This is a genomic window from Ramlibacter sp., from assembly GCF_036383835.1.
In the GTDB taxonomy this organism is placed as follows: Bacteria; Pseudomonadota; Gammaproteobacteria; order Burkholderiales; family Burkholderiaceae_C; genus Ramlibacter.
Genome location: NZ_DASVNN010000069.1, coordinates 1 through 57,671, shown reverse-complemented (window position 1 = coordinate 57,671; position 57,671 = coordinate 1). Strand labels below are relative to the sequence as shown.

29 protein-coding genes and 1 tRNA gene (1 of these 30 running past the window's edge) are annotated in these 57,671 nt (G+C 70.0%); 16 read left to right on the top strand and 14 right to left on the bottom strand.

The genetic code is table 11. The features are described from left to right. The 4 genes from lpxK to adk form a co-directional block, all read left to right on the top strand. Positions 1–786, top strand: the 3' portion of a protein-coding gene (lpxK, locus tag VF522_RS11535) for a tetraacyldisaccharide 4'-kinase (RefSeq protein WP_330908409.1). Its footprint begins 204 nt before the window's first position; 786 of the gene's 990 nt are visible here — the last part of the coding sequence; the start codon falls outside the window, past its left edge; the stop codon is at positions 784–786. Next, positions 767–973 carry a Trm112 family protein gene (locus tag VF522_RS11530; protein ID WP_330908408.1) on the top strand — a complete coding sequence of 69 codons (207 nt, stop codon included), beginning with the start codon at positions 767–769 and terminating at the stop codon, positions 971–973. Before lpxK ends, VF522_RS11530 begins: the two co-directional genes overlap by 20 nt. A 7-nt stretch (positions 974–980) precedes the next feature. Next, a complete protein-coding gene (kdsB, locus tag VF522_RS11525) occupies positions 981–1,745 on the top strand; it encodes a 3-deoxy-manno-octulosonate cytidylyltransferase (RefSeq protein ID WP_330908407.1) in 765 nt (254 codons plus the stop codon). 104 nt (positions 1,746–1,849) lie between these two features. After that, on the top strand, positions 1,850–2,515 hold the full coding sequence (gene adk / locus VF522_RS11520) for an adenylate kinase (RefSeq protein ID WP_330908406.1): 666 nt from the start codon (positions 1,850–1,852) through the stop codon (positions 2,513–2,515). Positions 2,516–2,558: 43 nt separating this feature from the next. Here adk and VF522_RS11515 read toward each other — a convergent pair whose 3' ends face one another. Continuing rightward, positions 2,559–3,494 carry an asparaginase gene (locus tag VF522_RS11515; RefSeq protein ID WP_330908405.1) on the bottom strand — a complete coding sequence of 312 codons (936 nt, stop codon included), beginning with the start codon at positions 3,492–3,494 and terminating at the stop codon, positions 2,559–2,561. An 81-nt stretch (positions 3,495–3,575) separates the two neighbouring features. Between VF522_RS11515 and lexA the strand changes: the two genes are divergently transcribed. Both lexA and VF522_RS11505 read left to right on the top strand, forming a co-directional pair. Then, entirely contained in the window at positions 3,576–4,250 is a 675-nt protein-coding gene (gene lexA / locus VF522_RS11510) for a transcriptional repressor LexA (protein ID WP_330908404.1), read from the top strand. A gap of 110 nt (positions 4,251–4,360) precedes the next feature. Beyond that, a complete protein-coding gene (locus tag VF522_RS11505; protein ID WP_330908403.1) occupies positions 4,361–4,663 on the top strand; it encodes a hypothetical protein in 303 nt (100 codons plus the stop codon). Between the two features lie 103 nt (positions 4,664–4,766). Here the strand turns inward: VF522_RS11505 and VF522_RS11500 are convergent, their stop codons facing one another. Further along, positions 4,767–5,282, bottom strand: coding sequence for a DUF1993 domain-containing protein (locus VF522_RS11500; RefSeq protein WP_330908402.1), 516 nt, complete (start codon positions 5,280–5,282; stop codon positions 4,767–4,769). A gap of 90 nt (positions 5,283–5,372) precedes the next feature. Between VF522_RS11500 and VF522_RS11495 the strand changes: the two genes are divergently transcribed. Both VF522_RS11495 and VF522_RS11490 read left to right on the top strand, forming a co-directional pair. After that, complete coding sequence (locus VF522_RS11495; protein WP_330908401.1) at positions 5,373–6,380, top strand: D-2-hydroxyacid dehydrogenase family protein; 1,008 nt, start codon at positions 5,373–5,375, stop codon at positions 6,378–6,380. 7 nt (positions 6,381–6,387) lie between these two features. Beyond that, positions 6,388–7,560: an MFS transporter gene (locus tag VF522_RS11490; protein ID WP_330908400.1), complete on the top strand. Its 1,173-nt coding sequence runs from the start codon at positions 6,388–6,390 to the stop codon at positions 7,558–7,560. Here the strand turns inward: VF522_RS11490 and VF522_RS11485 are convergent. Beyond that, positions 7,557–8,777: a hypothetical protein gene (locus tag VF522_RS11485; protein ID WP_330908399.1), complete on the bottom strand. Its 1,221-nt coding sequence runs from the start codon at positions 8,775–8,777 to the stop codon at positions 7,557–7,559. The genes VF522_RS11490 and VF522_RS11485 overlap by 4 nt on opposite strands. Positions 8,778–9,026: 249 nt before the next feature. Here VF522_RS11485 and VF522_RS11480 point away from each other — a divergent pair, with 249 nt between their 5' ends. The 5 genes from VF522_RS11480 to VF522_RS11460 all read left to right on the top strand — a co-directional run bounded on the left by VF522_RS11480 (position 9,027) and on the right by VF522_RS11460 (position 14,552). Next, positions 9,027–10,547 (top strand): 3-hydroxyacyl-CoA dehydrogenase, encoded by a 1,521-nt coding sequence (locus VF522_RS11480; protein ID WP_330908398.1) that lies wholly within the window; start codon positions 9,027–9,029, stop codon positions 10,545–10,547. 1 nt (position 10,548) lies between these two features. Next, on the top strand, positions 10,549–11,331 hold the full coding sequence (locus VF522_RS11475; protein WP_330908397.1) for an oxepin-CoA hydrolase, alternative type: 783 nt from the start codon (positions 10,549–10,551) through the stop codon (positions 11,329–11,331). Between the two features lie 94 nt (positions 11,332–11,425). Continuing rightward, positions 11,426–12,145: a Crp/Fnr family transcriptional regulator gene (locus VF522_RS11470; protein ID WP_330908396.1), complete on the top strand. Its 720-nt coding sequence runs from the start codon at positions 11,426–11,428 to the stop codon at positions 12,143–12,145. 1 nt (position 12,146) lies between these two features. Beyond that, positions 12,147–13,250, top strand: coding sequence for a phosphotransferase (locus VF522_RS11465; RefSeq protein WP_330908395.1), 1,104 nt, complete (start codon positions 12,147–12,149; stop codon positions 13,248–13,250). Positions 13,251–13,277: 27 nt separating this feature from the next. Next, the gene (locus tag VF522_RS11460; protein ID WP_330908394.1) at positions 13,278–14,552 is read left to right on the top strand and encodes an acyl-CoA dehydrogenase family protein; all 1,275 of its coding nucleotides are present in this window, start codon (positions 13,278–13,280) and stop codon (positions 14,550–14,552) included. A gap of 101 nt (positions 14,553–14,653) precedes the next feature. On the opposite strand, the gene VF522_RS11455 is transcribed toward VF522_RS11460, so the two are convergent. After that, positions 14,654–15,334 carry a hypothetical protein gene (locus VF522_RS11455; protein WP_330908393.1) on the bottom strand — a complete coding sequence of 227 codons (681 nt, stop codon included), beginning with the start codon at positions 15,332–15,334 and terminating at the stop codon, positions 14,654–14,656. 56 nt (positions 15,335–15,390) lie between these two features. On the opposite strand from VF522_RS11455, the gene VF522_RS11450 reads away from it, so the two are divergent. After that, complete coding sequence (locus VF522_RS11450; RefSeq protein ID WP_330908392.1) at positions 15,391–16,089, top strand: glutathione binding-like protein; 699 nt, start codon at positions 15,391–15,393, stop codon at positions 16,087–16,089. Positions 16,090–16,091: 2 nt separating this feature from the next. Here VF522_RS11450 and VF522_RS11445 read toward each other — a convergent pair whose 3' ends face one another. Further along, complete coding sequence (locus VF522_RS11445; protein ID WP_330908391.1) at positions 16,092–18,317, bottom strand: ATP-binding protein; 2,226 nt, start codon at positions 18,315–18,317, stop codon at positions 16,092–16,094. Positions 18,318–18,357: 40 nt separating this feature from the next. Further along, a complete protein-coding gene (locus VF522_RS11440) occupies positions 18,358–19,692 on the bottom strand; it encodes an MFS transporter (protein ID WP_330908438.1) in 1,335 nt (444 codons plus the stop codon). Between the two features lie 129 nt (positions 19,693–19,821). Between VF522_RS11440 and VF522_RS11435 the strand changes: the two genes are divergently transcribed. Both VF522_RS11435 and VF522_RS11430 read left to right on the top strand, forming a co-directional pair. Then, on the top strand, positions 19,822–20,787 hold the full coding sequence (locus VF522_RS11435) for a recombination-associated protein RdgC (protein WP_330908390.1): 966 nt from the start codon (positions 19,822–19,824) through the stop codon (positions 20,785–20,787). An 84-nt stretch (positions 20,788–20,871) separates the two neighbouring features. Then, the gene (locus VF522_RS11430; RefSeq protein WP_330908389.1) at positions 20,872–22,458 is read left to right on the top strand and encodes a rhodanese homology domain-containing protein; all 1,587 of its coding nucleotides are present in this window, start codon (positions 20,872–20,874) and stop codon (positions 22,456–22,458) included. Between the two features lie 31 nt (positions 22,459–22,489). Here the strand turns inward: VF522_RS11430 and VF522_RS11425 are convergent. From VF522_RS11425 to VF522_RS11390, 8 genes are all read right to left on the bottom strand, one after another. Further along, a tRNA-Arg gene (locus VF522_RS11425) sits at positions 22,490–22,566 on the bottom strand. A gap of 40 nt (positions 22,567–22,606) precedes the next feature. Then, positions 22,607–23,401: a SapC family protein gene (locus VF522_RS11420; protein WP_330908388.1), complete on the bottom strand. Its 795-nt coding sequence runs from the start codon at positions 23,399–23,401 to the stop codon at positions 22,607–22,609. Positions 23,402–24,241: 840 nt separating this feature from the next. Next, complete coding sequence (locus VF522_RS11415) at positions 24,242–25,099, bottom strand: efflux RND transporter periplasmic adaptor subunit (RefSeq protein WP_330908387.1); 858 nt, start codon at positions 25,097–25,099, stop codon at positions 24,242–24,244. Beyond that, positions 25,096–27,111 (bottom strand): preprotein translocase subunit SecA, encoded by a 2,016-nt coding sequence (locus tag VF522_RS11410; RefSeq protein WP_330908386.1) that lies wholly within the window; start codon positions 27,109–27,111, stop codon positions 25,096–25,098. The genes VF522_RS11415 and VF522_RS11410 overlap by 4 nt, the downstream gene beginning before the upstream one ends. Beyond that, a complete protein-coding gene (locus tag VF522_RS11405; protein ID WP_330908385.1) occupies positions 27,104–29,257 on the bottom strand; it encodes an efflux RND transporter periplasmic adaptor subunit in 2,154 nt (717 codons plus the stop codon). The genes VF522_RS11410 and VF522_RS11405 overlap by 8 nt, the downstream gene beginning before the upstream one ends. A 12-nt stretch (positions 29,258–29,269) precedes the next feature. Beyond that, entirely contained in the window at positions 29,270–31,126 is a 1,857-nt protein-coding gene (locus VF522_RS11400) for an efflux RND transporter periplasmic adaptor subunit (protein ID WP_330908384.1), read from the bottom strand. A gap of 65 nt (positions 31,127–31,191) precedes the next feature. Continuing rightward, the gene (locus tag VF522_RS11395) at positions 31,192–31,986 is read right to left on the bottom strand and encodes a SapC family protein (protein ID WP_330908383.1); all 795 of its coding nucleotides are present in this window, start codon (positions 31,984–31,986) and stop codon (positions 31,192–31,194) included. A 171-nt stretch (positions 31,987–32,157) separates the two neighbouring features. Continuing rightward, positions 32,158–57,549, bottom strand: a complete 25,392-nt coding sequence (locus VF522_RS11390; protein WP_330908382.1) for a hypothetical protein — start codon at positions 57,547–57,549, stop codon at positions 32,158–32,160. Between the last annotated feature and the right edge of the window lie 122 nt (positions 57,550–57,671).

Sequence of the window (57,671 nt, the reverse complement as noted above, 5' to 3'; positions counted from 1 at the left end):
CTGCAGCACCTGCGGGAGCGCGGACTGCGCGCGGGCGTCGTCTCGCGCGGCTACGGTCGCAGCGGCGGCGACGAGTGCGTCGAAGTGCAGGCGCAGGACGCGCCGGCCCGCGTGGGCGACGAACCGCTCCTGATCAAGCGCAAGGCGGCCGTGCCGGTGTTCGTCGCACGCCAGCGCGCGGAAGCAGGGCGCGCGCTGCTGCGCGCCTATCCGGATACGCAGGTGATCGTCAGCGACGACGGGCTGCAGCACCATGCGCTGGCCCGCGACCTGGAGATCTGCGTCTTCGACGGCCGCGGTGCCGGCAACGGCTGGCTGCTTCCCGCCGGCCCGCTGCGCGAGGCCTGGCCACGCAGCGTGGACCTCGTGCTCACGCACGGCGCCACGCCCGGCATCGAGGGACACGCGATGCAGCGCGGACTCGCGCCGGAAGCGATCCGCGCCGACGGGGCGCGCCGTCCGTTGTCGCAGCTGCGCGGATCACGCCTCATCGCGATGGCAGGCATCGCGAATCCAGACGTCTTCTTCCGCATGCTGCGCGAGGCGGGGCTCGCGCTCGCCGAAACGCGCGCCCTGCCCGATCACCACGATTTCGCGGATGCGCCGGCACTGCCCGCCGACGCCACGCTGGTGTGCACCGAGAAGGACGCCGTGAAGCTGTGGCGCGCGCGGCCCGACGCCTGGGCCGTGCCGCTGCAGGTGGCGATCCCACCTGCATTCTGGGAACGCTTCGACCGGCTGCTCGAGGCGCGGCTATCATCGCCGCATGGATCCCCGCCTGCTTGAGCTGCTCGTATGCCCGGTCACCAAGGGGCCGCTGGACTACGACCGCGAACGCCAGGAGCTGCTTTCGCGCAGCGCCCGCCTGGCCTATCCCATCCGCGACGGCATTCCCGTGCTGCTCGAGGAGGAAGCGCGCACGCTGAGCGACGAGGAACTCGAGCGGCTGCCCCCGCGCACGCCGCTGGCCTGAACCGATCGTGTCCTTCACCGTCCTGATCCCGGCGCGGCTGGCTTCCACGCGCCTGCCCGACAAGCCGCTGGCCGACATCGCCGGCCTGCCCATGGTGGTGCGCGTGGCGCAGCGCGCGGAACAATCCGGCGCCGCGCAGGTGGTCGTGGCCGCCGACAGCGCGTCGATCGCCGACGCCTGCAGCCGCCACGGCGTGCGTGCGGTCCTCACGCGCGCCGACCATCCCTCCGGCAGCGACCGCCTCGCCGAGGCCTGCGAACAGCTCGGCCTCGACGGCGACGACATGGTGGTCAACGTGCAGGGCGACGAGCCGCTGATCGATCCGTCGCTGATCGACGCCGTCGCCACGCTGCTCGCCAAGCGCCCGCAAGCCAGCATGAGCACGGCGGCCCATCCGATCGCCAGCGTCGCCGAGTTCACCAATCCCAACGTGGTGAAGGTGGTGCTGCAGTCCGACGGACTGGCGCTCTACTTCAGCCGGGCTCCGATCCCGTGGTGGCGCGACGGCTTCGCCCAGGGCGTGAACGCTCTGCCGGATCCGGCGCCCCTGCGCCACATCGGCATCTACGGCTACCGCGCCGGCTTCCTGCGCGCCTTCCCGCGCATGCCGCAGGCGCCGGTCGAATCCTGCGAGGCGCTGGAGCAGCTGCGCGCGCTTTGGCACGGCCACCGCATCGCGGTCCACGTGACCGGGCACGCACCCGGCGCGGGAGTGGACACGCCCGAGGATCTCGAGCGCGTTCGCAGGGTTTTCAGCAGGCCCGGCGCGTAAGTTCGCCGCGGGGGGTGCGTGCTATCCTCCGCGCAACAGGCGCGAAGGCGGGCAGACGGCCCCGCCCGCAGCGCCGGGCGATTTCCAGTACATCCGAGGATTCCATGAGACTGATCTTGTTGGGCGCACCGGGCGCCGGCAAAGGCACGCAGGCCACGTTTCTCTGCCAGAAATACGGCATTCCGCAGATCTCCACCGGAGACATGCTGCGCGCGGCCGTGAAGGCAGGCACGCCGCTGGGCCTGGCTGCCAGGAAGGTCATGGATTCGGGCGCGCTCGTCAGCGACGACATCATCATCGGCTTGGTGAAGGAACGCATCGCGCAGCCGGACTGCGCCAAGGGCTTCCTGTTCGACGGCTTCCCGCGCACCATCCCGCAGGCCGAGGCGATGAAGAACGCCGGCGTGAAGATCGACTGCGTGCTGGAGATCGACGTGCCCTTCGACGCGATCGTCGAGCGCATGAGCGGCCGCCGCTCGCACCCGGCCTCGGGCCGCACCTACCACGTCAAGTTCAACCCGCCCAAGTCGGAAGGCAAGGACGACGTCACCGGCGAGCCGCTGATCCAGCGCGACGACGACAAGGAAGAGACCGTGCTGAAGCGCCTGCAGGTCTACGAATCGCAGACCCGTCCGCTGGTGGACTACTACGCGAACTGGGCCAGGGCCGATGCGGCCAACGCGCCGCTGGTGCGCAAGATCGACGGCCTGGGCACGGTCGACGAGATCACCGCCCGCGCCCTGCAGGCACTGGCCGACTGCAGCTGCTGATCGGGCCCGCGCGCCGGGACGCAGCCCGGAGGCCTTGCGGACATCAGGCCATCAGTTCCAGCATCAGCGCGATGCGCGCCTTCACCGGCGACAGGCCGTCGGCCACCGGCAGGGCCGCGCCTTCCTGCGCGATCACGCGTCCCTGCGGACAGCGCGAGCTGCGGCGCACGGCCACCCCCTGCCCTTGCGCATCGACCAGCGCGGCTTCCAGCGCCTGGTGCAGCGTGCCGTTGCCGGTGCCGGCGACGACGAGGCCCGCCACGCCGTCGCGCACCAGCGCCTGCACGATCGCGCCGCCGGCACCCGCGTGGTTCATGACGATTTCCACCCGCGGCCAGTCCGCGGGCGCGCGCAGCGTCTGCAGGTCGCGCAGCGCACCGCCCTGCGGCCAGGCGCGCAGCAGGCGCAGGCGCCCTTCCTCCACGTAGGCGACCGGGCCGGCATCCCCCGAGGAGAAGGCGGCGGCGCGGTACGTGTGGACCTTCTGCACTTCCCGTGCCCCGTGCACCGCGCCGGCGAACGCCACGCACACGCCCTGCGCGAGCGGCGAGGCGGCGACTGCCAGCGCGTCGGCGAGGTTCTGCGGGCCGTCGGCGCCGGCGGAAGTGGCCGGCCGCATGGCCCCGGTCAGCACCACCGGCTTGACCGGCGCCAGCACCGACTGCAGGAAAAAGGCCGTCTCCTCCATCGTGTCGGTGCCGTGCGTGACGACGACGCCGGCCACGTCCCCTTGCGCCAGCCAGTGGGCGCAGCGCGCGGCCAGCGCGCACCACACCCCGAAATCCATGTCCTTGCTGTCGATCTGCGCCACCTGCTCGGCGTGCAGCCCGAATCCCTGCAGGACCGGCAGGCCCTGCAACAGGTCGGCCACGCCCACCTCCGCGGCGCGATAACCGACGTTGTCCTGGGCCGATGCGGCGCGGCCGGCGATGGTGCCGCCGGTGCCCAATACCACGATTGTTCTTTCGCTCACTTGCATTCCCGCCGAAACTGTTCAAAAATACAGATACTGGATATCAACACAGTAATCACGTTTGCCGCCCTGCCCGTGGAGCCCGCGATGACCGAGACGCCCAAGCTGACCGCCCGCCAGCAACAGATTCTGGACCTGATCCAGAGCGCCATCGCGCGCACCGGCGCGCCGCCCACCCGCGCGGAGATCGCGGCGGAGCTCGGCTTCAAGTCGGCAAACGCGGCCGAGGAACACCTGCAGGCGCTCGCGCGCAAGGGTGTCATCGAGCTCGTGAGCGGCACTTCGCGCGGCATCCGGCTGCAGGGCGAGGCGTTGCGATCCATTCACGAATCGCGCGCCAAGGAGTTCCAGCTGCCCCTGCAGGGCCTCGCGCAGCTCGCGCTGCCGCTGGTGGGCCGCGTCGCGGCGGGCTCGCCGATCCTCGCGCAGGAGCACGTCGACCAGACCTATTACGTCGAGAGCGGCCTGTTCCAGCGCCGGCCCGACTACCTGCTCAAGGTGCGCGGCATGTCGATGCGCGACGCCGGCATCATGGACGGCGACCTGCTCGCCGTGCAGGCCACCCGCGAGGCCAAGAACGGCCAGATCATCGTGGCGCGTCTCGGCGAAGACGTCACGGTCAAGCGCTTCCGCCGCAACAAGCACCTCATCGAGCTGCACGCGGAAAACCCCGACTACCCGACCATCGTGGTGGAACCCGGCGAACCCTTCGAGGTGGAAGGCGTGGCCGTCGGCCTGATCCGCAACACGATGCTCATGTAACCCCCGCGCGGCGCCGCAGGTGGCAGGCGTATGGCGAGGGATCGCCATCACCCTGCGGCCGCCGCATTCCCGAGTGAATCCTGCTTGTGCCACCGCAAAGGAGCAGTCACATGGCAACCGCATTCCATCCGCTTCCCAACCTGTTCGACGCCTTCCACGCGCTGCTGGACCGGCTCGCGCCGCGCGCGGCCCCGGCGCACCCGCCGCGCACCCCGGTGCAGCGGCCGGTGTGGAACGGCCCCGTGCGCCAGCCGCCGGCGCGTCCGCAGCCGGCCCGGGCCCTGCGCATCGTGCGCTTGGTGGAGCCGAGCGCCTCGCGCGCGGTCGCCGGCCGCATGGTGATCTCCGGGCGGATGGCGGATGTGTGCGCCGAGCTCGATCGGATGGCGGCGCTGGAGTCCCGGGCGGCCTGAAGCCGAGGGTGGGCAAGCTTCGCTTGCCCACCGTTTGCGCCGATCGGGATGGTGGGCAAGCGAGCTTGCCCACCCTACGTGAAGGGCAAAGGCGGAGGAAACCTCAGCGCTGCCCGCCCACCAGGTAATCCGTCTTGCCCAGGTCCACGCCGTTGTGCCTCAGGATGGCGTAGGCGGTGGTCACGTGGAAGAAGAAGTTGGGCAGCGCCCAGGTCGTGAGATAGGCCTGCGCCGTCATGGTGCGCTTGTTCTCGCGGCCCACCGGGAAGGTGATCTCCTTGTCCTCCGTGCCGTCCAGGGCGCTGGCCGGCACCGTCTCGAGGTAGGCCAGCGTCTTGCGGATGCGCACCTTCAGCTCGTCGAACGTGGTCTCGGTGTCGTCGAACTTCGGCGCCTCCACGCCCGAGATCCGCGCCGCGCACAGCTTGGCCGCGTCGCAGGCGATCAGCACCTGCCGCGTGAAGGGCAGCATGTCGGGAGCCAGCCGGAAGCCCGCCAGCACGGACGGGTCGAACTTGCGGGCCTGCGCGTTGGCCTCGCCCTTCTCCAGGATGTGCGCCAGGTTGCGCAGCATGTGCTGGAACACCGGCACGCTGGCCGCGTACATCGAGATCGCCATCGGAAGTCTCCTTGTTGGAAAGCGCGCATGCTAGCGCCGGAGCGACAACCGTGCCGACGGCGGGCCGGACGCCGAGGCACAATGGAGGGAATGAACATCGTCATTCTCGATGACTACCAGGACGCGGTGCGCAAGCTGCAATGCGCATCGAAGCTGGAGGCGTACCCGGCCAAGGTCTTCACCAACACCGTCAAGGGCATCGGGCAGCTATCGGTGAGGCTGCGCGACGCCGACGTGATCGTGCTGATCCGCGAGCGCACCTCCATCACCCGGCAGCTGGTCGAGAAGCTGCCGCGGCTGAAGCTGATCTCGCAGACCGGCCGGGTCGGGTCGCATGTCGACATCGAGGCCTGTACCGAACGCGGCATCGCGGTGGCCGAGGGCGTGGGTTCGCCCATCGCGCCGGCAGAACTCACCTGGGCGCTGATCATGACGGCCATGCGCCGGCTGCCGCAGTACATCAGCAGCCTGAAGCACGGCGCCTGGCAGCAGGCGGGCATGAAGTCGGCCTCCATGCCGGCCAATTTCGGCATCGGCACGGTGCTGCGCGGCAAGACGCTGGGCATCTGGGGCTACGGCAAGATCGGCCAGCTGGTGGCCGGGTACGGCAAGGCCTTCGGCATGCGCGTGCAGGTCTGGGGCAGCCCGGAGTCGCGCGCCAAGGCGGTGGCCGACGGCCTGCTGGCCGCGCCCAGCCGCGAAGCGCTGTTCGGCGAGAGCGACGTGCTCAGCCTGCACCTGCGCCTGAACGAGGACACCTTCGGCATCGTCAAGCTGGAGGACCTCAATCGCATGAAGCCCACCTCGCTGATGGTCAACACCTCGCGGGCCGAGCTGATCGAGCCGGAAGCGCTGATAGCGGCGCTCAACCGCGGCCGCCCCGGCATGGCCGCGATCGACGTGTTCGAGAGCGAGCCGATCCTGCAGGGCCACGCCCTGCTGCGGCTGGAGAACTGCATCTGCACGCCGCACATCGGCTACGTGGAGCAGGAAAGCTACGAGCTCTACTTCGGCGCCGCGTTCGACAACGTCGTGAACTACATCAAGGGCACGCCGACGAACATCGTCAACCCGGGCGCTCTCCAGGTCCGGCGCTGAGAACGCCATGATCGCCCAGCCGGCGCGCAGCGCGCAGCCCGCCGTGCTGTGGTCCCTGCTGTTCGGCAACTTCGTGATCGGCACCGGCGTGATGGCCGTGCCCGGCACGCTCAACGAGATCAGCGGCAACCTGTCCGTCTCGGTCGCCACCGCCGGCCAGCTGATCTCGGCCGGCGCCGTTCTGATGTGCGTGGGCGCGCCGCTGTGCGCCGCGTTCGTGGCGGGCTGGGACCGCCGCCGGCTCCTCGCGTTGTCCATGGCCTGGTACGCGCTGCTGCACCTGGCCTGCGCGCTGGCGCCCCACTTCGCGGCGCTGCTGCCCCTGCGCGTGCTGGCCCTGTTCGCGCCCGCCATCTTCACGCCGCAGGCCGCCGCCTGCGTCGGCCTGCTGGTGCCGCCGGAACAGCGCGGAAAGGCGATCACCTTCATCTTCCTCGGCTGGTCGGTCGCGTCGGTGCTCGGCATGCCGATCAGCGCCTACGTCGGCGGCACCCTGGGCTGGCGCAGCGCCTTCGCGCTCGTCGCCGTGCTCAGCGTCGTGAGCGCGGCGTGGGTCTGGCGCGCCATGCCCGACGGCGTGAAGCCACCCGCGCTCTCGCGCGCGGCCTGGGCCGAGACCTTCCACTCGCGCGCGCTCATGACGTGCGTGCTGGTCACGGTGTGCTACGCGGCCGGCCAGTTCGTGCTGTTCTCGTACATGGCGCCCTACTTCAGGCAGAAGCTGGATCTCGGGCCGGGCCAGCTGAGCCTGTACTTCATGTGGTTCGGCGCCTTCGGCCTCCTCGGCAACATGCTGATGGCGCGCTACATCGACCGGCTGGGCGCGTCGCGCGCGGTGATGATCGGCATCCTGCTGATGGCGGCGAGCTTCCTGGTCTTCCCGCTGGGCGTGACGCCCTGGCTGGCCGCCGCGGTGAGCGTTCCCTGGGCGCTCGGCTGCTTTTCCTCGAACTCCGCGCAGCAGGCGCGGCTGGTGACCATCGCGCCCGCGCTGGCCGCGGCTTCGGTGGCCCTCAACTCCTCGGCGATGTACGCGGGCCAGGCCATCGGCGCCGCCAGCGGCGGCTGGCTGATCGCGCGGGGCGGCATGGACTGGCTGCACTGGGCCGGCTTCGCGGGCCTGCTCGCCGCGATCGCGACCAGCGCGCTCGCGACGCGCTTCGCGCGGCAAGGCGCCTAGCTCTTCGCCGCTTCGTCGGGGTCGTACCCGGTGATGTCGAAGTCGAGCGTCGCCAGCGGCTCCGGCGGGACGGCCGGCGCCTCGTCGAGATCGATGTCGACGCCGAGACGCGGCGAGGACGGCGGGATCAGCCGCCGATCGAGGTGCGCGCGCCCCGGCTCCGTCCCGTCGAGCGGCGGATGCGAGGTCTCGCGAAAGGTCCTGGACGGGCCGGAAGGCCGCGCGCCGGCCCGCTCCGGAGGCGCCATGTCCTGCGCGATGTGGTACAGCAGCACGAGGTCGCGATAGGCGCCGAGGCTGAAAGGCTCCGCACCCGGCAGGCCCGGCTGGCGGAAGATGGATTCCTCGATCACCTCCAGCACCTTGCGCGACGGCCACAGCGCCACGATGCGGCCGAGCGCGGGCTCGTACTGCTCCAGCGAAGGGGTCGCCCGGTCGAAGTGCTCGAAATCGGGAAACTGCACGCTGAAGTGCCGGTGGAAGTCGGAGCGCAGCAACTCGTACTCCCCGCGCTTGCCGAAGCGGTGGTACAGCTCCAGCAGGTCCATCCAGGCCAGCGCGCTGGTCTCGGCGTGGTCGTGCACGTGCCCTGCCAGCACGCCGATCGCCTGCTCGTGTTCGCCGATGGACAGGAAGAATTCGGCCTTGTCGTGCACGTCGATCAGGTCCTCCACGCCCGCCATGCGCTGCATGCCGCGGTTCGGTTGGATCCCGGAGGAAGACCAGCCCAGGGGCAGCGTCGGGTCGGCATTCGCTGCCGGCATCGGAGACGAGACGTACGCCGTGTTCGCGACCGGCGGCGCGGACGCGAGCGGCGCGGGCACCGGCGGCATGGGCGTCATGCGACGCGCCGCGGCGGCGTCGACGATCGGCAGCAGCGGCTCCGCCAGCTCGCTGTTCACTGCGAACCAGCGCCCGACACGGGCGATGCGCTCCTCGCTGCGCCAGCGCCAGGCGAGCCATCCCAGCAGGCCGGCGAGGAACACCGCCAGCGCCACGATCATGGCGGTGGCGGCCTGGCGGCTGTTCTGGGCCTGCTCCACCTGCGCGCGCAACTGCGCGAGGGCGGCGGCGTTCTGCTGCGACGCCTCGCGCAGCGACTTCAGTTCGCGTTCGGCGTTCTGCAACCGCGGCTCCAGCGCATCGGCGGGGCTGGGCCGCACCGGCTGCGGTGCGGCTTCCTTGCCGGCGCGCCGCGCCGGTGCGGGGCGTGCCACGGGCCGTGCGGTTTCCGCCTCCGAAGGGGCAGTGACCGTTGCGGTGTCGCGCGCCGCCGGCGCGGCGGGTTCGTCCACCGGCGGCTGCGCCAGGGCGCCGAATGACAGCAGGCCCCCACACGCCGCGACCACGAGAAGCCGGAAAGTAACTGGGCGCAACATCGGGGGCCATTCTAGGCATGAGCTGGAAGCCCGCCAAAAAGAATCGGCCGGCCGGGGTCCCTTCGTTGCGCAGCCGATAATCCGCCGATGGAGACCCGTTACAAGATCGCAGGCGTGGCCGGGGCCGGCGCCATGGGGCGCGGCATCGCGCAGATCGCCGCCCAGGCCGGCAGCATGGTGCGCCTTTACGACACCCAGCCTGCCGCGGTGCAGCGCGCCATCCAGGAACTGCACGCCCAGTGGGACCGCCTGCTGGAAAAAGGCCGCATGGACGCGGCCGCCGTGGCCGCCGCCAAGCAGCGCCTGCAGCCGGCCGAGAATCTGCAGCAGTTGGCCGACTGCGACCTGGTCGTCGAAGCGATCATCGAAAGACTGGACGCCAAGCAGGCGCTGTTCGCCGAACTGGAGAAGATCGTCGGCCCCGACGCCGTGCTGGCGACCAACACTTCCTCGCTGTCGGTGACCGCCATCGCCGCCGGCATGCACCGGCCGCAGCGCGTCGCCGGCTTCCACTTCTTCAACCCCGTGCCGCTGATGAAGGTGGTGGAGGTGATCGCCGGCCTGAAGACCGATCCCTCCGTCTGCGAAGGCCTCGTCGCCTACGCGAAGCAGATGGGCCACACGCCCGTGCAGGCGCAGGACACGCCCGGCTTCGTCATCAACCACGCCGGCCGCGGCTACAACACCGAAGCGCTGCGCATCGCCGGCGAGGGCGTGGCGGACTTCGCCACCATCGACCGCATCCTGCGCGACCAGGTCGGCTTCAGGCTCGGTCCCTTCGAGCTGATGGACCTCACCGGACTGGACGTCTCGCATCCGGTCATGGAGTCGGTGTACCGCCAGTACTACGACGAGCCGCGCTACCGCCCCACTGTGATCACGGCGCAGCGCCTCGCGGGCAACGTGCTGGGCCGCAAGACCGGCGAAGGCTTCTACCGCTACGCCGACGGCAAGGCGCAGGTGGCCGCGGAAGCGCCCGCGCCGAAGGTGGACGAGATCCCGCCGGTGTGGGTGTCGACGCGCGCCGCGCGGCGCGCCGAGCTCTACCAGCTGCTGAAGGACCTGGGCGCGAAGGTCGAGACGGGCCAGTCGCCGTCCGGTCAGGCGCTGACGATCGTGGCGCCGCTCGGCTTCGACGTCACCACGGTCGCCGTGGTCGAACGGCTGGATCCGGCGCGCACCGTCGGCATCGACCTGCTGATCGAGGACGCCGCGACCAGGCGCCGCGTGCTGGCCACCAACCCCGCCACCCGCGCCGACATGCGCGATGCGGCGCACGCGCTGTTCGCGCGCGACGGCAAGCCGGTGACGGTGATCCGCGATTCGGCCGGCTTCGTCACGCAGCGCGTGGTGGCCACCATCGTCAACATCGCTTCCGACATCTGCCAGCAGCGCATCTGCACGCCGCAGGACCTGGAAACTGCCGTGACGCTCGGCCTGGGCTATCCGCTCGGCCCGCTGGCCATGGGCAACCGCTGGGGCCCGACCAACATCCTCGAAGTGCTGTTCAACATGCAGACGGTCTACGGCGACCCGCGCTATCGCCCCAGTCCCTGGCTGCGCCGCCGCGGCGCGATCGGCCTGTCGCTCCTGCAGGAAGAGACCTGAGATGGCCGCCGAACTCAAGAGCCGCAGCGAGGGCCGCACCATGGTGCTGACCCTGAGCAACCCCGAGCACCGCAACGCGCTCGGCCCCGGGATCTATGCCGCGGGCGTGGAGGCGCTCAACGCCGCCGACAGCAACCCGGAAGTGCGCACCGTGGTGATCACTGGCGAGGGCAGCACCTTCTGCGCCGGCGGCAACCTGCAGCGCCTGCTGGAAAACCGGCAGCAGCCGCCGGAAGTGCAGGCGCAGTCCATCGAGGGCCTGCACGGCTGGATCGACGCGATCCGCACCTTTCCCAAGCCGGTGATCGCCGCCGTCGAAGGCGCGGCGGCCGGCGCCGGCTTCTCGCTCGCGCTCGCCTGCGATTTCATCGTCGCCGCGGACAACGCCGTGTTCGTGATGGCGTACAGCAGCGTGGCGCTGTCGCCCGATGGCGGCGGCAGCTGGAGCTTGGCCCGCGCCCTCCCCCGCCAGCTGGTCAGTGAACTGCTGATGTGCGGCGAGCGCATCGGCAGCGAACGCCTGCAGCAACTCGGCGTGGTCAATCGTGTCACGCCTGCGGGCGGCGCGCTGGCCGAGGCGCTGGCGCTAGCCGCGAAGCTCAACGAGCGCGCGCCGAATGCGCTCGCGAGCATCAAGGAGCTGGTGTCGGACGCCGCCGGCAACTCTCTCACGACCCAGCTCGCGAGCGAGCGCGAGCACTTCGTGAGGAACCTGCACCATGCCAATGGCGGCATCGGCATCCAGGCCTTCCTCGCCAAGCAGCCGCCGCGCTACGGCGACTGACGCCCGCACAGACGCTCAGGTGACAACCCTGAGCGGGCCGCGCCGTCCCGCACGCGACAATGCCGCGAGCTGCCAGTCGCTTTCAGGACAGTCCATGGACGACCCCATTCTTAGCATCGACGAACGCGCGGCGATCAACAACGGTCGCTGGTTCTCCACGCTTTCGCCCTCCCTGCGCCACGACATCCTGCGATGCGCCTTCGTCAAACGCTACAAGGACGGCGAGCTGATCTGCGCGCGCGGCGACCCGGCCGAGGCCTGGAGCGCCGTGGCCAAGGGCGCGGTGCGCGTGAGCTCGACCTCGATCACCGGCAAGCAGGTCACCTTCACCTACGTGGAACCGGGGATCTGGTTCGGTGACGTCGCGATCTTCGACGGCGAGCGCCGCACGCACGATGCCTATGCGCACGGGGACACCACGATGCTGATGGTCACCCGCGCCGACCTGCAGAAGATCCTCGCGCAGCACGTGGAGCTGTACGAGGCGCTGCTGCGCCTGCAGGCGCGCCGCATCCGCCAGCTGTTCGGCCTGGTGGAGGACCTCAACACCCTGCCCCTGCGCGCGCGGCTCGCCAAGCAGCTGGCGCACCTGGCGCGCAGCTACGGCGTGCCTTCGCTGGCCAACGGCGGCGAGGTGCGCATCGGACTGCAGCTCGCGCAGGAAGAGCTCGCGCAGCTGCTGGGCGCCTCGCGCCAGCGCGTCAACCAGGAACTCAAGGCCATGGAGCGAGACGAAGTGATCCGCATCGAGCCGGGCGGCCTCGTGGTGCGCAACCGCGACGCACTGATGCACATCGTCGAGGCGGGCGACTGACATGACAGACGCCTACGAGCACTTCGTCGGGACGCGTCCCGTCTCCGACAAGCACGCCTTCGACGTTGCCGCGCTGACCGCCTGGCTGGAGAAGAACCTCGAAGGGTTCCGCGGCCCGCTCACCGTGGAGATGTTCAAGGGCGGCCAGTCGAACCCCACGTACAAGCTGGTGACGCCGCAGCGCAGCTACGTCATGCGCTCCAAGCCCGGCCCGGTCGCCAGGCTGCTGCCTTCGGCGCATGCGATCGAGCGCGAGTTCGCGGTGATGACGGGCCTGCACGGCACCGGCGTGCCGGTGCCGCGCATGTTCTGCCTGTGCGAAGACGAATCGGTGATCGGCCGCGCCTTCTACGTCATGGAGTTCATGCAGGGCCGCGTGCTGTGGGACCAGGCCCTGCCCGGCATGACGCCCGCGCAACGGGGCGAGATCTACGACGAACTGAATCGCGTGATCGCCGCGCTGCACACGGTGAAGTTCGCCGAGCGCGGGCTCGCCGGCTACGGCAAGCCCGGCAACTACTTCGACCGCCAGATCGGCCGCTGGAGCAAGCAGTACAAGGCCTCGACCGACGGCGCCGGTCCCATGAGCCAGCCGATCCCCGAGATGGAGAAGCTGGTCGAATGGCTGCCGGCGCACATCCCGCCCGCCGCGCGCGACGAGGGCAAGGTGTCGATCGTGCACGGCGACTACCGCCTGGACAACGTGATGTTCCACCCGACCGAGCCGCGCATCGTCGCCGTGCTCGATTGGGAGCTGTCCACGCTGGGCCATCCGCTGGCCGACTTCAGCTACCACTGCATGGCCTGGCACATCCCGCACCCGGGACGCGGCATCGGCGGGCTGGACCACGCGGCGCTGGGCATCCCGAACGAGGAAGAGTACATGCGCCGCTACTGCGAGCGCACCGGCCTCGCCACCGTCGCCGAATTGAAGGCCGACTGGAATTTCTACATGGCCTACAACCTGTTCCGCATCGCCGCGATCCTGCAGGGCATCGCCAAGCGGGTGGAAGCCGGCACGGCCTCCAGCGCGCAGGCCGCCGCATCGGCCGCCGGCGCGCGTCCGATGGCCGAACTGGCCTGGGGCTTCGCGCAGCGGGCCTGACCGATTTTTTGCAAGGAGCAGCAAGAGATGGATTTCGAATACTCCGACAAGACCCGGGAACTCCAGGCGCGCCTGCTGCAGTTCATGGATGCCAACATCTATCCGAACGAGAAGACCTACAAGGAGCAGCTCGAGTCGAATACCAAGGCCGGCAAGCGCTGGACCCCGCTGCCGGTGATCGAAGACCTCAAGGTGAAGGCGCGCAAGGCGGGCCTGTGGAACCTGTTCCTGCCGGTGGACAGCGCGCATGCCTCGGGCTATTCGGGCGCAGGCCTCACCAACCAGGAATACGCGCCGCTGGCGGAGATCATGGGCCGCGTGCCCTGGTCGAGCGAGGTGTTCAACTGCTCCGCGCCCGACACCGGCAACATGGAGACGCTCGCGCGCTACGGATCCGACGAGATCAAGTCGCGCTGGCTCAAGCCGCTGCTGGAAGGCGAGATCCGCTCCGCCTTCGCGATGACGGAGCCGGAAGTCGCCTCGTCGGACGCGACCAACATCGCGACGCGCATCGAGCGCCAGGGCGACAACTACGTGGTCAACGGCCACAAGTGGTGGATCTCCGGCGCGGGCGACCCGCGCTGCAAGGTCTTCATCACCATGGGCAAGACCGACCCGGACGCGCCGCGCCACTCGCAGCAGAGCATGATCGTGATCCCCGGGGACACGCCCGGCATCCGCATCGTGCGGCCGCTCAACGTGTTCGGGTACGACGACGCCCCGCACGGCCACGTCGAGATGTACTTCGAGAACGTGAAGGTGCCGGCGGGCAACATCCTGCTGGGCGAAGGCCGCGGCTTCGAGATCGCGCAGGGCCGCCTCGGCCCGGGCCGCATCCACCACTGCATGCGGCTCGTGGGCCTCGCGGAACGGGCGCTGGAGCTGATGTGCCGCCGCTCGCTGTCGCGCGTGGCTTTCGGCAAGGCGGTCGCGCAGCAGACGGTGACGCAGGAGCGCATCGCCGAAGCGCGCTGCAGGATCGACATGGCGCGCCTGCTGACGCTCAAGGCCGCGTGGATGATGGACGTCGCCGGCAACAAGGTCGCCAGGACCGAGATCGCGATGATCAAGGTCGTCGCGCCCAACATGGCCTGCCAGGTGATCGACTGGGCGCTGCAGGCCCACGGTGGCGGCGGGGTGTCCGACGATTTCCCGCTGGCATCGGCCTACGCGCATGCGCGCACGCTGCGCTTCGCCGACGGGCCGGACGAAGTCCACCGCAATGCGATCGCGAAGTGGGAGCTGGGCAAGTACGGGGCCTACGGCAAGGATGCGGAGCCGGCGGTGACGCGCGGGGCTTGACCGCCATTCCCGCGCAGGCGGGAATCCAGGGCTTCGGGGAAGAAAGCGGCCACCCGGCCGCTTCTCAATGCCCTGGGCCCCCGCCTGCGCGGGGGTGACGGCTACTTCCTGAACGCCGCCAGCGCATTCACGCAAGCCGCCGTGAACGTCGCCGTCGCATGTTCGAGCGTGAGAGTCTCCGCCGGCTGGTACTGCATGCGCAGGTAGCATTTGCCGCGCAGCAGCACGATCATGAAAGGCACCTGCGGCGCCGGCGCCGGTTCGGGCCAGGACATCAGCGTCTCGATCAGGGGCTGGTCGACCCAGGCCATCGCGGTTTCGCGCTGGTCGGCCAGCACGGCATAGCGCCGCCAGAAACCCTCGGAAGGGCCTTCCCAGCCGATCTCGTCGTACATGGCGAGCCAGCGCATCTCCTCGGGCAGGCGCGGGTCGGCCGTGGTCTGCAGCGTGTCGGTGATCATGCTGTAGGCGCGCCGCTCCAGCGCTTCCTTCAGCGGGCGATTGATGATCATCGCCCCGATGTCGTCGTTGACCGCCAGTTCGGCGCGGGCGCGAAGTTCCTCGCCGGTGATGTAGTCGCGGGTGGGCCGCCCCAGTTCCATGCGCCAGGAACGGCCGCCGACCTTGCCCTGCATGGTGACGGTGCTGCCCAGGCCGCTGGAGAAGGTCATGCCGCGAGTGGCGGCCCATTCCGACACCGGCCCATGCTGCGACTGCGACGGCAGGGAATCCCCCCGCTCCCGGGTATCGCGATGAAAGGCCTTCTTGATGCGGTCGAACATGCGCAACGGCTTTGACCTAAAGTCTGCGGATCATAAGTGAAACAGGAGGTTTCGGCGTGTCGACGATCGACGTTTACTCATGGCCCACCCCCAACGGGCACAAGGTGCACATCATGCTGGAGGAATGCGGCCTCGCCTACCAGGCGATCCCGGTGAACATCGGGGCCGGCGAGCAGTTCCGGCCGGAGTTCCTCTCGATCAGCCCGAACAACAAGATCCCGGCGATCGTCGACCCGCAGGGTCCCGACGGCAAGCCGGTCTCGCTGTTCGAATCCGGCGCGATCCTCGTGTACCTCGCCTCGAAGACGGGCCGCTTCCTGCCCTCGGGCGACCGCGCGAAGTTCGAGGTGCTGCAGTGGCTGATGTTCCAGATGGGCGGCGTCGGTCCCATGCTCGGGCAGGCCCACCACTTCCGCATGTACGCGCCCGAGAAGATCCAGTACGCGATCGACCGCTACACCAACGAGGCGCGGCGCCTCTATGGCGTGATCGACAAGCGCCTGTCGCACAGCGAGTGGCTGGGCGGCAACGAGTACACGATCGCCGACATCGCCACCTTCCCGTGGCTGCGCAGCTGGCAGAACCAGGGCGTCGTGCTGGAGGAGTATCCGCACCTGAAGCGCTGGTTCGACGCGATCGCCGAACGGCCCGCGGTGCAGCGCGGCGTGAAGGTGCTGGCCGACCTGCGCAAGCCGATCACCGACGACAAGGCGCGCGAGATCCTGTTCGGCGCGACGCAGTACCAGCGGCGCTGAAGTCAGTTCGCAGCGGGCGCCGCGTCCACCGCGGCCGCCTGCAATGCAGCCAGCAGTTCGGCCATCGCGTAGGGTTTGCGCAACACGGCCAGGCTGGGTTCGATCTGCTCGGCCGTGTAGCCGGTGGTGACCACCACGCCCAGTTCCGGCATGCGCGCGCGGCACCAGGCCGCGAGCTCCAGGCCGCCGAGTCCCCCCGGCATCACGACGTCGGTGAACAGCAGGTCGAAGCGCCAGCCGTCCTGCAGGAACTCCTGCGCCTCGTCGCCCGAGGCGCACAGCGTCACGTCGTGGCCCTCGGCCTCCAGGGCCGGCACGACGACCGAGGACACCAGCACGTCGTCTTCCACCATCAGGATGCGCAACTGGCGGTGGGCCGCCACCGTGCCGTGGATGCGACCGGCGACGGGGACCGCCTCGCACGCCGGCAACAGCAGCGTGATGCAGGTGCCCTGCCCCGGCGAACTCGCGAGGCGCACGTCGCCGCCCGACTGGCGCGCGAAACCGAGCACCTGCGCCAGGCCCAGGCCGCTGCCCGCGCCGACCGGCTTGGTGGTGAAGTAGGGATCGAACACCTTGGCCTGCAGCTCGATCGGGATGCCCGGGCCGTCGTCCTGCACTTCGAGGCAGGCGTAGTCGCCCGCGGGCAGCCGGTCCGATTCCGCGGAGGTGGCCGCCCGCGCGCGCACCTGGATGCTGCCCCCGTGCGGCATGGCGTCGCGCGCATTGAAGATCAGGTTCAGCAAGGCGAGTTCGAGCTGGGTCGCATCGACGTGCACCGCCCGCACGCCGATGTCCACATGCGCGACTAGGTGGACCCGCTCGCCCACCGCCTTGCGCGTGAGCTCCTGGTTCTTCAGCAGGAAGTCGCGCACGTCCACCGGTTCGGGACGCAGCGGCTGCGATCGCCCGAAGGTGAGCATCTGCCGCACGAGGTCCGCCGCCTTGGTGCTGGCATTGAGCGCGCTGGTCACCGCGCGGCTGTGGCGCCCGGTGGGCACCGAGCGCTCCACCAGGTGCAGGCCCATGGTGATGGTCTGCAGCAGGTTGTTGAAGTCGTGGGCGATGCCGCCGGTGAGCCGGCCGATCGCTTCGTGCTTCTGCGACTCCAGCAGGCGCGTCCGGGCCTGCTCCGCGCCCTGCACCGCCTCGCTCACGCGCTGCTGCATCTCGCGGCCGGAGGCTTCCAGCCGCACGCCCGCATCGTGCATCGCGGCATTCACCGCGTCGACCTCCTCCAGCCCGCTGCGCGCGCACGGCGGCACTTCGTTGCGGCCCAGTGCCGCCGCCGCATGCTTCAGCGCACCGAGCGGCTGCGCGATGCGGCGGCCCGCGTACAGCGCGATGGCGAGGCCAATCAGGAGCAGCGCGCCGGCGGCGAGCGTCGCCTGCGCCGTGAGCTGCTGCGCCGTGCGCTGCAGCGATGCCAGCGGCAGCGCGGTCACGCTGCGCCAGCCGTAACGGTTCGGGCTGCTGATGTAGCTGAGGGACGACACGCCGTCGAGCGTGGTCGACGCGCCGAACCCGGCCAGCGGCTGCAGCAGCCGCGCCTTCATCACGCCCGTGGCTTCCACGCCCAGCCACTTGCCGGGATCGCGGCTGCGTGCGATCACGAGGTGCTGCTTGTCGACCACCGAGAGCACGGCTTCGGTGGACTGCAGCTGCTGGTAGCGCGCGAGCACGTCCTGCACCACCCGGGGATCGAGCGAGACACCGACGTTGAAGCGCGGTGGCAGCCCATGCAGCTCCGGTGCGTACACGGCGAGCTGCGGCTGCCGCATCACGGTGCCATGCGCCGAGAAGAACACGCCGGGCGCCCCCGACTCCACGAAGGGCTCCTGCTCCGCGCGCGGCAGCGGCTGGGCGTGCGGCAGCAGCGTATTGGCCAGCTGGTGGCTGCGATCGACCAGGAACACCCAGGAGGCGCTGTCCTGCGAGGCTCGCGCGGCCTCCTGGTGGAAGCGCTCCACGTCGCCATCGCGCAGCGCGAGCGAAGCGGCCAGCGTGCGCGCGAGCACGGCGCGCTTGTCCAGTTCCGCTTCGACGGCCGCATTGAGGCTTTCCGCGTCCTCCCTCATCTGCCCGCGGGCCGCGGCCTCCTCGCGCTCGTACGTCGTGCGCGCGAGCAGGGCGAACGCCACTACCGCCGGCAACCAGACGGAGAGCACCAGCAAAAGGAGCCGCGCGCGGATGCTCCAGCTGCGCGGCCCCGGGAGGTGGACGGCCATGCGGCCAGTCTAAGCCCGCCGTCCCGCCCCGGCCCGACTTTTACTTTCGCAGGCGCAGCAGGCTGAAGCCGGCCGAAGCGGCGGCCAGGCCGGCGGCGAGGCCCAGCGCGATCTCCGCGCCGCCGTCCCGCACCCCGGCGACGCTGAAGACCAGCCCCAGCAGCACCGCCCCCAGCGACTGGCCGGTGAGCCGCGCCGTCCCCAGCATCCCGCTGGCCGCGCCCGCGCGTGCCAGCGGCGGGCTCGTGAGGATGATGTGGTTGTTGGGAGACTGGAACAGGCCGAATCCCGTGCCGCACAGGAACAGCGCGGCCGCCAGCTGCCAGTTCGCCGGCGCGTCGGGCAGCAGCACCAGCAGGGCCAGGCCGGCGGCGAGCGCCAGGAGCCCGACACCGCTCAGCAGCCCGCCACGCACCCGAGCGATGAGGCGACCGGCCAGCGGCGCGGCCAGCACGGTGGCGGCGGGCCAGGCGGTGATCAGCAGGCCGGCGCCGAAGTGATCGCGGCCCTGCCCTTCCAGCAGCAGGAAGGGCAAGGCGATGAAGGCGATGGTCTGCGCCGCGAACGCGGTGACGGAGGTGCACATCGACAGCGCGAACACCGGGATGCGCAGCAGGTCCACCGGGAACAGCGGCGCGCTGAGGTGCCATTGCCGGCGCAGGTAGAGCCAGGCCACCAGCACGCCGGCCGCGAGCAGCGCCGCGGCCATCCCCAGCGCGCGCGCATCGGGCGCGCCGCCGCCGCGCGCGCCCAGCGCGTCGGCCGCGAGGAACACCAGCGAGAACATGGCGGCGTTCATCAGCACGTCCGCCGGGCGCAGCACCGCCTGCGGCATTCGCGCGACGTTCGTGGGCAAGGCGCGCCGCCCGAGCAGGAACACCGCCAGCCCGAAGGGCAGCTGGATGATGAACAGCCAGGGCCAGGACGCCACCGACAGCACGACGGCCGCGATGGTGGGGCCCGCGACCGAGGCCGTCGCGACCACCACGGAATTCAGCGCGATGCCGCGTCCCAGCACCGACACCGGATAGGTGAGCCGCACCAGCGCCGCATTCACCGCCATCATCCCCGCCGCGCCGACGCCCTGCAGCGCGCGGGCACCCGCGAGCAGGCCCAGCGAAGGCGCGAGCACGCATCCGAGCGAAGCCAGGGTGAAGACGGCCAGGCCCGCCAGGTACACGCGGCGATACCCGAAACGTTCGCCGAGGCTGGCGCAGGGCAGCAGCAGGCCCAGCGTGGCGAGCTGGTAGGCATTGACCACCCATACCGCCGAAGACGGCGAGGCGCCGAAGTGGCGCGTGATGTCGGGCAGCGCGAGGTTCAGGATCGAGCTGTCCAGGACGGAGAGCGCGATGCCCAGGAGGATCGCCACCATCGCCCAGTACCGTTCCGGCACCGGCAGGCCGTCGGCGACGGCTTCCGTCCTCTCTTCTACCTTCTGTTGCACCGGGGAGAGTCTACCCGCCGACTAGAATCCATCGCTTTTGCACGAAAGACCGCGCCGATGTTCAAGAGCGCCTGCTTTTTCCGGATCGCGGAGGATTTCGTCCTGCCGGATCCCGACGCGCTCGAGCGCGTCCTGCACAAGGCCCGCTTCGCCGCCTGCGGCCCCACGGAACCCGAATCCAGCGGCTGGGTGGCGCCGCGCGGCAAGAAGAGCAAGGTGCTTGCCGAGATCGTCGGCGGCCACCTGCTGCTGAAGCTGTGCACCGAGAAGCGCGCCGTGCCCTCCTCCGCGATCAAGGCGGCGGTGGACGAACGCGTGGAGCGCTACCAGCAGGAGACCGGCAACGAGCGCGTGCCCGCCAAGCTGAAGAAGGAATTCAAGGAGGAAGTGCTGCTGGACCTCCTGCCGCGCGCCTTCAGCAAGCGCAGCCACACCCTGCTCTGGCTCGATGCGAAGCAGCGCATGCTGGTGGTCGACGCCGGCAGCCTGGCCGCCGCCGACCGCATCGTGTCCTCGCTGCTGGCCGCCCTGCTGGAAGTGCCGGGCGCCGCGCCCTCGCTCGACCTGCAGCTGATTCACACGCAGACCTCGCCGGCCGCCTCGATGTCGCACTGGCTGTCCACGCGCGAGGCGCCGTGGCGCTTCACGGTGGACCGCGACTGCGAACTGAAAGCGGCCGACGAACAGAAGTCCGCCGTGCGCTATGCGCGCCACACCCTGGACATCGACGAGGTCGCCCAGCACATCGCCGCCGGCAAGGTGCCGACGCAGCTGGCGCTGACCTGGAACGACCGCGTGTCCTTCATGCTGACCGAAGCCGGCCAGCTGCGGCGCCTGAAGATGCTCGACGTGGTGCTGAAGGAGGCCGAGGACGCGAAGACCAAGGACGACGACAACTTCGACGCCAATGCGGCGATCCTCACCGGCGAACTCTCGCAGCTGATCCCGGATCTCCTGGAAGCGCTGGGTGGGGAGATGCAGCCGGGCGCGCAGCCCGCGGCGGAAGAAGCGGTCGCGGCCTGATCGGGGCAGCGTCCTGCCCGGTGTCCGCCATTCGGGAATTGCCGGTGGGGCGGCCGGGGCTGTCGTGCTGAAATCCTGCCCACCATGAACTTGCCCCTCACCCCGTCTTCCGAGGTCCGCGCCGCCCTGCTGGCGCGGCGCGAGATCGCCTTCCTCGACGTCCGCGAGGAAGAGCCCTTCGCGCATGGCCACCCGCTGTTCGCGGCAAACCTGCCGCTGTCGCGCATCGAGCTCGATGCCTGGGCGCGCATCCCGCGCCGCGACACGGCGATCGTGGTGTACGACGACGGCGAGGGGCTGGCGGAACCCGCCGCCCGCATGCTCGTCGCGCTGGGCTACTCGCACGTGTCGCTGCTCGCCGGCGGACTGCAAGGCTGGCGCGAGGCCGGCGGCGAACTGTTCATCGACGTCAACGTGCCCAGCAAGTCCTTCGGCGAGCTGGTCGAACACGAGCGGCACACGCCCTCGCTGGGCGCGCCGGAGGTGCAGCAGCTGCTGCAAAGCGGCGCCGACGTGGTGGTGCTCGACGCCCGTCGTTTCGACGAGTACCAGACCATGAACATCCCCGGCGGCATCAGCGTGCCGGGCGCCGAGCTGGTGCTGCGCGCGCGCTCGCTCGCGCCGGACCCCGCGACGCGCATCGTCGTCAATTGCGCCGGCCGCACGCGCAGCATCATCGGCACGCAATCGCTGGTGAATGCCGGCATCCCCAATCCCGTGGCGGCGCTGCGCAACGGCACGATCGGCTGGCTGCTGGCCGGGCAGACGCTGGAGCATGGCGCGAACCGTCGCGCCGGCGCCGTGGACGAGCCGGTCCGCGAGGAGGCCGCGGCGCGGGCACGCTCGGTCGCAACACGGGCCGGCGTGCGCCATGCGAGCGCGGAAGACCTGGCGCGCTTCGCGGGCGAGGCCGGTCGCACCACCTACCGCTTCGACGTGCGCACGCCGGAGGAATACGCGGCGGGGCACCTCCCGGGCTTCCGCAATGCGCCCGGCGGGCAACTGGTGCAGGAGACGGACCACAGCGCGCCGGTGCGCGGCGCCCGCATCGTGCTCGTCGACGACGACGGCGTGCGGGCCAACATGAGTGCCTCGTGGCTCGCGCAGATGGGATGGGAGACGTGGGTGGTGGCGAATCCGCCCGCGTTCGGCGAACGGGGCGCGGCCCCCACGCCCATCCCCGACGCCCTCCCCACCGCCGCGGTTTCGCCGCAGCAGCTGGCGGCATGGCTGCGCGAAGGGGATACGGCGGTGCTGGACTTCGCGGCCAGCGCCCGATACGTGGCCGGGCACATCCCCGGCGCGTGGTTCGTGCTGCGCTCGCAGCTGGCGCGGGCGCTGGAGGCGATTCCCGCCGCCTCGCGCTACGTGCTGACTTGCGGCACCGGAGCGCTGGCGCGCTACGTCGCGCCCGAAGTCGCGGCACTGCGTCCCGATGCGGACGTGCGGGTGCTCGAAGGCGGCAACCCGGCCTGGATCGCCGCGGGACTGCCGCTGGACATCGGGGAACGGCACCTGGCTTCGCCGCGCATCGACCGCTATCGGCGCCCGTACGAAGGGACCGAGGTGCGCCGCGAAGCGATGCAGGCTTACCTGGACTGGGAGTACGGGCTGGTCGCGCAGCTGGGGCGCGATGGGACGCACGGGTTCCGGGTGATCGGCGAGGCGTAGTCTTCGGCGGGCGCTGCGGCAGCCACCGACCTGGCCTGCCCGGAGGGACTCGAACCCCCGACCTGCTGCTTAGAAGGCAGCTGCTCTATCCAGTTGAGCTACGGGCAGCCGGCGCCATTATCGCCGCGTGCTGCCCATTCTCGCCGCGTCAGTGGACGACGGCTGCCGTCCGCTCCCGCTCCTCCGCGGCCGGCGCCGTGTCGGCCGCCCCGGCTTCGGGCTGCGCCAGCATCAGCCTGTCCTTGACCGAGGCGAAGTTGCGCATCGACTGCAGGTGCAGGTAGATCAATTCGAGTTCGTCGGTGCCGGCCAGCTGCGACAGCGTTTCGGCCGGCAGCGCCTTCAGCTGCTTGCGGTCGATCGCGTGGAAGCCGTTCAGCGACATCTTCCGGCCGCCCGCCAGCGTGAACTCCGCCTGGACCGGTTGCAGCAGCTTGAGTTCGGCCAGCTTCTTGCAGAAGGCCCGGGTGCGGATGAACTGGGTGCGGTATTCCTGCAGGAAGCGCACTACGTTGTCGACGTAGGCGGTTTGCTTGCCCTCGTCGTCGAACAGGCGCTGGCCGCGGCCCTCGTCGTTCAGCCCCTGGCAGGCTTCGTCGACGCACAGCATGAAGGCCTGGCCGTCGTCCCGGGTGGAGAACACGAAGGGATAGCGGCGCACGAAGGCGGGGATGTAGCGCGCGTTCCAGCTGGCGTCGTCCTTCACGTAGAGGTTCTCGCCCGCCCGCGCGCCGAGGACGACCGCGGGAACCACTTCTTCGCCGTTCTGCGCAAAGACGATCGCGTACTCGGCCGCGGCCAGCGGGAATTCGACGGCCGTCAGCGGCACCGTGTGGATCCTGCGCGCGAAGCCGTAACCCTTGTCGGGCTCGATCGCGTGCTTGCGATGCCGCTCACTGGAGACGGGTACGGCGGTTTCGTAGATGAGCAGCTGGGTCGACATGGAAGGACTCCTCGGGGAAATGGGCTGGAAAAGGTGCCTCCCGGTTCAGGAAATCGACTGAAAGGGATGCGGACGCGCTGGCGTCCCTGCCGCCGGGCCGAGGGGCCGGGCGGGAACACCCATCCGGCGGCGGAGGTCTTGCTCTCGTTGGAGCCCGCTCCTCTGCCTCCGCCGCCGTAGGTGCCTCCGCCCTGCTAGTTCCTGCGCCGCGCCGCCACGGGCGGGCGCGATCGTCCGCGCGTCGCGCTGCGGGGCCGTGGGGGTGCCGGCCTCGCTCGAGATGGGGTCATGGGATCGGGGTGCACGCCGTCCGGCAAAGGCCGCGCTGATCGCGTCCATGCGCCCCGGATGGGCGAACGCGGTACGGGCGCTGCGAAGTGTCGACATGACACGTCCCCAGGCGGGCACGCACTGGGTGCCCACGGCATTCCTGTTCTGAAGCGGACGACTCCCGTTTTTCGCCCGTACTGTTCGGCCCTACGGACCGAGAACGTGTTTTATAAGTCGCGGTCCATGACAGAACAACGACATGGGGGAGCGGAACAAACGCACTTTTCGCCCTCTGCCATTCGGCCGATGCGGAACGCCCGGAAGCGGCAGGTGGTGGCCGTTGCACCCTGCCGAATATCACCTACACACACGTAGGAGCCATAGGCAACAAGCACTTACAGGGCTTCCTTCGCGGAATGGCTCAGGTAGCGACGAGGGGGCGATTTGTGGCGGGGAAGGAACTCGGCCGATGTATCAAAACGGACATTTGCAGAGACATCGTTACCCACAGTTGCGTCACGGTCGAGTGGCGAAAGGGAAATGGGGATCCGCTACCCCATTGCCACGACCTCACTGCGACTGCGCGTTGCGCAACTGGGCCGCCCGCGAGGGCGTGGGCGGCAGCGTGGGGAACTCCACCTTGCAGCGGATGCCGGCCGGCACCTTGCCTTCGGCGTTGGGCAGCTCCAGGCGCACGCCGAAGGTGCCGCTGGCCGAATCGAACACCGTGTCGACCACCTTGATCGTCGCGGCCTGCGACAGGCCGAGGCCTTCGGCCGTCACGTTGGCCTTGGCCCCCGCCTTCACTTTGCCCCAGGCCGACAGCGGCATGACGACCTCCACCCGCAGCGGCTCGACCTGCACCAGCTTCAGGATCGGCTTGCGGCCGGTGCCCGCCTCGGCCAGGTCGCCGGGATTGAGCATGCGGTCCATCACGATGCCGTTGAAGGGACTGCGCAGGGTGCGCCGGTTCAGCTGCTCCTGCGCCTGGCGGTGCTCGTGTGCCGCCAGTTCGCGGCCTTCTCGCGCCTCGCGCAGTTCCGATTCGAGGATGCGCTTTTCCGCTTCCGCCTCGTCGCGCGCCTGCGCCGAGACGAAGTTCTCGGACTGCAGCGTCTCCGAGCGCTTCAGCTTCTTGTCCGCATAGGCGAGCCGGCTCTGTGCCGTGCTCACCCGGCCCATGGCCTCGGCGCGATGCCGCGCGACCTGCACCCCGGCCGCCTCGACGCCGGAATCGAGTTGCACCAGCACCTGGCCGGCCTTGACGCGGTCGCCCCGCTGCACGAGGACCTTGTCGATGATGCCTTCCGTGGCGCTGCGCACCTCCACGGTCTGCGAGGGCTCGATCAGGCAGTCGAACGGATTGGCGGCCGCGGCGATGGGCGCAAGAAGGCCCAGCGCGAACAGGGCGGGACGGGTGGTGTTCATTCGCTTCTCCCGGTGAAGGCCAGCAGGTTCTGCAGCTGGCGGTCGTGCTTCAGGTTGGACATGCGGATCGCGTATTGCCGCTCCTCGGCGGCATGCTGGGCACTGCGCCGCAACAGCCGCCAGGCCGCGCGCGGCAGCCGCAAGCCGGCGGCGAGCAGCCGGTCCAGCCACGCCGCCAGGGTGGGCGCGCAGACCTGGTAGATGTCGTCCTCCAGCGAGACGATCGCCTGGCAGCTGCCCGGGTCTCCCTGCCGCGCGCAGCGGCCCACCAGCTGGCGGTCGACGCGCCGGGAGTCGTGGTACTCGGTGAGGATCACGTGCAGCCCGCCGCGCTCGTGGACGCCCGGACCCAGTTCGATGTCCGTGCCGCGGCCGGCCATGTTGGTCGCCACCGTGATGCGCCCGGGCTGGCCGGCCTGCGACACCACGTCGGCTTCGCCCCTGTCCTGCTTCGCATTGAGCAGCGCGTGCACCAGGCCGCGGGCGTGCAGCACCGCGCTGATCTGCTCGGAAGCTTCCACCGAACGGGTGCCGATCAGCACCGGTCGGCGCTGGCGCCCGGCCAGCTCCTGCGCGACGTCGGCCACGCGCTCCCACTTCTGCGGCATCGTGCGGCAGACCTCGAAGCCGCCATCCACCCGGCGCGAGGGCCGGTGCAGCGGCACGCGCATCGTGTCGAGCCCGTACACGGACTTGATCTCCCGCGCGCATTCGGCCGCCGTGCCCGTCATTCCCGACAGGTGCACGTAGCGGCGGAACAGGCGCTGGTAGGTCAGGCGGGCGAGCGTGTCGCGCCGCGGCGTGAGCTCCACGCCCTCCTTCAGCTCGATCAGCTGGTGCAGGCCGCGCTCCCAGGACCGGTCGGGCATCACGCGCCCGGTGGACTCGTCGACGATCTGCACCTTGCCGTCGACCACCACGTAGTGCTGGTCGCGCCGGAACAGGTGCAGGGCACTGAGCGCCTGGCGCAGGAGCTCCTCGCGGGCGCGCACCGACGTCCAGGGTCCGTCCAGCTCCTCCGAGAAGGCGTCGAGCTTGTGGCGGCCGGCGTCCGCCAGCTGCACCGCGTGCTCGAACTCGTCGCAGCGGAAGTCCCGCGGCTGCGACAGGGACTGCGCGAACGCGAGGGCGTGACGGCCGTGCTCCGCCTCCTCGGCGTCGTTGCCGGTGGCGGACAGGATCAGGGGCGTCCGCGCCTCGTCCACGAACACGCTGTCGGCCTCGTCGACGATCGCGTAGTAGAGGCCGCGCAGCACCGCGCCATCCTCGCTGCCAAGGCGGCCGCCGAGACGCCGCACCGACTGGTGCAGCCGGCTGCCCTGGCCGCGCAGCGCGACGCGGTCGCGCAGGTAGTCGAAGGCCAGCTCCTTGTTGGTCGCGTAGGTGATCGCACACGCGTACGCCTGGCGGCGTTCCGGCCGCTTCATGCCCTGCACCACCACGCCGACGTCGAGGCCGAGGAATGCGTACAGCGGGCCCATCTTCTCGGCGTCGCGGCGCGCCAGGTAGTCGTTGACGGTGATCACGTGCACCGGATAGCCCGACAGCGCCACGGTGCAGGCCGGCAGCGTGGCGCAGAAGGTCTTGCCCTCGCCCGTGGCCATCTCCACCAGGCGGCCGCGCAGCAGTCCGTAGCCGCCCAGCAGCTGCGTCTCGAAGTGGCGCTGCCCGATGGTGCGGTCCGCCGCCTCGCGCACCAGCGCGAAGGCCGCCGCGGCCAGCTCGCGCGTGAAACCTTGCTTGCGCAGCAGCGGCCGCAGCGATTGCGCCCGCTCTCGCAGCGCGGCGTCCGGCAGGCGCTTCCATTCCGGCGCCAGCGCGTCGACGCGCTCCACGAGGCGGCGGCCGTCGCCCGCGATGTCCTGCAGGCCACGCCGCAAGGGGGCCAGCAGCGTGGCGTCGAGCGCGCGGGCCGTCCGGTCGTGCCATGCGTCCTTCTCCTCCGCCCGTTCGGCGTAAGGGCGGCCCAGCGCCAGCAGCGCGTCGGGAAAGGGCAGCGAGCGGCTAGACATGGAAGTGCGACAGGAACAGGCGGCGCAGGCTGCGCAGCCACTGCTGGCCGAGCGGCTCGTCGGGATGCTCGAAACGCACGTGGACCCGCTCGCCGAAGAACAGCGGCGGCGGCGCCCCGGTCCCGGTGGCGATGGCCACGTCGAACTGGAAGGTGCGCTCCAGCGTCTTCGCGCCGTGGGCGTCGCGCATGTCGGTGGCGAGCTGGCCGCCGCCTTCGGTGGCGAGCACCCGGCTGGGCAGGTACTCCTCGCCCGCGGGAACTTCGCGCTCCACGCGCGCCGGCAGCACGCGCTGCGGTGCATGCGCCATGCGCACGTCGACGCGGGTGACGGCGCTGCGCACGACGTCGGCCGCTTCCTGCGTGGCGACCACCCGCGCGATCGGGTCGGGCCGGTCGATCACGTACCCCACCAGGTCGCCCTTGCGCTGGAAGCGGCCCGGAAGGTCCTCGGCGCGCGCCAGCACGAAGGTGCCGGCGGTGCCGGCACGCACCTGCATCTGCGCCATCTTCTCCCGTGCCTGCGCGAGCGCGACGCGTTCGCTCTCGAGTTGCTCCAGGGCCATGGCCGCGCGCGCGCGGTCCGCATGCAGGTGGGCGAAGTAGGTCGCCTCCAGTTCCGCGACCTTCGCCTCCGCCAGCCGCAGGTTGGCTTCCAGCGCCGGGTTGCGCGCCTGCAGCAGCAGGTCGCCGGCGCGCACGCGGGAACCGGGCGTCGCCACGACGCGTTCCACGAAGCCGTCCTGGGCGGTGCGCACCAGGGCTGATTGCGGCAGCCAGGCCACGCCTTCCAGCACGGTGCGAAACGGCGCGGGGACCACGAACAGCAGCACCAGCAGGCCCGCGACGAAGGCGCCGCTCACCGCCAGCACGCGCCGGCGCTGCGGCCGCAGGCGCCCGCTGGCCGCGTGCTGGACGCCCTTCACCAGCGGCAGCACGGCCATCGTGACCAGGCCCCAGAGCGCGAGCATCACGCCGATGAAGAAGAACTGCTGCGCGATGAACAGCGCGATCGCGACCGTCACCAGGATGCGGTAGATGGTCGAGAGCACGCCGTAGGCCGCCAGCCAGGCCCGCTCGCGCCGGCCGGTTTCGGGCGTCTCGGCTTCGCGCAGGCCGAAGGCGTAGCGGTCGATCAGGTAGCCCCAGTAGCGCGTCGCGCGATTCGCCAGGTTGGGCATCTCGAGCGCGTCGGCGAGGATGTAGTAGGCGTCGTAGCGCAGCAGCGGGTTGCCGTTGAACAGCAGCGTCGACACGCCCGCGATCAGCATCACGTTGAAGAGGGCCGAGCGCACCAGGCCCGGCTCGATCAGCAGCCAGAAGCAGAACGCGATCGCCGCGATGAACACCTCCACCGCCATGCCGGAGCCGCCGACGACGGCGCGCTGCCACCGGGACCGGAACACGGTCGACGCCGAGGCCTCCACGTAGGGCACCGGCATCAGCACCAGCACGACCACGCCGACGTCGTGCACCTCGCCACCCCCGCGCTTGCAGGCGGCCGCATGCCCGAATTCGTGCAGCGCCTTGATCAGGGGAAAGACGAGCCACAGCAGCAGCAGGTTCTGCGTGGCGAGCACGCGGTCGGAGAAGTTGCCGATCAGCGCGTTCCACTGCGAGAGCAGCAGCACCAGCGCAGGCAGCACCACGGCGAGCCAGAGCAACGCACCCCAGCGTCCCCACAGCAGGTCGACCAGGGGCCGCATCGCGTTGAGGAAGCGGTCGGGATCGAGCAGGTGGATCCGCCAGGCCATGGGGTTCATCCAGCTGCGCCGCCGCGCCGCGCGCTCCTGCTGCACGCCGCGCTCGAAGAGCTCGGTCACGTCCGGCGTGGCGTCGGTCTGCAGCAGGTCGGCGCCGTGCAGCTGGCCCAGCAGGCGGATGACGTCGTCCTGCGTCGGCGCGTCCTCCCCGAGCTGCCGGTTGCACATCTCCCAGAGCTGCTGCACGGTGCGCTCGCCGTTCATGGCGGCGACCAGGTACCGCGCCGCCGGCGAGAAGCGATGCACGCGGCCCGACACCGGGTCCTGCAGCAGGTACCAGCGCTCGCCGCGATAGCGCATGCGGTGCAGGCGGGCATGGGTTCGCAGCCGTGGCTGCAGCGCGCAAACGCGGTACCAGGAATTCGACAGCAACTGCTCGGCCATCGCGCGTCCCGCTCAGGACAGCCAGCGCCAGGTGGCCAGCTGCAGCCACTCGACGAAGGCATGGGTCCACACCCACAGCAGCTTGCGTTCGCCGACTTCGACCTTGCCCACGCCTTCCATGCCGGGACGCAGGCGCGCCGGCGCGGCGTCCAGCTGCGCCTCGACGCGGAAGTAGTTCTGCCCGTCCTGCGCGGTGGACACCGGCGTGACGTTGCGCACGGTGAAGGGCAGGCGCTCGTAAGGCATGCCGGAAAGCGCGATCTCCCCGCGCTGCCCGGCGAACAGCTCCGCGATGTCGCGCTCGTTCACGTTCAGGACGACGCGGTAGGCGTCGAGCGGCGCCACCTCGAACAGCACCTTGCCCTGCTCCACCGGCGAGCCGAGCAGCTGGCTCAGGTCGCCCACCACGACGATGCCGTCGAAGGGCGCGGCCAGCGTCGCGCGCGCCAGGCGCTCCTCGACGAGCGCCAGTTGCGCCAGCGCCTGTTCCTGCTGGGCGGCGGCGATCGCCATCGCGGCGCGGTCCTGCAGGGCGGACGCCTGCCGATAGCGGCGTGCCATCTGCTCCGCTTCCGCGGACCAGCGCGCCTGCTCCAGTCGCAAGTCGCGATCGTCGAGCCGTGCGAGCACCTGGCCGGCACGGACCGTCTCGCCGGCGCGCACGACGCTCTCGCGCACGTAGCCCTGGTAGGGAGCCACGATCGCCCGCTGCACCGCGCCCTCGATGGCGACCTTCGAAGTCACGCGGTAGTTCGTGGTCGCGACCGCCAGCACGGCGGCCACCAGCACCGCCGCCAGCGCCACCAGCTTCAGGCCGGGATGGCGCGGCCCGAACAGCATGCGTGCACCGCCTGCCGCCGCCAGCATCGATCGCCGCGCCAGGCCCATGGCCTCCCGCTGCTTCATCGTGAAGATGGGGCCGAGCAACTGTCCAATCGCTTCGCACAGTTCGAGCTCGCCGGCGCCGAAAGGCTGCTCCCGCCGTCGCTCCAGCGTGAGCACGCCGACGGTGTCGTTGTCGTTGGCGAGCGGCACCGAGAGGATGGCGACGTCGCCGCGCGATGCGGACAGCGTGGCATGGGCCAGGCCACCGACGGCATCGGGCGCGAGCGGCGGATGCACGAGCGACTGCCCGAGGTCAGGCACCTCCTCCATCGCCTCGGCCAGCAGCCGCACGAAATCGTTCCGGCGGTCGAAGGTCGCCGTGTGGGAGATGGCCTCGACCTCGCAGTCGTCGTGCCGGACGAAGCCGATGCCCACCCGCTCGCAACCGAGGCGCGCGGCGAGGTCGTTGGCGACCGCCAGTGCCGATGCCCGCAAGGCGGGCTCCTGCAGGGCGGAGGCAACCACCTGCTGCGCCACGCCCAGCCGCTCGGACCGCGCCTGCTGCTGCGCGAGCGACTGCTGGCGGAACTCGGAGATCAGCCAGGCGCTGCCCCAGTGCAGCAGCCGAAGCGCGCGCTGCACGTCGGCGTCCGGCCGCGGCCGGATCTCCATCACCACGGCGCCGAACAGCACGCCGTCGACTTCCACCGGGTAGCCGATGAGCGTGGCCGGCGCGGCGTTCTGCGGCGACACGCCTTCGGCCACGACGCCGCGCCTCTGCTGCAGCGCGCTCTGCGCGGTAGGACCGAGATGCCGCAGGTTGTGCGAGGCATCGGGCCAGGTGGCCACCGGGCTGTACTGGCCCTCCTCTCCCGAGCCGAGCAGCACGAGCGCGCCGGCGACGCGCTCGACCTGCCCGCACAGGATCGCCAGCCAGGCGGAGCAGAACTCCGCCATGCTGTGCGGCGCGGAGAACCTCGCCCAGGCGGCGGACTCCTGTTTGGCGTGCGTGTCCGCCAGCGAATAGATCGAAGCTCCGCTCATCCTGCTTGCGGGCGCCGCGGCGCCCGTCCCTCGCTACAGCCCGTCCCGCAGGGGCTGGTCCTGCGTCAATGCGCGACGGCGGCCGCCGCCTCGCGCTCCTCCGCGGCAGGCGCCGTGTCGCCCGGCCCGGCTTCGGGCTGCGCCAGCACCAGCTTGTCCTTGACCGAAACGAAATTGCGCATCGACTGCAGGTGCAGGTAGATCAGCTCCAGTTCGTCGGTGCCGGCCAGTTGCGACAGCGTTTCCGCCGGCAGCGCCTTGAGCTTCTTGCGATCGATCACGTGGAAGCCGGTCAGCGACATCTTCTGGCCGCCCCCCAGCGTGAACTGGGCCTGCATCGGCTCCAGCAGCTCGAGTTCGGCCAGCTTCCTGCAAAAGGCCTGGGTGCGCATGAACTGCGAGCGGAACTCCTGCAGGAAGCGCACCACGTTGTCCACGTAGGCGGTCTGCTTGCCCTGCTCGTCGAACAGCGGCTGGCCGCGGCCCTGGTAGTTCAGGCCCTGGAAGGCTTCGTCGACGCACAGCGTGAAGGACTTGCCGTCGTCCTTGGCGGAGAACACGAAGGGATAGCGGCGCACGAAAGCGGGGACGTAGCGCGCGCTCCAGCTGTCGTCGTCCTTCACGTAGAGGTTCTCGCCCGCCCGCGCGCCGAGGATGGCGACGGGAACCACGTCTTCCCCGTTCTGCGCGAACACGATCGCGTACTCGGCCGCGGCCAGCGGGAATTCGACGGCCGTCAGCGGCACCGAGTTGATCTTGCGCGCGAAACCGTAGCCCTTGCCGGGCTCGATCGCGCACTTGCGGTGCCGCGCGCTCGAGACGGGTACGGCGGTTTCGTAAATCAGCAGCTGGGTGGACATTGGGGAGAACTCCTCTCGGAAATGGGCTGGAAAAAGTGCAGCCCGGTGACAAGGAACCGTTTCGGGGACGACGGCGCGGCATGCATGGGTCGTCTCCTCAGTGCAGGGTCACCCGCGGGGCGCAGCGACCCGGGCTCGCCGGAACCGCGTTCTCGTGGAACATCACCGCGGTCACGCTGCACCTCCAGTGCGCGGGCCCAGCGTGGGCTTCAACGCGGCCGCCGGCTTCATGGCCACCGTGCCGGTCGCCGCCGCGACGCTGATCCGCAGGGATGCATTCGGATTGCGCTCCTCCTCCGACTTGCCCAGGTGGTTCAGGAAATCGTTCGTCCACACCGGGGCCGCGGAAGGTGCAGAGTGCACCAGCGCCGGGGCAGCGAACATGGTGTTTTCCCATACCACCATCGGGGGATCGTCCTCCTGCCCGCGCGCCTCGTGCGAAGACCGCGCGGACACCGGTTCGAGCGTCCGCGTGCCGGCGAACAGCACGTCGTCCATCACGCCGCCGTCCGCGTGTTCCAGTCCCGCGGCGTGGCCCAGTTCGTGGGCGACGGCACTGAGCAGGTCCATCTGCCCGGTGGCGGGGCCTGTGCCGGCCACCAGGAACTCGCCGTCGTCCGAGGGCGTGCCGTCGATGTACCAGCCGTGGCCCGCGGCGTCGACGTCGATGTACACCACGCCTTCGTCGTAGGCGCCGATCTGGTCGCCGGCGAGATCGACCACGCGGAACTCGACGTCGCGCATCGCATCGAGCGAAGCCTCGTCCACCGTCGCGGCCCAGCGCCGCAGTGCCTCCTCGAACAGCGGCTGGATCGCCGACACCGTCGCCGTGACGTCCGCGCCGCTCGCGTCCGGCGTGCCCTGCGCCATCAGCGCGGCGCCGCCTGCCGGGGCCGAGGCGAAGGCCGGGTCGTTGGTGCGGATCGTGAAGTCGTCGAACGCGCTGCCCGCGCCGCGGCTGAACAGGCCGAAGCGGCCGTCGACCGGCACGCCGTTATAGGCGTGGCTCGCGACCACCGAGCCGTTGAGGCTCACGGTCACGACGCTGTTGCGGACGGTCATGGACAACGTGTAGTCCGTCCCCGCCACGATGTCGCGCGCCACCACCGCGTCGACCGCCCAGCCGCCGCGCGAGGTGCGGTGGCCGATGACGACCTGGTCCGTCGCGGCGTCCACGGCGACGAACTTGAAGTCCTTCGGTCCGTAGTAGTCGAACACCAGGCCCGCGCGGCCCTGCGTGTTGACGATGGTCGACAGGTCGAGCGTCGACGAAGGCTGCAGCTGGTCCACCGCTAGCGTCGCGAGGCTGATCGCCGGCTCCGGCGTGGCGGTCGCCGCGGCCTGGTAGCGGCCACCCGTGGCCGTCCAGCCACCCTGCGTGGCGGCCCCGAACAGCGGGCCGGTGCCGCCGGTGAATTCCTCCTTGTGCTGGAAGGTCACCGTCTGCGGCAGCACGCGCAGCGACACGTTGTCGAACGTGCCGCGCCCGGAGTCGGAGCCGACCCCCAGCAGGCCCTTGTTGAGGCCGTAGCCCACGCCGTCGATCACGCGCGGTGCGTACGTGTAGGTGAAGTAGGACTTGTTGTCCACGACCACGCTCACGTTCGTTCCGTTCACCGCCAGCAGCATCTGGTAGGCCTGGTTCGGCTTGATCTGCAGCGCGACGGTGGACTGCGCATCGACCACCCAGCCCGTCGCCGTGCGATGGCCCATCTCGATCTTGTTGGTCGACACGTTGATGCCGGCGAACTTGAAATCGGTGGGCGACTGGTAGTCGAACACCACGTAGGCATTGGCCTTCCAGCCGCCGGTGGGCTTGTCGGTCTGCACCGTCGCGACGACCTCGTAGTACGTCGGCAGGTAGCTGTCGTGGTACCACACGGCCACGGAGTCGCCGGCCACGCTGGTGGCGGAAACCGCCAGGGCGCCGCTCGCCACGGCGAAGTTGCCGCTGTCGACCGCCATCGCGCTCATCGTGCCGGCGTTGAAATCCGCCGTGCGCAGCACATCGCGCCCGCCGCCCGGGATGTTGCCCGGCTGCGGATCGGTCGGCCCGCCGGTCTGTTCCTGCCAGTAGCCGTGGTCCTTCTGCGTGATCAGGCCGATCTCGCTGTCGATGCCGCCCATCCAGCGGTTGACGTTGCTGTAGCGGTCCTCGCCGTTGCGGTTGCCGGTGTCGCTGGTGCGCGTGATGTCGCCGCCGTCGCTGAAGGCCTGCGCGTAGAGGAAGTCGAACAGGTGCGGCGGCACCTGCCGGCTCACCGTGGCGATGCCGAAGGGCGCGAACGGCACGATGTAGCTGTTGAACTCGCCGACCCAATCGATCAGCCGGTCGCCGCCGGTGTTGCCGATCAGGATGTCGAGCCCGGCGCCGCCGAACACGCGGTCCTCGTAGGAGACGTGCGTGTCGGGCGCGTCGTTCAGCGCGCCGGTGGCGTCGTAGGTCACCGGCTTGGCGCCCTGCACGTCGTCGGCGTTCAGCAGGTCGTTGCCCCAGCCGCCGTACATGTGGTCGCGTCCCGTGCCTCCCACCATCCAGTCGTTGCCGAGGTCGCCGAACATGGCGTCCCTGCCGTCGCTCTCGCGGTCCTGCAGCGAGGTCAGGATCGGCGTGCCGTTGTTGTTGAACTGGGTGTAGCCGCTGATCTTCACCCCTTCGTTCTCGGCGAAGTTGAGGAAGAACTGCTTCAGGTCGGCCGGCGTCGCACCGGCCGGCAGCGGGTGCGCTTCGTCCCACACCTGGCCGCTGGACAGGAACAGGATGGTGCGGCGCGGGTCGTACTCGTCGTACAGGAAGAACTCGCCCAGGCGCGGCTGCACCGGCTTCGGCGCGTTCCACGGGTCGGTGTCGTCCCCGAAGTACAGCATGTTGCCCGCGTTCCAGGGCCGGCTGAAATCGGTGCGCACCAGGCCGGCAATCGAGCCGTCGGGATTGAAGCGCACGTTGTAGGACTCGCCCAGCGCCTCGCCGCCGCCCACGGCGTCGTCGCCGGCGCCGCCATGCAGGAAGTCGTCGCCGAGGCCGCCGTAGATGATGTCGTCGGCGTAGCGCGGGTCGAACAGCGGGTTCTCCCCGAGGCCCGCCGCCACGGGCGACAGGCTCGTGGGCGTGAGGTCGACCGACTTCTTCAGCGCGTTGGCGACGTTGATCGTCTCGGTCTGCACCTGTCCGGGGGTGTAGATGAACTCACTCAGCACGTTGCCCTGGGTGGTGCGCGTGTTCGGATCGATGGCCAGCAGCGCATCGACGCCGAACAGGCCCTCGCCGTAAGTTGCGCTGTTGCGGCTGGTGAAGATCCGGCCGTCGTCGCCCAGGATGCCGTCCTGGCCCGTGCCGCCGGAGATCCAGTCGCTGCCCCAGCCGCCGATGATGTCGTCGTCCTGGCCATCGCCGAAGGCGACGTCGTTGCCGGCGCCGAGGTAGATGGCGTCGTCGCCCGATTCACCGTGCACCTCGTCGTCGCCGCCGATGTCCACCTTCGAGTTCAGGCCGTCGACGCCGTGGAAGCCCACCGCGTTCGTGCCGAACAGGTCGGGACGGAAGTCGGGCCCGCCCGGCGTGTAGTCGAGATGGCTCACGCCGCGCACCACGAGCTTGGTGGGACCGTAGTTGTCGTAGTTGAACGTGACGTACAGCGGCTGGCCCGCGGCATTCGACGGGTTCACGTCGACGTGGTTGACGCCGACGATCCGCACGATGTCGCCGTTGTCGCCGACGATCGTGTCGGCGTCGAGGGCATGGCCGGTCGGCGTGGTCGTGATCACGTTGCCGGCGTTGCTCGTGGAATCGCCGATGTTGTTGCGCGATGCGTCGGTGCCGGCACCGCCGAACAGGATGTCGCTGCCGTCCGGCCGCTCGTGCTTCAGCGGGTTGGCGTTGGCCGCCAGCCCGAAGTGGCCGGAGCTGCCACCCACGATGTCGTCCTGGCCGAGGCCGCCGAAGGCGATGTCGTTGCCGCCGCCGCCCTCGACGTAGTCCTCGCCGTCGGTGGCCGCCTCGAAGGAGGCGACGACGCTCAGCGGCCCGATCGGGTCGGACACGCCGCCCGGCGTGCGGGTGGCGCCCACGTGCGAGATCGCGGCCGCGGCGTTCTCGATGCCGCCGTCGCCCTGCACGATGTCGTTGCCCAGCTGGCCGAAGACCATGTCGTTCTTCTCGCCGCCGGCCAGGTAATCGTTGCCGAAGCTGCCCTTGCCGACGAGGCCGCGGTCCATCTCCACCGTGTGCAGCGCCTTGTAGTCGATCGTGTACTCGGCCCACCACGGCACGCCGGCCATGCCCAGCAAGGCGACGTCCGGGTCGCGGTAGTTGCGCGCGACGCCATCCACCAGCAGCAGGCCGCTGGTGACCGAGGTCGGCGTGGCGAAACCCGCCGGGACCGCGCGGTCGGTGCGGCTGTACAGCAGCGTGCCGGCCAGCGTCTGGAAGCGCGTGCTGGTGACGTTGCCGGGGCGCCGCTCGAGCTCGGTGACGTTGTCGCCGAACACCAGGTCGTCGGCCTCGTCGCCGTCGGCCATGTCGTGCCCGGCGCCGGCGATCACGATGTCGCGGCCCAGGTTGCCGTGGATCACGTCGTCGTCGCCGTTCTGCAGTTCCACCGAGTGGATGCCGATCAGCGAGCCGATGTCGGTGGTCTGGATCTTCTGCAGCCGCGCATCCGGCAGGTTGGGATCCACCACGTTCTGCACGATCACGCCGTGGTCGCCGAAGATGATGTCGTCGTAGAAGCTCTCGTGCGCTCCGCCCACGGTGCCGGCGCCCTCGCCCCAGAGCGTGTCGCGGCCCGCCACCAGGCTGTCGCGCACCGGCGACTTCACCGGCTGGAAGGTCTGGTCGCTCGCCTGCAGGTTCGGGTTCACGCCCGGCGCCGGGCTCGCGTCCACGGTGTCGATGGTGAGGGCGCGCGTGAGGATGTTCACGTTGACGCCCGAGTCCCCGTAGATGTGGTCCACGCCGCGCTGGCCGAGGATCGTGTCGTTGCCCGAGCCGCCCGCGAGGTGGTCGCCGGCCTGGCTGCCGTAGATCAGGTCGTCGCCGGCACCGCCGTAGGCCGTGAAGCCCACGGTGGGCAGCGCGCCCGGCGCGGTCGACGCGAACAGCTGCCGCGCGTCGATGACGTCGTTGCCCGCATAGGTGTACGGGTCGGCCACCGGGAACACCCACTCGTTGTCCTCGTTCTCCGCGTCCGGCAGGCGCGGGAACGGGTCGAAGGGCTTCTCGCCGAACTCGAGGCCGAGGTGGTCCCAGCTGTGGCCGGAATACCAGACGCCGTCCTGGCTGGTGTCGCCGTAGACCACGAGCGGGCTGTTGGGCCCGGCCCCGCCGGAGACGGTGATGTGGTCGCCGCCGATGCGGCGGCCGCCGTCGAAGCGCTGGTCGAATCCCCAGACGGTGATCGCCGGGTTCGATGCGCTGGATCCGACCGAGGCGCTCAACGCCGCGCCGGCCAGGAGCATGTCCGCGCCACTGAGCTGGGCGACGGTGAAACCGCCGGCCACGCCTTCGATGAAGACCACCTGGCCGACGTAGAAGCCATCGGCGCTCCAGCTGCCGCTGCCGCGCGTGAGCTTGTCGACGGTGACGGTCAGCGGCACGGAGGCTTCGACGCGCTTCGCTTCCGCGACGTGCAGTTCGAGATCCACCGTCGCGCCGGCGAACGCCGTGCCGGACAGGATCAGCGCCGAGCCCTCGCCCCAGGTCGCGAACGCCCCCGAGGGCTTGAGCGATGCGCTGGCATCCGCGAAGCCCAGGATCTGGCGCGTCTGCGCCTCGCCCTGCAACTGCACGAACTGGCCGATCTCGTAGCCGTCGGCCTGCCAGTCGCGGCCATCCATGCGGGTCAGCACGTTCTGGCCGGACGCGGTGGCGGCGTTGAAGCTCCCCTCGCTTTCGAGGTACAGGTTGCCGCCGCCGTGCACCACGGTCAGCGAGCCGTGCGGGCCCTGGACCCACACCTGCCTGCTGACGTTCGCCTGGGTGGCGAGCGGCACGCCCAGCAGCTCCATGGTGGCGCCGGTTATGGACAGCACGCGATACTGCACCGCGCTGCCCGGGGCGCCGATGGACACGAGGTGCCCCGCCAGGAAGCCGTCGGCCGCCCAGTCGTGGCCATCGACGCGCGTGATCGTGCCGCCGGTGTCGGTGTGCGCGACGTTCACCGCAGTGGTGACGTTCACCAGCTTGTCGACCGCGGTGATCTTGCGCTCGAAGGTGCCATTGCCCAGCGGCGCGCCGGAGAGCACCAGGATCGAGTTGTCGTTCGGGTCCTGGACGTTCACGAAGCCGCCCATGCCGTCGGACACCTGCTTGACCGCGTCGAGCACCTCGACGACCGTCCACGACCCCGTGAGGCCCTCGATGGTGACCAGCTGGCCGGGCAGGAAGCCCTGCGCCTTCCAGTCGAAGTTGTCGCGCGAGATCGTGCCGCCGGTGGAGGTGGACGCGAAGGTGAACACGTTGTCGGCCGACACAAAGGCCGCCGGGTTGATCGTGCCCTCGATGTCGAGGTGGTCGTTGCCCTCGCCCAGCAGCAGGTTCACGACTTCGATGGTGCTTTCGCTGGCATCGGTGCCGAAGCCGCCGGACCCGAAGTTGACCTTGCCGAAGCTGATGCCGCCCGGGAAGACGCTGCCCTCGCCGAAGGTCGGGCCCGCGATCGGACCGAAGTCGAGGTCGTCGGCCATGCCGAAGCCACGCAGGATGGTTTCGTCCATGACGCCGCTGCCGTCGGCCTGGCTCGAGTCGTTGAAGATGTTCAGCACGTCGATCTGCTGGCTCTCGGGCGGCTGCGCGCCGATGGCGATCAGGAAGGTGTCCTTCTCGCCCGGCAGCTTCACGCCGTTGGTGAGCGAGCGGTCGGCGCCGGTGGGTCCGCCTTCCACCGCCAGCGGGCCATGCAGCTTGGACAGCATGTGCGTCGAGACCGGGAAGATCTTGACGCCCTCGCGCATCGGCGGCACGAAGTAATCCGTGTCGGCTTCCAGCACGACGCGCTGCTGCTCGTGGTAGTCGCCCGAGGTGAAGGTCGCCGATGCGGCGATGCGCACCACCTTGACGTCGATCGCACCGCTCTTCAGCCAGGCCGGCAGCGCCGTCTCGCCGGTGAACTGCAGCTTGGTGTCCTTGCTGTCGTTGTCGCCGCGGATCAGCTGGATCTTGAGCTCGATCTCCTGCGCCGGGTTCGCCTGGTTGATCACGCGCACCCACATGCCTTCGAGGAAGCCCTCGGCCAGCCAGCCGGCCTCGTCGTCGTCCAGGTCGCGCAGCAGGTACTCGCCCGGGAACTGGTCGGTGCCCGGGGTGACGCCGTACGTGACGGTGCCTTCGAAGATCTCGATGCTCGCCAGGTCGCTGATTGCCACGTCGCCCGCAGTCTCGCCGGCCGGTCCGGCCAGTGCCGCCGTCAGCGTGATCGTGCCGTCGGTGACCGACAGGATGGTGAAGTCGCCGTCGTTGGCGCCGGCGCCACCCACCCGGATCGACTGCCCGACCTGGAAGCCCTCGTCGATGAAGCTGCCGAGGTCGGAGCCCGTGCCGCGCGTCAGCGTGGCGTGCGTGCCGTCGGAGCCGAAGACGACGCGGCCCGAGAAGACCTGGATCGGACGGAAGCCGCCCACTTCCTGGTAGTCGTCCGGCGTGACGGCCACGCCGTCCACCGAGATCACGTCGGCCAGGCCGTCGGTAAGCACGCCCACCGTCACGGTGGCCGTCGGCTGCCGCGTGAGTCGCACCCAGTAGTCGTCGGTCACGCCCGAGCCGGCCGGGACGTCCGGCACCAGCACCGTGCTGCCGCCGCTTTCGAGCACCACCGCGCCGGAGGTCTCGTTGTCGATCACCTCCACCGGCAGCATCTGCGGGCCGGAACGCAGGTTCGGGAAGACGTAGCTGGCATCCGTGGTCGCCGCATTGCGCTCGAAGCGCACGATCGCCAGCTGCGCGTCCTCGCGGGTGATGTCGTCGCGCGCCTCCACGCCGACGCGGACCGCATCGTTCCAGGTCGCGGAGCCATCGTTGGTGAAGGTCACGCGGCCCACCACCACGCGGTCGTTCACCGCATCGTAGGTCGGGCTGGCGAACAGCGTCAGGCGGCTGTCGCCCGCGATATTGAAGAAGCCCATCGCCTCGTCGGCGAAGTCGTTCAGCACGATGTCGACGACGACGGTCGCACCGAGCGCCGGGTCCTTGGCCAGCTGCAGGCGGATCTCGTCGCGCAGCTGCGTCAGCGCATCGCCCTCGATGACCAGCGTGCGGCCGTCCTCGTTGCCCGCGGCGTCGACCTGGGTGACGTAGACGCCCGGCGTGTCGTTGTCCCGGACCTCCACTTCCACGTTGCGCACGTCGGCGCCGTCGTAGTCGGCGGACTCCGAGACGACCGTGTGCTGGACCACCACGACGCGGTCGCCCTCGGCCCGGGTGTCGTCCGGCGCATAGACGTAGACCGTCTGCGCGTCGTCCCAGTTGGTGTGGTCGAACGTGAGCACGATGGACCGGCTGTTCACCTGCGTCGGCACGCCGTTGACGATCACGGTGCGCTGGAACTCGCTGTCCAGCGGCGCGCCCATGCTGGCCGGGGCCACCCTGGAGACCCAGATGGAATCGCCTTCGCCATTGGGCAGCGGCGCCGGGTTGTCGAAGGTGTCCTCGTCCTCTTCCTGCGTCGTGCGCGCGGCGGAGACCGTGATGTACACCACCTCGCCGACCTGCAGTTCGCGGGCGAGCCGCACGGTGTAGCTGTCGACCTGACGCGGGCCGCCCTCGCGCACCGCGGTGAAGCCGTCGGCGCCCTCGTCGATGACGACGATGCCTTCGGTGGGATTCGCCACGTTGTAGTCGAAGCCGTCCACCAGCAGGCCGTCGTACAGCGGGTCGCCCGAGCTCACGAGGTGGCTGACCGCGCCCGAGGCGCCTTCCAGTTCGCGGGTGATGATGTCTTCGGTGACGTCGCCGGTGACGTTGATCGTGTCGGAGCCGAGGCCGCCGATCACGCGGTAGGCTACGCCGAAGGCCGTCGACTGCACGAAGAACTCGTCGTCGCCTTCGAGACCGTCGATCTCGACCACTTCGACGGCGTCGTAGCGCACGTTGAGGCCGGCGCCGAAGATGCCGTCCTTGGTGATCGCGATGTCGTCGGCGAACTCCGTGCCCAGGATCACCAGCTTGTCGAAGCCGGTGCCGCCGTCCACCGAGACCGGCGCGTTGACGTTGTAGCGGACTTCATCCTGGCCGCCGCCGGCACGGATGTCCGGCGCCTGCGCGACCGAGAAGCCGAGGCCGATCTGCGGCGTGGCGACACCCTGCGCATCGAGGACGATGGTGTCGTCCAGGACGGACTTCGTCAGCATCAGGTCGAGGTAGTTGATGCCGCCGTCGCGATTGACGTCGAACGGCCCGCTCGCGCCCGCCGCCGGCGTCACCGCGGCCAGCTTCGCGGCCAGGTCCGTCCGGTAGGTCGCCGAGGCCGTCCCGACCAGGCTGGCCGGCAGCGCGTTCACCACCTGCGCCAGCGTGAAGCCCGGATTGGCCAGGCGGATTTCGTCGAGCTTCTTCAGCACGGCGACGCCGGCATCGAGATCCTTCTTGTCCTGCACGCCGTCGTTGTTCCAGTCGAAGTCGACGGTGGCCGCGAGCGCGAAGGCACGGACGATGAACAGGTCGTTGTCGTCGTCGCCTTCCAGCCGCAGCTCGGCCTGGTTGGAGTAGACGCGGAACTCGTCGTTGCCGGTGCCGCCATGCACCAGCATCGGCGCGTTGCTGCCGGCGCTCAGCCAGCCGCGCGTGGTGGCCACCAGGTTCGGGAACTGGTCCTGCGCCAGCAGGTTGCCCTGCGGCACGTTGCGCTTCTCGCCGAAGATCTGGCCGACCTGGAACTGGTCGTCACCCGCGCCGCCGTCCAGCGTCATGGTGACGGTGGTGTCGTCGGAGAAGAAGGCGTCGTTGCCGCCGCGGCCTTCGACGGTCATGCGGCCGTTGAGGCCAGTGTCGTAGTTGATCCGCTGGACTTCGCGGCTGTCCTCGTTGTTCTGCACCGTGTCCTGGTACTCGGCCAGGTTGCCGTGCAGCAGCGCGACGTAGCCCGGCCGGTCGGCGGTCTCGTTCGGCAGGAAGGCGGCGGCGCGCATCACGAAGATGTCGTCCGTCTCGGTGTTCCCATCCTGGCGATCCAGCCCGTGCACGAAGCCTTCGTCGCCGCCGTCGTTCTGGCGTCCGGTGTCGAGGATGTTGACGACGTAGTTGCGCTCGTCGGCGCCGTTGCTGCCCAGCGTGTACACGTGGTAGGTGTCGCTGTCGGCCTGGCCGTCGAGCGTCAGCGTGTGCTGCGGGTCGAGCGTCGGCACGCCGTTGACCAACGAGATGGTGACCATCGTGTTGGTCACCGGATCCAGGTAGCGCGTCACCGGCGAAGTGATGGTCGCCGTGTCCTGCAGGAAGTACACCGCGAAGGTGTCCTCGCCGTCGTTGCCCGGCACGGCCTCGGTGCCGATGGTGGCCGTGGTCTGGCCGCCATGCACCCGGGTCCTGGACCCCAGGTAGATGTAGCCGTCCTGGCCCCAGGTGGTCGTGCCGGCCGCGCCGGTCTGGTCGCCGAACTGGAAGGAGTCGGCGTCGCCGTTGCCCCAGATGCTGGTCTCGTGGACCGGACCGGTCGCCACTTCGGCTTCGACCGTCCCGACCGGGTTGCCGGCGAGCGTCTGGCTGCCGGGCGTGATCACGTGCGCATTGGCGATCAGCCGGCCGCGCAGGACCATGCCGGTGCCGAAACCCACGTCCGGATCGACGACCTGGTTCGCGCCGTCGTAGTAGTTCGCATCGCCGGAGATGGAGATGCCCAAGTTGGCGACGACCTGGCTGTTGTCGTCCAGCTCGACATCGTCCCCGACCAGCAGCGTCACGCTGCCCTCTTCCGCGAACACCTGGCCATGCGGCACGCCGCGCAGCGCGTCCTGGTTGCTGCCGCCGGCCGTGGCGTTGTTCTCGGCGAAGCGCGCGGAACCGGAGGCGAGCAGCACGAAGTCGTCGTTCTCCGGCGTCGGCAGCGGGTTCGCCGAGTCGCGCACCGTCAGGCGGATGGCGCCCGTGTAGGTGTGGGCCAGCACGAGCCGCAGCGTGTCGTTCGTCTCGGTGACGTACAGGCTGTCGGAGGCCTCCAGGCCGACGTCGCCCGTGACGTACGCCGAGGAGTCGATCTCGAGGTCGTTGCCCGCGGCGCCGATGTCGGAGCCGCTGCCGTTGGCGTCGAGGTCGATCGAGTTGGCGACGACGTCGGCTGCGAAGTCCTTGTCGCTCGCGACGCCGTCCTTGCGGCCTTCCAGGATGGAGCCGTTCACCGTCCGCAGCGATGCATCGCCTTCGGTGTCGACCAGGTCGACGCGCATGTTGCCGATCAGGTCGCTCAGGAACACGCCCTGAGTGGAACTGCCCGCAGTGTCGGTCACCGTCAGCACGCCCGTGGCGTTGTTGCGATCGACGTTGATTTCCAGGAAGTCGTTCGTCTCGCCCACGCCACCGAGCCCGCCGAGGGTGCCGACGGTCATGGTGATGTCGTCGGCGGTGACGTCGATGGTCGGCTGGTCGTCGGCGTCCAGGATGCGCTGCGGCGAGAACAGCGTCACGTCGCCGGCGGTCGAGTGGATGTGGCCGACGAGCATGTCGCCGGCCAGCTCGGTCGCCGTGATGTTGCCGTTCGTGGTGAGGAAGATCTGCTCGATGCCGTCAGGCTCGGAGGTTCCGCCGGACCAGTCGACGTCGGTGTTGACGACGAAGTTCACCGTGGTGTTCGGCGCGGACTCGTTCAGCACGGTCTTGCCATAGGGCGTGACGGTGCCGTCGATGCCAGTCGTGGCGTAGCTGCGCGACTCGCCGTAGAACGGCGTCGTCGAGACGTGGCCGATGTCGATGTCGTCGCCGGCCCGCACCTCGGAGAAGGTGTAGGTGGATTCGACCTCCGCGAAGCTCGTTCCGTAGGTCCGGCGGATGAAGTCGTACTGCGAGCCGTCGAACTCGTCCGGGCTGAAGTGGTCGAAGTATTCGCCGGTGCGGTTGGGCGAGTTGAAGGTGATACCGAGGCCGGTGAGGTCGACGGGCAGCGGCAGCGTCACCGAGCCCGGCAGCGGCGGCTCGATCGTCCGCACCGTCACGCCTTCGATATCGGACAGGTTGGCGCCGGCCCGCGAATCGTTCACGACGACGTCGACGTCGTCGCCCGCGCGGATGCGGTCGATGGTCACCGCGAGGCTACCCAGCGCCGGGCTCTGCGAGCGGTCGTGCAGGGAGACGTCCAGCACCGCGTCATGACCGGCATCCGCGAAGAGATGCACTTCCTTCAGCGTCGGCGTCTCGCCGCGGGCGATGGCGTGCGTGATGCGCACGAGCTCCACCATCAGCGCGCTGCGGCCTCCGCTGGCGGCCTGGTTGCCGATGTCGCCGCTGGCATCGACGTCCAGCTGGTTGGTGCGGATCAGGCCCTCGTCGAAGATCGCTGGCGGCAGGGCCGACTGCTCCACCACCAGGCCGCGCTCGTCGACGCGGATGTGGCCGCGCTGATTCTCGATCGTCGTCTTGCCGATCGTGTTCTCGATCCCGCCCAGCAGGATGATGTCGCTGTCGTCGTTGCCGGCCGCCGTGCGGTTGCGGATCTCGACGTGCGTCTGCGGGTAGAACAGGTTGACGTCGAACTCGAAGGTGTTGCCCGGCGACGAGGAACTCTGGGCAACGTTGTTGCCCTTGCCCGCCCCGTCGTACTTGATGTCGTCGACGACGATGTCGACCACGGAGGCGCCGTCGACCGTGTCGATGTGGTTGATCACCAGGTCGAATTCGGAGTCGTTGACCAGGCGCACGTGGTCCCAGGTGCGCTGGCTCTCCACCAGGCCCTTGTTGCCCCAGATGACGCCGTCTTCCTGGCCCGCGATGTCGTTGGCGAAGAAGGTCAGCTTGCCGGCCTTGTCGTAGATGATGTCGTCGAGGATCACCTGCGGGTTCGACGGGTTGCTCGCGACGAGCGTGTCGCCCACGTCCTTGCCGGCGTTGACGCCGCGGAAGGCGACGTTGGTGAGCTTGGTGATGACGCCATCGGCGTCGATTTCGAGCTCCGGATTGGGCTCGCCCAGCAGGTAGACGTGCGATTCCCAGAAGATCCAGCGGTCGGGAACGAAGTTGCCTTCGTTCGCGCTGCCGCCGAAGCTGCCGAAGAAGGCACCGTCTCCGCGCCGGATGGCGTCGTTCGTGAGTTTGAACTGCACCGCGTTGACGAAGGCCTCGGCGGTCTTCAGCTCGACGTCCCAGGCGCCCAGCACGAAGGCCAGCGTGTTGCTCACCGCGGTGGCGTTGGCGTCGGAGTCGCCGCCCAGCGCGTCGAGAGAGGAGTCCGCCGTGGCGCGGCTGATCACTTCCGAGTAGCGCGACTCGATCGTGATCTTCACGTTGCCGGTCAGCAGGGCGTTGGCGGACGAGCCGGCGTTGTCGGCCAGCACGACGCGGTTGTCGGCGAAGACCTGGCTCAGCGCGTCCGCTTCCGCGTCGCCGCCGGCGGCGTCGACTTCCGTCTGCGCATAAGCGAGCGCGGCGAGCTTCACGACGTCGGACCGCAGCGTGATGAAGTCCGCCAGCAGGTCGGCGTTGTCGCTGACGGTGATCCGCGAGCTGGCGCGGTCCCCGGCGCCATTGCCGATGCGGCTGAAGGAGTTCGTGTCGCCGTCACCGCCGAGGCCGGCCGCGTAGCCGCGCGAGTCGGCCGAGGCGTTGGCGCTGACCGCGTTGGTGACGTTCAGCGCATCGTCCGCCGTCAGGTCGCCGTCGATGTTCAGGTTGACGCTGTACGTCAGCGTGGCGTCGGCATCGCCGCCGATGAAGGCCAGGAAGCCGCCCTTGGTGGATTCGGCAAAGGACGTGACGCTGGACGCCGTCGCCGTGGAAATGTTCAGGTCGCCCAGCGAGGTGATGTGCGCGTTGGCGCCGATGTTCAGCGTGTTGGTGTTCGAGCCGGAGCCGACGGCCGTGGCGGAGCCGATCGCGGCGAAGCCGCCGCCCGAGCCGTCCGCCAGGGCGCTCACGCCGATGGTGCTGTTGGACTCGATGTTGACGTCGTTGCCGGTCAGGTGCGCGCCGCCCGCGACCGTGAGGGTGGTGTTCGCGTGGTGCGCGGCCTGCGCGTTGGCGCTGCCGACGTCGACGAAGCCGCCGCCGACGCCGGTCGCCGTGGCCGTGACGGTGGCATCGCCCGAAGGCGCGCCCGCGAAGCCGCGGGCACCGCCGACGCCGTCGAAGGCACCGGTGACCGGCCCGGTGAGGTCGAGCACGAGGAACTGGTCGCCCGCCGGCCCGCCGTCGGTCAGGTTGATGCCTTCCACCGCGAAGGTGTGCCGGCCGAACGGCCCCAGCGCGATCATGTTCACGGCGACGTTGGTGACCGCGTCGACGAGTTCGAACCAGGAGTTGTCGCCGGCCACCGCCGAGACGCGGTAGACGCCGCCGTCGCTCAGGCCGAAGACCGGGCTGTTCGACGTCGAGGCCAGCGTGTGGGTCGTCGCGCCCGCGGCATTGGAGGTGTCGCGGACGATGTTGATCGGCGTGACGGGGACGAACTCGTTCGCCGCGGTGCCCGGGTCGTCGGCCACGCCCCTGGCCAGGTCCTGCGTGAGCGCGAGGCGGATGTTGTTGGCATCCACGAAGATCACGTAGTACGTCTGCCCGTTGTTGAGGCTGCCGCCCGGGAAGGCGACGTCGATCGGCACTCCGCCGCCGTTCACGATGGTACCGTTGCCAGCGACCGTGTAGTGGTTGTAGACGACCGCCTCGCCCGTCTCGAAGCCGTGGTTCTCGATGTAGATGTTGTTGTTGCCCGTCACGGTGTACGAGCCGCCCGAGAGCACGCCGTCGACGAGCTCGCTGGAGAACTTCGCCGGCGCCGGGACGCGGTAGGTGACGAAATCGTTGACCGCGAAGCCGTTCGCCGCATCGACGCGGTTGCCGCCCAGGCCGATCGCATTGCGGTCCACCGTCACCGACGGCGTCGCCATGCCGACGTTCTGGAGCTTGATCGTGTGGTCGTCGACCTTGAAGACACGGTACTTGCTGCCGTTGCCCAGGGGATCGGCCACGTTGCCGGACACGCCCGAGTGGTAGGACACGATGTCGCCGGTCTCGAGGTTGTGGCCCGATGCGAAGGTGATCGTGTCGCGCGCCGCGTTGACGTCGGCGCCGTCGAACACCTCGCCGAGCCAGATCTTCGAATCGTCCTTGACGATGACCGTGTAGTCCCGGCCCTGGACCAGCCCGCCGCTGTTGGCGCTGGCGAAGGAGATGTTCGCGCCGGTCTGCAGCAGGTGCGGCAGGTTGAAATCGATGAAATTCGATGCGCCCGGCACGTGCGAGCCGGGCGCGTCGGCGGACTGCGAGCCCACCACCGTGCCGTCGGACACCGGTTCGGGCGATGCACCCTGGTTCGCCGACAGCGACAGTTCCGTGCCCGCGGTGACGTTGCTCGCCGCGCCCACGGTCACGTCGACGACGCCCTTGGCGACCGCCTGCGGATCGATGTCGCCGACGTTCACCAGGCCGCCCGTCTTCGCGCTGGCCTTGGAATCAGCGTCGGTGATCAGGTTGGCGGCCACGTCGACCTTCGAGCCCAGGATCATCACGTTGCCCGTCGTCGCGAAATCGAGGTCCACGCGGACGTTGGTGACGGCCAGCAGCGTCGACGAGTCGGAGGTGACCGCCACCACGCCGCCACCGCGCGAATCCATCGACGTGTCGGCGACGGAGTAGGTCTCCAGCGAGACGATCAGGTTCTCGGCGTCCTCGCCGCCCGCCCCGTCGGTCACGTTGCCGAAGAAGGACATCGTCGAGGCCTGGAAGGCCGCGTCGTCCTTGCCGTTGCCGGCCCTGGCGGACGCGTTGCCCGCGCTCACGAAGGCGACGCCGCCGCCGGTGTTGGCGAGCGAGGAGAACGCGGTGTTGGCGTGCTTGGCCTCCACTTCCACGTTGGTGCCGGCGCTGAAGTTGCTCGCGCCGACGGTGAAGGTCATGGTCGACTGCGCGACGGTGTCGATGTCGCCGTTGGTGACGGCCGCCAGGCCCGCGGCGACGTTGTCCGCGGTGGCGATGGCGCCGCGGCCGTTGGACGCGCCGCCCTCCGCACCCTGGAAGTTGCCGTCGAAGTTGAGCCGCGCGCCCAGCTTCACGTTGCTGGCGGCGTGGATGTCGCCGCCGCCGCCCACGTCGAACTTCACGCCGGCCTTGAATTCGGCCAGTGCATCGGCGTCGGCCACGCCCACACCGGCCACGGCCGTCGAGCTCGACTTCGCGCGAGCCTCGCCCTCGAGGTCGACCAGCATGTCGAAGTCGCCCTGCTGGACGTCGATGTCGACGTTGTTGCCGATCCGGCCGTTCGCCGTGGCCAGGTTCAGGGCATGGCTGCTGGTGAGCGGCACGCCGGCCAGCAGGCTGAACGCCCCGGCGCTGGCTTCCGCCCTCACGCTGGTGAACAGCGTGGCGTCGACATCGAGGCCGCCCGCGCCGGTCGTGGTGATGGTGCTGCCGGTGCCGCCGCTGGCTGCGCCGATGCGCACGTTGACGGAACCGCGGTCCTCGACGATGGAGTCGAGGTTGGCGATCGCCACCGTCAGGGATCCGCCGACGGAGGCGGCATTCGCGCTGGCGTTGTGCTCGCCGTCCGCCAGCAGGCGGATCGAACTCGCCGTGACGTCGGCGTTGTCGCCGATCGCGGCCGTGGTCTTCGACTGGAGCACCGTCTTGATGTCGGCTTCCCCGTAGGACACCGCGAGCGCGCCGCCCACGTTGACGGACCGCGGGTTCGCATTGACCGTCGCATCCGCCTTGACCTCCAGCTTGCCGGAGAGGTTCAGCGTGGTGCCGTCGCCGACGTAGGCCTCAGTCTGGTGCGCATTCGTGGCGAAGATGTCGGTGGCCGAGATGTTCGCCAGGCCGGCGCCGCTGCCGGAGTCGACGGTCGCGTCGGCCGTCGTGTCGGACAGCGCGTTCAGCGTCACCTGCCCCGCGTTCACCGTCGTGCCGGCGCCGATGAAGCTGCGCGTCGCGGACACCGGGCCCGACGCGGACCCGACCGTGGCCGTCGCCGTCATGTCCGAGATGTTCGCGAGGCCCGCTCCGGCGCCGCCGCCGATGACCGCGTTGGCCATGGGCTTGGTCATTACCGTATCGGCGACCGCCAGCAGGGAATGCGTGCCGAGGTTCAGCGTGGAACCCGTGCCGACGAAGGCTTCCGTGATGCGGCTCGCGACCGCGCTCGTCTCGAGCAGCGACACCGCCACGCCCAGGGACGCGTTCATGCCATCGATGGTCGCGTTCGCCATGCCGTTGACGCCATCGGCCGGCCCGACGTCGAGCTCCTCGGCACGGAGGTCGACGTTGCCGGAATTCAGCACGGTGTTCTTGCCGATGTAGGCGCGCGTCGCGCCCGAGGCTTCCGCCTCGACGTCGGTGTTCTCGATCGTCGCCGCGCCGCCGAAGCTGAACCCGTCCACCGCGGCAATCGACACGCTCTTGCTGCGCGCGTCGGCGTCGATCTCGCCGACCGTGATGGTCGCCGTGTACGCGTTGCCTTCCGTGGTCGCGCGTCCGGCGTAGACCTCGGTCGTGTTGGAGACCTTGGCCAGCGGATTGAGCAGCTGGATCTCCGCCAGGGCCGCGAGGGACACGCCGTCGATCTTGCTTTCCGCGCGGGCATCGCCGTCCGCCAGCAGCCGCAGCTTCTTGCCCGGCAGGTTGGCGCCGTCATTGACGAAGGCGCGGGTGACGCCGCCGGCATCGGCCGTCGGGCTGATCGCGTCGACCTTCACGCCGAAGCTGCCGCCGCTGTCGTCGACATTCGCCTTGGCGTCGAAATCGCCCCAGGCCTCGAGGACCTGGTCGCCGCCGCCGGTCACGTTGATGACGGCCAGCGGATTGCCGCCGCCCGTGGTGTTGGTGGACGCGCCGATGAAGGCCTCGACCACGCCGGTGACGTAGGCCTCGGGCTTCAGGTCGTTGAAGGTGCCGACGAGCGAGAATTCGCCGCCGTTGGTCTCGGAGGTGGCCGTGTACTTGATGCGGTCCGCGCTTTCGCCCGCGTTCACGTCGAGCGTGCCGGCCTGGATGCCGACGCCGTCGCGCACGTAGGCGCGAGTGGCACCGGCGACCGTGGCGATCGGCTGGTAGGTCGTGATCGACACGGCGCCGAGGGAGAGGCCGTCCGACTTCGAGAAGGCGGTCATCGTGGCATCGGCATCGACCAGGATCGTGCCGCTGCCCACGTTGACGGAAGTCGTGACGTTGCTGGCCTGCTGACCCGCATACGCGCCGATGAAGGCTTCCGTGCGGCTCTCGACCAGGGAGGTCGCCTTGGCCGCGGAGATCGCGATGCCGCCCGCCGTGACCGTCTTGTTCTTCGCTGTGGCGGAGTCCGTCGACACCGCATTGATATTGACGTTGCCCGCGTTCACCACCTGGTTCTGGCCGACGTACGCCAGCGTCGTCCCCTTCACCGTCGCGGTGGACAGGGATTCGGTGCTGGCGACGCCCAGGCTCACCCCGACGGCGATGCTGTCGGCGGCCGCCGTCAGGGTGGCGGTCGATGCGAGGTTCAGCGTCTTGGACCCGAGGGACAAGGTACCGGCCGAGCCGGTGGGCGTCGCGCCCGCACGGGTGCCCGCGAAAGCCTCGGTATGCCGGGTGATCTCGGCATCGAACTTGGCCAGGGCGCCCGAGCCGCCGAAGCTGATGGCCACGGACGAACCCGTCGGACGAGCCTCGACGGTGCTGTCCGCCGTCACGTCGAGGGCGCCGAGCGAGGTCACCGAACTGTTGCCGCTGATGTAGGCCAGCGTGGAACCCGTGCTCTCGGCCTTCGCCACCATCAGGGAGATCGCACTGCCCGTCCCGATCGACACGCCGCTCACCTTGGGCGCCAGGTAGTGGTTGCTGTCGGCGTCGATGTTCACCTCGCCGCTCGCGAACAGGTTCGCTCCGCTCGCGAAGGCCGCGACGTCGGAGCCGAGGCGTTCGGTCGCCTGGCCCAGCACGACGGCCGCGCCGCCGGCCAGCGTGGCCGAGATGCCGAGGACGTCCATGTTGGTGTAGACGTCCGCATCCGCGTAGACGGACTGCGCCTGGATCGTCAGCGTGCCGCCGTTGGCATTGACGGCGCTGTCCTCGGCGGACGCCTTGGCCTGCGTCGCGATCAGGTTTTTCGCCTGGCCCAGGCCCGCCGCGCCGCCGGTCGTGCCGACGGTGATCGCCGTCGCGCTGACGTCCACGGTGGACTTCATGTCGTCGACGGCGGTGATCGTCACCGACGTCGACGCATCGACGTCCGAACCGCCGGAGACCTGCGCCTGCACCAGCTGCGTGACGTCCGTCGTGCCGGACGCGCCGGCACCCGCGAACGCGAGGCCGCCGATCGACACGGAGGCGGAGATGGCGAACGCCTCGGGATTGTTGGTGAGCGTGCTCGTGGAGCGGGCGTCGACCAGCACCTCGCCGCCGTTCGCGGCGACCTTGGAGCCGGCGATCCGCGCGCGGGTCTGGCCGTCCAGCCGGATGTTGGACGAGGCGGCCGCGAGACCGATGCTCGCACTGCCGCCCAGGCTCACCGCGGCGGAGGCCGAGGCCGCACGCGCGATGGCGGTCATCGTGACGTCGTCCTGCGCTTCCAGCTTGACGGAACCGCCCGCGATCACGCCCTGGCCGGACGCCTCGTCGGAGTTCACGATGACGGCTTCCACGACCTGGCCGATGGCGTTGTCGACGAAGCCGGCCGCGACGCTCACCGCCACCGACACCGCACCGCTGATCGAGGCCGCGACGGACACGCCGGTGGCATCCGCATCGGACCGCGTCGTGGCGTCGGACGTCAGGTGCACGTCGCCGCCCGCACGCACTTCGCTGTTGTCGATGCGGGTCGACACCGTGCCGTCGTAGTCCACGTCGACCATCGAGACCACAGCCGCCCCGGAGCCGGCGCCGATCAGGCCGGCGGAGAAGCTCACGGCGATGCCCAGCGCGTTGGTCGCCAGGATCTTGGTGTCGTCCGCATCCAGGATCACGTCGCCCGCAACCGCCTCCACGTTGGAATCGCCGGAGATCACGGCACGGGTGAGGCTGGACGAGGACACCACCACGTCCACGCCCGCGCCGCCGCCCGCGAAGGCCAGCGCGCCCGAGATGGACACGGAGACGGCGGTGGCTTCGGCGTCGGTGAAGATGTTGCCTTCGGACAGCGCCCTCAGGCTGACGTCGCCCTGCGCCGCGCGGACGTCGGAGCCGTCGATCCGGGCGATCGTCTGCGTATTGAACGAGCTCTCGGCCAGCGACACGGAGATCGCCAGCGTGCCCGAGGCGAAGCCGGAGATGCCGGCCGCGCCCGCGGCCGCGACCACGTCGGTGTCGATCGTCGAGCTTTCGATGGCGCTGATCGTGACGCCGCCGACGCCCGTGGTGTCGACGTCCGAGCCGCCGGTGATTTCGGCAATGACGTCGTTGTTGAGTTCGTTGCGCGCATCGGCCCCGGCGCCCGCGCCGGAGATGGCGAAGCCCGCCGCGCCGCTGAGCGACAGGGCGACCGCGACGGCCTCGCTGACGATCGAGGCATCGCTCCTCGCCCGCACCGCGAGCGACGCCGCATCCACGTCGGCGTCATCCAGCACCGCCTGGGTCGCGCCGTTCAGCTCGTTCTCGGCGATCGTGGCGGAGATCGCCAGACCTAGGGCCGCTCCCCCGGAGAGGCTGAGGGACACCGAGGCGGCGTCGAGGTCGGCATCGATCTGCGACTGGTCCTTGGCGTCCACCGTCACGGCCCCGCCGGTCACCGTGGCGACGGAATGACGGATGTGCGCCTGCGTGGTGCCGTTGATCGTGTTCTGCGCTTCGACGCCGGCGCCCGCGCCGGTGATCGAGACGCCGCCCGAGCCGCCGCCGGAGAAGGCGACCGCCATGCCGAAGGCATGGATGGTGGCTCCGCCGATCGCGTCGATGTCCAGCGTGTCGGTGGCGACGACGGTGCCGTCGCTCGTGCCGCTCACCGCGCCGATGCCGGCATGGGTGTTGCTGCCGATCGTGTTCTCCGCGATCGTCGCCGCGACGGCGAGGCTCACCGCGCCGCCCCCGCCGATGGCGACGGATGCCGCCACGGTGGTCAGGTCGGCGTCGATGGTCGAACTGTCCTCGGCCTTCACGATCACCGAGCCGGCACCCTGGGTCGCCGTGACGGTCGAGCCGTTGCGGATCAGGGCCTGCGTGGTGTTGGTCGTCACGTTGCGGGCTTCGACGCCCGCGCCGGCGCCGCCGATCGTCATGCCGGCGCTGCCGGACAGGTTGAACGCGATCGTGGCCGCCAGCGCGTCGATGTCGCTGTCGTTCAGCGCATTCACTTCCACCGTGGAAGCCGTGACCGTCGAATCGTCGATCAGCGCGGAGGTGCCGCCGCCGATGGTGTTCTCCGCGACCGTTCCGGCCACGGCGATGTTGACCGCCACGCCGCCGGAAATGCCGATGGTCGCCGAGACGTTGGCGATGTCGGATTCGATGCTGGAGGTGTCCTGCGCCTTCACCAGCACGGCACCGTTGTTCACCGTGACCGTGGACCCGTCGCGAATCGACGCCTCGGTCGTGTTGGTGGTGCTGTTGGTGGCTTCCACGCCCGAACCGGAGATGCCCACCGCCAGGCCACTGGCCGCGGTGACGGACACGCTGATGGTCGCGGCCAGGGCCTCGATGGTCGAATCGTTGGTGGCGAGCACGTCGAGGTCGCCCGCGGTGACCGAGGAGCTGTCGACGGTGGCCGTCGTGGAGCCGCCGATGCTGTTCTCGGCGACCGTTCCCGCCAGCGATACGTTGGCGCCGCCGCCGCCCGAGAAGGTGAGCGCCGCGGACACGGTGGCGATGTCGGAGGTGATGACCGCCTTGTTCTCGGCCTTCACCAGGACCGCACCCACACCCGCGTTCACCGTCGAGCCGTCGCGAATCGACGCTTCGGTGGTGTTGGTCAGCACGTTGCTGGCTTCGACGCCGGCGCCCGCGCCGTCGAGCGAGAAGCCGCCGCTGCCGGACGCGGTGACGGCGATCGTCGCGGCCAGCGCGTCGATCGAAGCCATGTTGAGCGCGGTCACGTCCAGCGCCGAGGCCGTGACGGTGGAGCCGTCCACCGAGGCCAGCGTCGAACCGCCGACGTTGTTCTGCGCGATGGTGGCCGCAACGGTCAGCGCCACGGAGGCGCCGCCGGAGAAGCTCAGCGAAGCCGCGACCGTCGCGATGTCCGAGGTGATCAGCGACTTGTCCTGCGCATCGACGGTGACCGGCCCGGTGATGGTGGCGATGGAGCCGTTGCGGATCGAGGCTTCCGTCGCGCTCGTGATCGTGTTGACCGCCTCGACGCCGGCGCCGGCACCGCCGACGCTCACGCCGCCGGAAGCGGCTGCGGTGAAGGCGACCGTGGCGCCGAGGGCGTCGATGGTCGCCTGGTTCAGAGCCTTCACGTCCAGCTGGCTGGCGCCCACCGTGGAATTGTCCACCGTGGCCGTGGTCGCGCCGCCGATGGTGTTTTCGGCGAGCGTCGCCGCAATGGACAGCGAAACGGCACCGCCGCCGCCGAGCGAGACGGAGGCCGCCACGTTGGCGATGTCGGACGTGATGACCGACTTGTCCTCCGCCTTCACCAGGACGCTGCCGCCGGCGAAGCTGGCCGTCGAATCGACGATCGACGCCTCGGTCTGGTGGGTCGACGCATTGAGGGCATGGATGCCGGTGCCGGCGCCGCCGATGGAAGCACCGGTCGCGGCGGTGACGGACAGGGCGATCGAGACGCCGAGCGCGTCGATGTCGGCCTGGCTCAGCGCCTCCACGTTGAGGCTGGAACCCGACACGGACGACGCATCGATGGTGGCGACGGTGCTGCCGCCAATGGTGTTCTCCGCGATGGTCGCGTTGACCGTGAGGCTCAGCGCCACCCCGCTGGAAATGCCGACCGACGCGGACACGTTGGCGATGTCCGAGGTGATGCTGGAGAGGTCGCGTGCCTTGACCAGCACGGCGCCGCCCGCGTGCACCAGCGGGCTGTCGACGATCGAGGCCTCGGTGACGCTGGTGGTGGTGTTGCTGGCCACCAGGCCGGCGATGGTCACGCCGGCGGAGAAGCCGCCGCTGCCGCCCAGCGAGAGGCCGATCATCAGGCCGAACGCATCGATGTCGGTATCGTTCAGGGCCTGCACCGAGATGCCGCCGGTGGTGTCGACCGTGGAGCCGTCGATGGTCGCCCGCGTGGTGGAACCGATCCGGTTCTCGGCCTCGGTGATGCTGATGCCGAAGCTCACGGCCGCCGAACTCGCGAACGACACGGAAACCGTCGCCGACGCGATGTCGGCGACGATGCTGGAGAGGTCCGTCGCCGACACGTCGACCAGGCCGTGCGCCGTGACGCCGGAACCGACGATGCCGGCCTCCAGCGTGTTGGTGAGCACGTTGCTCGCCTGCACGCCGGTGCCGCCCACGCCGACGGCGAAGCCGCTGGAGCCGGACACGGAGATGCCGATGGCCAGCGCCAGGGCGTCGATGGTGTTCTGCGCGGACGCATTGACGTCCACGCCCCCGGTCAGGGCCATGACCGTGGAGTTGTCGATCGCCGCGCGGTAGGTGCCGCCGATCTCGTTCTCGGCGATCGTGATGGCCACGACGCCGGACAGCGCCGCGCCGCTGGAGACGGCGACGGACACCGCGGCGGAGGCGGTATCCGAGGTGATGGTCGACTGGTCGACCAGGTCGACCGACACCGCACGCCCGGCGGTGACGGTCGCGCCCACGATCTCCGCGGAGACCGTGTTGGTCATGACGTTGCGCGCGCTGGCGCCGGAGCCGGCGCCCGCCAGGGCCAGGCCGCCGCCGCTGGCGGCGACGCTCACGGAAGCCGCGACCGCGACGGAGTCGATGTCGTTCATCGTCTCGGCGTCCAGGGTCACGTCGCTCGTGCCGCCGTTGGCGGTGACGGTGGACCCGTCGATGGCCGCGCGGCTGGATCCGGTGATCTGGTTGTCGGCCAGCGTCACCGCCACGCCGAGGCTGCCCGCAATCGAGCCGGACGCGGCGACGGCGATGCTCGCGGCCACCGCATTCGATTCGATGCTCGAATGGTCCTGCAGGCCCAGCGACACGGTCCCGTTGGCGGTAACGGTGCTGCCGTTCTCGATGACGGCCTGGTTGGAGCCGCCGATGGTGTTGGTGGCGGAGGCCACGCCGACGGCGCCGCTGATCGCCGCCGTACCGGACGCGGCCACGCTGATGCCGATCGCGACGGTGTCCGCGCTGATGGCGCTGCTGGTGACGGCGTCGATGTCGAGCGCGCCGCCCGTGGACACGACGGAATTGGAGATGCCCGCGCGTGCGGCCGTCGTGAGCGTGTTCTCCGTGACCGAAGCAGCGCCGGCCAGCGCGACGTTCACCGTACCCGACCCGGCGGACACGGAGGCGGACACCACGACCAGCGTGGCATCGATGGTGCTGGTGGTGTCCGCCAGCATGTCGATGGCGCCGCCCGCCGTGACGGACTGGCTTTCAGCCGCGTCGGCATCCTCGATCACCGCCTCGACGACACCGCCGATGGTGTTGTCCGCGGTCGCCACGCCGACCGCGCCGGCCAGCGTGAAGGTGCCGCTGCCGGCGCTCACGGCGACGGCGATGCTGGTGCCCAGCGCGTCGATGTCCTTGTTCGACAGGGCCTGGACGTCCAGCGTCCCGCCGGTGGACAGCGACGAATCCAGCACGTGCGCCCGGACGTCGTCGTTGATGGTGTTCTCGGCGACCGACACGGCCGCCGCCAGGCCCACGTTGACGCTGCTGCCGCCGACGCTGACGTTGACCGCGGCGGTGACCACGTCGGCGCTGACCGAAGCAGCGTCCGACGCCGTGATCTCGCCCGTGCCGAGCGCGGCGACGGCGGAGTCGCCGGTGACGCCGGCCTCGATGGTGTTGGTGATCGTGTTGGTGGCGCCCACGCCGGCGCCCGCGCCGGACAGGCTGACCGTGCCGGTGCCCGCGGACACGCTCACCGAAGCGGCCACGCCGACCGCCTCGATGGAACCGGTGGAAGAAGCGTGCGCGTCGAAGTCGCCGCCCGCCATGACATTGGATCCGTTGCGGACCACCGCGCGCGTCGTATTGCCGATGGTGTTCTCGGCGACGGTGACGGACACGGCCAGCGAGGCGGCGTTGCCGCCGCTGCTCAGGCCGGCGCTCAGCGCCGCGGCCACCACGTCGGCGGTGATGCTGGTCGCGTCCAGCGCGGTCAGGGACACGTCGTCGCCCGCGGTGACATCGGCGTCGTCGATGACGGCCAGCACCGAGTTGCCGGTGGTGTTGGTCGCGCTCGCGCCGGCGCCGCTCAGGCCGACGGTGGTGCCGCCGCCGCTGCCGCCCGACACGCTGGCGGAAGCCGCCACCACGAGGGCGTCGATGTCCTTGGACGAGCTGGCGCTCAGGCCGACGTCGCCGCCCGCCGTGACGTCCACGCCCGTGATGGACGCCTCGGCCACGTTGGAGATGGTGTTGTCGGCCAAGGACACGCTGATGGTGCCGGCGACGCTGGTGCCGCTTCCCGAGCCGATGGTGATGCTGGCGCCGGCGGAGATGGCGTTCGAATTGATCGCGCCGGTCTCCGCCGCGCTCACCGTGACGTTGCCGCCGG

Bases quoted from the DNA above. Each gene is read 5' to 3' on its own strand.
- VF522_RS11395 (WP_330908383.1), bottom strand. From the start codon at position 31,986: ATGTCCACCCAGCTGCTGATTTACGAAACCGCCGTACCCGTCTCGAGC.
- VF522_RS11470 (WP_330908396.1), top strand. From the start codon at position 11,426: ATGGACGACCCCATTCTTAGCATCGACGAACGCGCGGCGATCAACAAC.
- adk (WP_330908406.1), top strand. From the start codon at position 1,850: ATGAGACTGATCTTGTTGGGCGCACCGGGCGCCGGCAAAGGCACGCAG.
- VF522_RS11465 (WP_330908395.1), top strand. From the start codon at position 12,147: ATGACAGACGCCTACGAGCACTTCGTCGGGACGCGTCCCGTCTCCGAC.
- VF522_RS11495 (WP_330908401.1), top strand. From the start codon at position 5,373: ATGAACATCGTCATTCTCGATGACTACCAGGACGCGGTGCGCAAGCTG.
- VF522_RS11400 (WP_330908384.1), bottom strand. From the start codon at position 31,126: ATGAGCGGAGCTTCGATCTATTCGCTGGCGGACACGCACGCCAAACAG.
- lexA (WP_330908404.1), top strand. From the start codon at position 3,576: ATGACCGAGACGCCCAAGCTGACCGCCCGCCAGCAACAGATTCTGGAC.
- VF522_RS11505 (WP_330908403.1), top strand. From the start codon at position 4,361: ATGGCAACCGCATTCCATCCGCTTCCCAACCTGTTCGACGCCTTCCAC.
- VF522_RS11445 (WP_330908391.1), bottom strand. From the start codon at position 18,317: ATGGCCGTCCACCTCCCGGGGCCGCGCAGCTGGAGCATCCGCGCGCGG.
- VF522_RS11500 (WP_330908402.1), bottom strand. From the start codon at position 5,282: ATGGCGATCTCGATGTACGCGGCCAGCGTGCCGGTGTTCCAGCACATG.
- VF522_RS11435 (WP_330908390.1), top strand. From the start codon at position 19,822: ATGTTCAAGAGCGCCTGCTTTTTCCGGATCGCGGAGGATTTCGTCCTG.
- VF522_RS11440 (WP_330908438.1), bottom strand. From the start codon at position 19,692: ATGGTGGCGATCCTCCTGGGCATCGCGCTCTCCGTCCTGGACAGCTCG.
- VF522_RS11420 (WP_330908388.1), bottom strand. From the start codon at position 23,401: ATGTCGACCCAGCTGCTCATCTACGAAACCGCCGTACCCGTCTCCAGT.
- VF522_RS11410 (WP_330908386.1), bottom strand. From the start codon at position 27,111: ATGTCTAGCCGCTCGCTGCCCTTTCCCGACGCGCTGCTGGCGCTGGGC.
- VF522_RS11405 (WP_330908385.1), bottom strand. From the start codon at position 29,257: ATGGCCGAGCAGTTGCTGTCGAATTCCTGGTACCGCGTTTGCGCGCTG.
- VF522_RS11430 (WP_330908389.1), top strand. From the start codon at position 20,872: ATGAACTTGCCCCTCACCCCGTCTTCCGAGGTCCGCGCCGCCCTGCTG.
- VF522_RS11460 (WP_330908394.1), top strand. From the start codon at position 13,278: ATGGATTTCGAATACTCCGACAAGACCCGGGAACTCCAGGCGCGCCTG.
- VF522_RS11515 (WP_330908405.1), bottom strand. From the start codon at position 3,494: ATGCAAGTGAGCGAAAGAACAATCGTGGTATTGGGCACCGGCGGCACC.
- VF522_RS11455 (WP_330908393.1), bottom strand. From the start codon at position 15,334: ATGTTCGACCGCATCAAGAAGGCCTTTCATCGCGATACCCGGGAGCGG.
- VF522_RS11480 (WP_330908398.1), top strand. From the start codon at position 9,027: ATGGAGACCCGTTACAAGATCGCAGGCGTGGCCGGGGCCGGCGCCATG.
- VF522_RS11475 (WP_330908397.1), top strand. From the start codon at position 10,549: ATGGCCGCCGAACTCAAGAGCCGCAGCGAGGGCCGCACCATGGTGCTG.
- VF522_RS11530 (WP_330908408.1), top strand. From the start codon at position 767: ATGGATCCCCGCCTGCTTGAGCTGCTCGTATGCCCGGTCACCAAGGGG.
- VF522_RS11415 (WP_330908387.1), bottom strand. From the start codon at position 25,099: ATGAACACCACCCGTCCCGCCCTGTTCGCGCTGGGCCTTCTTGCGCCC.
- VF522_RS11490 (WP_330908400.1), top strand. From the start codon at position 6,388: ATGATCGCCCAGCCGGCGCGCAGCGCGCAGCCCGCCGTGCTGTGGTCC.